The sequence below is a fragment of the Salipiger sp. PrR003 genome (genome assembly GCF_010500785.1).
Taxonomy (GTDB): Bacteria; Pseudomonadota; Alphaproteobacteria; order Rhodobacterales; family Rhodobacteraceae; genus Salipiger; species Salipiger pacificus_A.
Genome location: NZ_JAAGOV010000046.1, coordinates 1 through 55,603, shown reverse-complemented (window position 1 = coordinate 55,603; position 55,603 = coordinate 1). Strand labels below are relative to the sequence as shown.

54 protein-coding genes and 1 pseudogene (1 of these 55 cut by a window edge) are annotated in these 55,603 nt (G+C 67.4%); 22 read left to right on the top strand and 33 right to left on the bottom strand.

Annotation, left to right across the window (positions count from 1 at the left end; genetic code table 11):
• The 4 genes from G0D83_RS17150 to G0D83_RS17135 all read right to left on the bottom strand — a co-directional run.
• Positions 1 to 26, bottom strand: partial view of an alpha/beta hydrolase fold domain-containing protein gene (locus tag G0D83_RS17150; RefSeq protein ID WP_164195981.1) — the start only. 1,636 nt of this gene lie to the left of the window's left edge; 26 of the gene's 1,662 nt are visible here — the first part of the coding sequence; it begins with the start codon at positions 24 to 26; the stop codon falls past the left edge of the window.
• A gap of 429 nt (positions 27 to 455) precedes the next feature.
• A complete protein-coding gene (locus tag G0D83_RS17145; protein ID WP_164195979.1) occupies positions 456 to 1,973 on the bottom strand; it encodes a peptide MFS transporter in 1,518 nt (505 codons plus the stop codon).
• A gap of 610 nt (positions 1,974 to 2,583) precedes the next feature.
• Positions 2,584 to 3,699, bottom strand: a complete 1,116-nt coding sequence (locus G0D83_RS17140) for a ParB N-terminal domain-containing protein (RefSeq protein ID WP_164195977.1) — start codon at positions 3,697 to 3,699, stop codon at positions 2,584 to 2,586.
• Positions 3,696 to 5,000 (bottom strand): AAA family ATPase, encoded by a 1,305-nt coding sequence (locus tag G0D83_RS17135; RefSeq protein WP_108970973.1) that lies wholly within the window; start codon positions 4,998 to 5,000, stop codon positions 3,696 to 3,698. The genes G0D83_RS17140 and G0D83_RS17135 overlap by 4 nt, the downstream gene beginning before the upstream one ends.
• Before the next feature lie 727 nt (positions 5,001 to 5,727).
• Here G0D83_RS17135 and G0D83_RS17130 point away from each other — a divergent pair.
• Positions 5,728 to 6,408 (top strand): hypothetical protein, encoded by a 681-nt coding sequence (locus tag G0D83_RS17130; protein ID WP_164195975.1) that lies wholly within the window; start codon positions 5,728 to 5,730, stop codon positions 6,406 to 6,408.
• Between the two features lie 151 nt (positions 6,409 to 6,559).
• Entirely contained in the window at positions 6,560 to 8,683 is a 2,124-nt protein-coding gene (locus G0D83_RS17125) for an FG-GAP-like repeat-containing protein (protein WP_164195973.1), read from the top strand.
• A 170-nt stretch (positions 8,684 to 8,853) separates the two neighbouring features.
• Here G0D83_RS17125 and G0D83_RS17120 read toward each other — a convergent pair whose 3' ends face one another.
• From G0D83_RS17120 to G0D83_RS17105, 5 genes and pseudogenes are all read right to left on the bottom strand, one after another.
• On the bottom strand, positions 8,854 to 10,329 hold the full coding sequence (locus G0D83_RS17120) for an MDR family MFS transporter (RefSeq protein ID WP_164195971.1): 1,476 nt from the start codon (positions 10,327 to 10,329) through the stop codon (positions 8,854 to 8,856).
• Between the two features lie 210 nt (positions 10,330 to 10,539).
• Complete coding sequence (locus tag G0D83_RS32520; RefSeq protein ID WP_370457256.1) at positions 10,540 to 10,800, bottom strand: DDE-type integrase/transposase/recombinase; 261 nt, start codon at positions 10,798 to 10,800, stop codon at positions 10,540 to 10,542.
• Positions 10,790 to 11,251 (bottom strand): annotated as a pseudogene (locus tag G0D83_RS17115) (IS6 family transposase); the annotation flags it as partial. The pseudogene G0D83_RS17115 and the gene G0D83_RS32520, both read right to left, overlap by 11 nt.
• Before the next feature lie 28 nt (positions 11,252 to 11,279).
• A complete protein-coding gene (locus tag G0D83_RS17110) occupies positions 11,280 to 11,420 on the bottom strand; it encodes a glycosyltransferase (RefSeq protein WP_164195969.1) in 141 nt (46 codons plus the stop codon).
• Positions 11,421 to 11,604: 184 nt separating this feature from the next.
• Positions 11,605 to 11,949, bottom strand: a complete 345-nt coding sequence (locus tag G0D83_RS17105; protein WP_164195967.1) for a RidA family protein — start codon at positions 11,947 to 11,949, stop codon at positions 11,605 to 11,607.
• Positions 11,950 to 12,467: 518 nt separating this feature from the next.
• On the opposite strand from G0D83_RS17105, the gene G0D83_RS17100 reads away from it, so the two are divergent.
• From G0D83_RS17100 to G0D83_RS17080, 5 genes are all read left to right on the top strand, one after another.
• Complete coding sequence (locus tag G0D83_RS17100) at positions 12,468 to 14,084, top strand: ABC transporter substrate-binding protein (RefSeq protein WP_235939691.1); 1,617 nt, start codon at positions 12,468 to 12,470, stop codon at positions 14,082 to 14,084.
• Positions 14,085 to 14,151: 67 nt separating this feature from the next.
• A complete protein-coding gene (locus G0D83_RS17095) occupies positions 14,152 to 15,153 on the top strand; it encodes an ABC transporter permease (RefSeq protein ID WP_255455555.1) in 1,002 nt (333 codons plus the stop codon).
• Positions 15,150 to 16,082, top strand: coding sequence for an ABC transporter permease (locus G0D83_RS17090; RefSeq protein WP_164195965.1), 933 nt, complete (start codon positions 15,150 to 15,152; stop codon positions 16,080 to 16,082). Before G0D83_RS17095 ends, G0D83_RS17090 begins: the two co-directional genes overlap by 4 nt.
• Positions 16,079 to 16,936 (top strand): ABC transporter ATP-binding protein, encoded by an 858-nt coding sequence (locus tag G0D83_RS17085; RefSeq protein ID WP_164195963.1) that lies wholly within the window; start codon positions 16,079 to 16,081, stop codon positions 16,934 to 16,936. Before G0D83_RS17090 ends, G0D83_RS17085 begins: the two co-directional genes overlap by 4 nt.
• Entirely contained in the window at positions 16,933 to 17,733 is an 801-nt protein-coding gene (locus G0D83_RS17080) for an ABC transporter ATP-binding protein (protein ID WP_164195961.1), read from the top strand. Before G0D83_RS17085 ends, G0D83_RS17080 begins: the two co-directional genes overlap by 4 nt.
• A 72-nt stretch (positions 17,734 to 17,805) precedes the next feature.
• Here the strand turns inward: G0D83_RS17080 and G0D83_RS17075 are convergent, their stop codons facing one another.
• From G0D83_RS17075 to G0D83_RS17040, 8 genes are all read right to left on the bottom strand, one after another.
• Positions 17,806 to 18,747, bottom strand: coding sequence for a LysR family transcriptional regulator (locus G0D83_RS17075; protein WP_164195959.1), 942 nt, complete (start codon positions 18,745 to 18,747; stop codon positions 17,806 to 17,808).
• Positions 18,744 to 19,397, bottom strand: coding sequence for an aspartate/glutamate racemase family protein (locus G0D83_RS17070; RefSeq protein ID WP_164195957.1), 654 nt, complete (start codon positions 19,395 to 19,397; stop codon positions 18,744 to 18,746). Before G0D83_RS17070 ends, G0D83_RS17075 begins: the two co-directional genes overlap by 4 nt.
• Entirely contained in the window at positions 19,397 to 20,851 is a 1,455-nt protein-coding gene (gene hydA, locus G0D83_RS17065) for a dihydropyrimidinase (protein WP_164195955.1), read from the bottom strand. Before hydA ends, G0D83_RS17070 begins: the two co-directional genes overlap by 1 nt.
• Before the next feature lie 88 nt (positions 20,852 to 20,939).
• Positions 20,940 to 21,866 carry an N-carbamoyl-D-amino-acid hydrolase gene (locus G0D83_RS17060; protein WP_164195953.1) on the bottom strand — a complete coding sequence of 309 codons (927 nt, stop codon included), beginning with the start codon at positions 21,864 to 21,866 and terminating at the stop codon, positions 20,940 to 20,942.
• Between the two features lie 22 nt (positions 21,867 to 21,888).
• Positions 21,889 to 22,557 carry an amino acid ABC transporter permease gene (locus tag G0D83_RS17055; protein ID WP_164195951.1) on the bottom strand — a complete coding sequence of 223 codons (669 nt, stop codon included), beginning with the start codon at positions 22,555 to 22,557 and terminating at the stop codon, positions 21,889 to 21,891.
• 12 nt (positions 22,558 to 22,569) lie between these two features.
• A complete protein-coding gene (locus G0D83_RS17050) occupies positions 22,570 to 23,238 on the bottom strand; it encodes an amino acid ABC transporter permease (RefSeq protein WP_108970913.1) in 669 nt (222 codons plus the stop codon).
• A complete protein-coding gene (locus G0D83_RS17045; RefSeq protein ID WP_164196036.1) occupies positions 23,235 to 23,972 on the bottom strand; it encodes an amino acid ABC transporter ATP-binding protein in 738 nt (245 codons plus the stop codon). The genes G0D83_RS17050 and G0D83_RS17045 overlap by 4 nt, the downstream gene beginning before the upstream one ends.
• Before the next feature lie 119 nt (positions 23,973 to 24,091).
• Positions 24,092 to 24,928 carry a transporter substrate-binding domain-containing protein gene (locus G0D83_RS17040; protein WP_164195949.1) on the bottom strand — a complete coding sequence of 279 codons (837 nt, stop codon included), beginning with the start codon at positions 24,926 to 24,928 and terminating at the stop codon, positions 24,092 to 24,094.
• Between the two features lie 390 nt (positions 24,929 to 25,318).
• On the opposite strand from G0D83_RS17040, the gene G0D83_RS17035 reads away from it, so the two are divergent.
• Positions 25,319 to 25,732, top strand: a complete 414-nt coding sequence (locus G0D83_RS17035) for a VOC family protein (RefSeq protein ID WP_164195947.1) — start codon at positions 25,319 to 25,321, stop codon at positions 25,730 to 25,732.
• On the opposite strand, the gene G0D83_RS17030 is transcribed toward G0D83_RS17035, so the two are convergent.
• Complete coding sequence (locus tag G0D83_RS17030) at positions 25,733 to 27,814, bottom strand: ATP-dependent helicase (RefSeq protein WP_164195946.1); 2,082 nt, start codon at positions 27,812 to 27,814, stop codon at positions 25,733 to 25,735.
• A 255-nt stretch (positions 27,815 to 28,069) separates the two neighbouring features.
• Here G0D83_RS17030 and G0D83_RS17025 point away from each other — a divergent pair, with 255 nt between their 5' ends.
• Together G0D83_RS17025 and G0D83_RS17020 are read left to right on the top strand one after the other, a co-directional pair.
• Positions 28,070 to 29,224: an AMP-binding protein gene (locus G0D83_RS17025; protein ID WP_164195945.1), complete on the top strand. Its 1,155-nt coding sequence runs from the start codon at positions 28,070 to 28,072 to the stop codon at positions 29,222 to 29,224.
• Complete coding sequence (locus tag G0D83_RS17020) at positions 29,221 to 30,321, top strand: thiolase family protein (RefSeq protein WP_164195944.1); 1,101 nt, start codon at positions 29,221 to 29,223, stop codon at positions 30,319 to 30,321. Before G0D83_RS17025 ends, G0D83_RS17020 begins: the two co-directional genes overlap by 4 nt.
• Here the strand turns inward: G0D83_RS17020 and G0D83_RS17015 are convergent.
• The 7 genes from G0D83_RS17015 to G0D83_RS16985 all read right to left on the bottom strand — a co-directional run bounded on the left by G0D83_RS17015 (position 30,314) and on the right by G0D83_RS16985 (position 36,221).
• Entirely contained in the window at positions 30,314 to 30,994 is a 681-nt protein-coding gene (locus G0D83_RS17015) for a nitroreductase (protein WP_164195943.1), read from the bottom strand. The genes G0D83_RS17020 and G0D83_RS17015 overlap by 8 nt on opposite strands.
• A gap of 7 nt (positions 30,995 to 31,001) precedes the next feature.
• Entirely contained in the window at positions 31,002 to 31,544 is a 543-nt protein-coding gene (locus G0D83_RS17010) for a biotin transporter BioY (RefSeq protein ID WP_164195942.1), read from the bottom strand.
• A gap of 11 nt (positions 31,545 to 31,555) precedes the next feature.
• Positions 31,556 to 32,173, bottom strand: a complete 618-nt coding sequence (locus tag G0D83_RS17005) for a CbiQ family ECF transporter T component (protein ID WP_164195941.1) — start codon at positions 32,171 to 32,173, stop codon at positions 31,556 to 31,558.
• The gene (locus G0D83_RS17000) at positions 32,148 to 32,861 is read right to left on the bottom strand and encodes an ABC transporter ATP-binding protein (RefSeq protein ID WP_164195940.1); all 714 of its coding nucleotides are present in this window, start codon (positions 32,859 to 32,861) and stop codon (positions 32,148 to 32,150) included. Before G0D83_RS17000 ends, G0D83_RS17005 begins: the two co-directional genes overlap by 26 nt.
• A 152-nt stretch (positions 32,862 to 33,013) precedes the next feature.
• On the bottom strand, positions 33,014 to 34,363 hold the full coding sequence (locus G0D83_RS16995; protein ID WP_164195938.1) for a PepSY domain-containing protein: 1,350 nt from the start codon (positions 34,361 to 34,363) through the stop codon (positions 33,014 to 33,016).
• A gap of 102 nt (positions 34,364 to 34,465) precedes the next feature.
• Positions 34,466 to 34,813, bottom strand: coding sequence for a hypothetical protein (locus tag G0D83_RS16990; protein ID WP_164195936.1), 348 nt, complete (start codon positions 34,811 to 34,813; stop codon positions 34,466 to 34,468).
• A 64-nt stretch (positions 34,814 to 34,877) separates the two neighbouring features.
• Entirely contained in the window at positions 34,878 to 36,221 is a 1,344-nt protein-coding gene (locus G0D83_RS16985) for a cytochrome P450 (protein WP_164195934.1), read from the bottom strand.
• A gap of 545 nt (positions 36,222 to 36,766) precedes the next feature.
• Between G0D83_RS16985 and G0D83_RS16980 the strand changes: the two genes are divergently transcribed.
• Entirely contained in the window at positions 36,767 to 37,753 is a 987-nt protein-coding gene (locus G0D83_RS16980) for a GNAT family N-acetyltransferase (RefSeq protein WP_164195933.1), read from the top strand.
• Positions 37,754 to 37,799: 46 nt separating this feature from the next.
• Here the strand turns inward: G0D83_RS16980 and G0D83_RS16975 are convergent, their stop codons facing one another.
• Together G0D83_RS16975 and G0D83_RS16970 are read right to left on the bottom strand one after the other, a co-directional pair.
• Positions 37,800 to 39,089 carry an FAD-binding oxidoreductase gene (locus G0D83_RS16975; protein WP_164195932.1) on the bottom strand — a complete coding sequence of 430 codons (1,290 nt, stop codon included), beginning with the start codon at positions 39,087 to 39,089 and terminating at the stop codon, positions 37,800 to 37,802.
• Positions 39,090 to 39,114: 25 nt separating this feature from the next.
• Entirely contained in the window at positions 39,115 to 39,780 is a 666-nt protein-coding gene (locus tag G0D83_RS16970) for a haloacid dehalogenase type II (RefSeq protein ID WP_164195931.1), read from the bottom strand.
• A 207-nt stretch (positions 39,781 to 39,987) separates the two neighbouring features.
• Here G0D83_RS16970 and G0D83_RS16965 point away from each other — a divergent pair, with 207 nt between their 5' ends.
• The 11 genes from G0D83_RS16965 to G0D83_RS32250 all read left to right on the top strand — a co-directional run bounded on the left by G0D83_RS16965 (position 39,988) and on the right by G0D83_RS32250 (position 48,621).
• Complete coding sequence (locus G0D83_RS16965; protein ID WP_164195930.1) at positions 39,988 to 40,356, top strand: cupin domain-containing protein; 369 nt, start codon at positions 39,988 to 39,990, stop codon at positions 40,354 to 40,356.
• On the top strand, positions 40,356 to 41,453 hold the full coding sequence (gene argE, locus G0D83_RS16960) for an acetylornithine deacetylase (protein WP_164195929.1): 1,098 nt from the start codon (positions 40,356 to 40,358) through the stop codon (positions 41,451 to 41,453). Before G0D83_RS16965 ends, argE begins: the two co-directional genes overlap by 1 nt.
• Before the next feature lie 129 nt (positions 41,454 to 41,582).
• Positions 41,583 to 42,419 (top strand): GNAT family N-acetyltransferase, encoded by an 837-nt coding sequence (locus G0D83_RS16955; RefSeq protein WP_164195928.1) that lies wholly within the window; start codon positions 41,583 to 41,585, stop codon positions 42,417 to 42,419.
• 16 nt (positions 42,420 to 42,435) lie between these two features.
• Positions 42,436 to 43,806, top strand: a complete 1,371-nt coding sequence (locus G0D83_RS16950) for an aspartate aminotransferase family protein (RefSeq protein WP_164195927.1) — start codon at positions 42,436 to 42,438, stop codon at positions 43,804 to 43,806.
• Positions 43,806 to 44,717, top strand: coding sequence for a glyoxylate/hydroxypyruvate reductase A (locus G0D83_RS16945; RefSeq protein ID WP_164195926.1), 912 nt, complete (start codon positions 43,806 to 43,808; stop codon positions 44,715 to 44,717). Before G0D83_RS16950 ends, G0D83_RS16945 begins: the two co-directional genes overlap by 1 nt.
• Before the next feature lie 232 nt (positions 44,718 to 44,949).
• Positions 44,950 to 45,180, top strand: a complete 231-nt coding sequence (locus G0D83_RS32260) for a hypothetical protein (RefSeq protein WP_235939699.1) — start codon at positions 44,950 to 44,952, stop codon at positions 45,178 to 45,180.
• Between the two features lie 237 nt (positions 45,181 to 45,417).
• Positions 45,418 to 45,648, top strand: a complete 231-nt coding sequence (locus G0D83_RS32255; protein ID WP_235939702.1) for a hypothetical protein — start codon at positions 45,418 to 45,420, stop codon at positions 45,646 to 45,648.
• 76 nt (positions 45,649 to 45,724) lie between these two features.
• Positions 45,725 to 45,904: a hypothetical protein gene (locus tag G0D83_RS16935; RefSeq protein ID WP_164195918.1), complete on the top strand. Its 180-nt coding sequence runs from the start codon at positions 45,725 to 45,727 to the stop codon at positions 45,902 to 45,904.
• Complete coding sequence (locus G0D83_RS16930; protein ID WP_235958116.1) at positions 45,891 to 47,252, top strand: GMC family oxidoreductase; 1,362 nt, start codon at positions 45,891 to 45,893, stop codon at positions 47,250 to 47,252. The genes G0D83_RS16935 and G0D83_RS16930 overlap by 14 nt, the downstream gene beginning before the upstream one ends.
• Positions 47,253 to 47,263: 11 nt before the next feature.
• On the top strand, positions 47,264 to 48,418 hold the full coding sequence (locus tag G0D83_RS16925) for a cytochrome c (protein ID WP_235958114.1): 1,155 nt from the start codon (positions 47,264 to 47,266) through the stop codon (positions 48,416 to 48,418).
• Positions 48,419 to 48,468: 50 nt separating this feature from the next.
• Positions 48,469 to 48,621 (top strand): hypothetical protein, encoded by a 153-nt coding sequence (locus G0D83_RS32250; protein WP_235939712.1) that lies wholly within the window; start codon positions 48,469 to 48,471, stop codon positions 48,619 to 48,621.
• A gap of 692 nt (positions 48,622 to 49,313) precedes the next feature.
• Here G0D83_RS32250 and G0D83_RS16920 read toward each other — a convergent pair.
• The 6 genes from G0D83_RS16920 to G0D83_RS16895 all read right to left on the bottom strand — a co-directional run bounded on the left by G0D83_RS16920 (position 49,314) and on the right by G0D83_RS16895 (position 55,357).
• A complete protein-coding gene (locus G0D83_RS16920; RefSeq protein ID WP_164195924.1) occupies positions 49,314 to 50,369 on the bottom strand; it encodes an ABC transporter ATP-binding protein in 1,056 nt (351 codons plus the stop codon).
• A gap of 4 nt (positions 50,370 to 50,373) precedes the next feature.
• A complete protein-coding gene (locus G0D83_RS16915) occupies positions 50,374 to 51,207 on the bottom strand; it encodes a carbohydrate ABC transporter permease (protein WP_164195922.1) in 834 nt (277 codons plus the stop codon).
• A 1-nt stretch (position 51,208) separates the two neighbouring features.
• Positions 51,209 to 52,138 (bottom strand): carbohydrate ABC transporter permease, encoded by a 930-nt coding sequence (locus tag G0D83_RS16910; protein ID WP_164195921.1) that lies wholly within the window; start codon positions 52,136 to 52,138, stop codon positions 51,209 to 51,211.
• 55 nt (positions 52,139 to 52,193) lie between these two features.
• Positions 52,194 to 53,417: a sugar ABC transporter substrate-binding protein gene (locus G0D83_RS16905; RefSeq protein ID WP_370457253.1), complete on the bottom strand. Its 1,224-nt coding sequence runs from the start codon at positions 53,415 to 53,417 to the stop codon at positions 52,194 to 52,196.
• A 108-nt stretch (positions 53,418 to 53,525) separates the two neighbouring features.
• Positions 53,526 to 54,707 (bottom strand): PLP-dependent transferase, encoded by a 1,182-nt coding sequence (locus G0D83_RS16900; protein WP_164195920.1) that lies wholly within the window; start codon positions 54,705 to 54,707, stop codon positions 53,526 to 53,528.
• Positions 54,704 to 55,357: a FadR/GntR family transcriptional regulator gene (locus G0D83_RS16895; protein ID WP_235958112.1), complete on the bottom strand. Its 654-nt coding sequence runs from the start codon at positions 55,355 to 55,357 to the stop codon at positions 54,704 to 54,706. Before G0D83_RS16895 ends, G0D83_RS16900 begins: the two co-directional genes overlap by 4 nt.
• Positions 55,358 to 55,603: the final 246 nt, after the last annotated feature.

Sequence of the window (55,603 nt, the reverse complement as noted above, 5' to 3'; positions counted from 1 at the left end):
GAATTCGTCACGATGCTCTCCTCCATGTAATCACTCCGCTCGAAAACTTCGGGAGCCGCGCCCGCCTCTCGACCGCTCCGGCGCCGCGCCCCGAGACAATCCTCGAGACATGCAAATGCCGATGCGTGTGACGCCGCCCCGTACCCGCGCCGCAAGGCGCCAAAAAAAATTCTTAATTAAACAGATCGTTCAAAATCATCACGGCCTTCGGACGGGCGCCGACGACCGAAACCGGCACGACCCCTGCCCTATGTCCAATGACACGTCCCACGGTATAGTGATTTGCGAGCCACGTCACGACCCGAGGTGGCCCTGCCGTGTCAAAGGAACTCCGGCGAACATTGTTGCACCGCCGGACCGTCGGGATTTGTCCAACACCGCCCGAGACTTGGGCGCCACGCGTCGGGATAGGCCAAAATGCGGCGCCCTTGCGCTCCCGAACCGGCCCCCCTGCCCTATTGGACCGGGCGCCGTTCATCCTCGAGCGCCGCCTTGCCGGACAGCGCCCAGCGAGTCAGCGGCCACGAGAGCCCGATCAACACCAGCCCGGCGATCGCGCTGCCAAAGAAGAGCTGGTTGAACAGGCCGGGCAGCGCCGAGGGGCTCTCGGTGTCCATGCCCGCCGCGAGCAGCCCCGCGAGCAGGTTGCCGAGCGAGGCGGCGAGGAACCAAAAGCCCATCATCTGGCTGACGAACCGCTCGGGTGCGAGCCGCGAGAAGGTCGATAGCCCCACCGGACTCAGCAGCAACTCGGCGCAGGTGTGGATGAAGAAGGTGCCGACGAGGAACAGCGCCGAGACCTTGGCCCCGGTCATCGCGATCTGCGCCGCCGGCACGAGGATCCAAAAGCCCAGCCCCACCAGCACCAGCGCCAGCCCGAACTTGACGAAGACCGAGATCTTCCAGCCCCTGTCCTGCGCCCGGGTCCAGAACCAGGCAAACAGCGGCGTCAGCAGGATGATGAACGCCGGGTTGAGGTTCTGGAACCACGAGGCGGGCACCTCGAAGCCCAGAAGGTCGCGGCGGGTCAGCTCTGCGGCGAAGATCGACAACGACGAGCCGGCCTGCTCGAAGCGCGACCAGAAGACTGCTGCGGCGACGAAGAGCACGGCGAGCACGATCATCCGCTTCCTCTCGTCCTTCGACAGGTCCCCGGCGATGTAGATGTTGAGAAAGAAGCCCACCGCCACGGTCACGATCAGCACGCCGGTCGCCTGCGCCACCCCCGCCGCGCTGGTCACCTCGATCACCCCGGTGCCAATGAGCAGCGCCAGGATCACCACCACGGCGCCGGTGATCCCGAGGCTCACCCGGCGGTCGCGCCGGTGCGTCGCCGCATCCACCATCTTGGGCGGCGGCCGCTCGCCCTTGCCGCGCAGCGAGCGCCGACCGGCATAGAGGAAATTGAGCAGCCCGATCGCCATGGCCACCGCCGCGGCGCCGAAGCCCCAGTGCCAGCCCCAGACCTCGCCGAGATAGCCCGCGACGAAGCCGCCGAGGATCGCGCCGACGTTGATGCCCATGTAGAAGAACGAAAAGCCCGCATCGCGCCCGCCGACGTCCTCCTTGGGGTAGAGCTCGCCGACCATGGTCGAGATATTGGGCTTCAGCAGCCCCGTCCCCAGCGCGATACACGACAGCCCTGCAAGGAATACCCAAGCGGTTGCGCCCGAGATCGCGAGCAGGATGTGCCCGACAATGATCACCACGCCGCCCGCCGCCACCGCCTTGCGCGCGCCCCAGAACCGGTCTGCCACCCAGCCGCCCGGCAAGGCGAGGATGTAGACCGCTGCCGTGTAGATGCCGTAGATCGCCACCGCTTCTGCGGTGTCCAGACCCATCCCGCCGGTCTCCACCGCATCGACGAGATACAGCACGAGGATGGCCCGCATGCCGTAGAAGCTGAAACGTTCCCACATCTCGACGAGGAAGAGCGCGGGCAATCCGGCGGGGTATCTGGACAATCTGGACATCAAGGGCCCTCGATGCAGTCAATCTTTCATTGATAGCGCGATTTTCCCTTCGGCGGGTGAGATTTGGCGGCAACTCGCCTCCTGCGAGCGGCGGCTTGCCGACGCGGTGCCCGGGACTGAGACAGATATTTAACATAATACTAATATAGGTCCTTTGCAGAGACCCGCTGTCCCCGCGGGGACAGGGTCGCGAGCGCGGCAGCCATACGCCCTCAGCAAGGCTGTCCCCGCGGGGACAGATGCGCAGCTGGCCATGGCATTACCCCGGGGTGTCCCCGCGGGGACACGTTCGATGCGACACCCGCAGGCAGGTCCGCACGCATGCAAAAGCGCCTGTCCCCGCGGGGACAGCTTTGATGCAACATCCGCAGGCAGGTCTTCCGCCATTCAAAAGTCCCTGTCCCCGCGGGGACAGGGACACAAACGCGGCGCCCACCCGCCCTCGGCAAGGCTGTCCCCGCGGGGACAGATGCGCGGCTGGCCGTGGCGATATCCCGGCGTGTCCCCGCGGGGACAGCGTCGGTGCGGCGCCCGCATGCTGGACAGCGGGCACGAAAAAGCCCCTGTCCCGGCGGGGACAGGGGCGCGGCCCTGCTGGCGATGTGCCGCGTCAGTCGTCGAGCGCTGCCATGAAGGCAGCAACTGCGGCCTCGAGCCGGTGGCGGTCGATGCTGGAGAAATCGCGCTCCATGGCCAGCTCGACCTTGCCGTCGCGCGCCGCGCAGCGGACTGTTCCCGCGGGGACAGTACAGCGCAAGGTGGTCTTGGCCGCGGCATTGGCCGAGCTGCCCTTCGGTTTCGGGCCGGCCTTGGGCGCGCTCTTCAGGGCGTCGGCGAGCCGTGCGACCTCGTAATCGGACGAGACCTCGCCCTGCCCCGACAGCATCTCGCGCAGCCCGTCGGTGAAGCCCTCCTCGTCGCCCATGCGCTTGACCAGGTCGAGACCCAGCTTGCGCGGGATCGCCTCGGCGTGGTGCAGATCGTCGCCCAGCTCCTCGAGCAGCGTGGCGAAATGGCGGATGTAGCTGCGCTTCTGCCGTCCGGCAGAGGCGTAGAGCAGGGTGATCGACTCTTCGATGTCGGTGGTCTCGGTGTTGGGATCGCGGGCGAAGCTGAGCGCCAGCTGCGCCATCTCGGCAAAGGAGATGCCGCGGCGCACAAGGTTCTCGTCGACCATCTTGCGATAGAGGCCGACCAGCGCCTCGCCCGAGGCAACTAGCCCCGCGGGGATGCGGGCATAGGCCTCGTCGCCGGTCTCGGCATAGAGCTCGCGGTAGGCCGACAGACGCCGGAAGCCCTGGACCAGCTCGTAGTGGTCGTCCACCGGCTCGACCCGGATCGGGTTCGACAGGCCGACCTCGCGGATCGAGGCCTTCAGCTCCTCGATCTCTGGGTCGGGCCCGGCGGCGCGGTCGCGGGTCAGCTTGGTGGTCAGCACCGCGTCGATCGGTACGAGATCGGTGATCAGCCCGGCGCGCTTCAGCCGGACGTAATCATGCGCAAGCCGGTCGTTCTCTTCGCGGATGGCGCGCTCGGCCTCGGCGCGGTCACGCAGCGCCTCGGCGTTTTCCGAGATCGCCGCCGCCATCGGCCCCCGCCGGGACGCGCCCGGCTTGGCCCGGCCGCCGCCGGTGTAATAGCCCTCGGGGCCGCGCGGAAACTCTTCCTCCGCCGGCGCCTCCGTCCCCGCGGGGAAGTCGATGTCGAAACCGCGTCGCTTGCTCATGCCTCATCCTCCAGCTTGTCCCAGGCCGCCTGGACATGGGTGCGGAATTCCTCGTAGGCGCGATCGAAGGAGGCGCGCGCCCGGCGCCAGGTTTCCCGCGTCATCTCGCGGTAGTCGATCTCGTAGATCGAGCTCAGGAAGCGCCCGGACTGTTCGACCGCGCGGGTCATCTCGATCGGGTGCTCGGTCATTCTTTCATCCCAGACCTTCTGGAAGGCTTGACGCATCGCGCGGTGCAGCTCGTTGCCGGTCTCGTAGCGCGTGAGCAAGAAGCGCACGTCGAGAAACGCCTTGGGCAAAGTGAGCGTCCCCGCGGGGACAACCCCCTCGAAGCCCGACAGATCGCCGAGCGCCTCGGAGAGCTGGCCGATGAAGGAGGTGGTGGAGTCGTACTCCCAGTAGCCCGGCCCCGAGGGGATATAGAGCATGTCGGCGGCGAAGACCGCGTTCATGCTCTGGTAGCCGATGGCGGGCGGGCAGTCGAAGATCACCAGGTCGTAGGCGTCGGGCGGCAGGCTGTCGAGATAGCGGCTGACCGCGGCGAAGAAGGACCACTCGGGGTTGAGGTGCCGGTACTGCGCGCTGGCGAACTCGACGAAGGCGGCGTTGGCGCAGCTGGGGATGACATCGATCGTCGGCCAGGAGGTCGGCTTGATGAAGTCGGCAGCGCGCAGGTCGCGCAGGCCCATGGAGGTGATCGCCTCGGGCAGCTTGCGCTGGGGCAGGGCGGAGCCGCTCTCGGCCCCGCGGGTTGCGGCGTTCATCCGCTCGGTCTCGCGGATCAGGTCGCGGGCCATGATGCCCCAGACGGTGTATTCCTCGGTGACGTCCGAAAGGCCCATGGAGTGGCTGAGCGTCGCCTGCGGGTCGAAGTCGACGCAGAGCACCCGGTAGCCGTCAAGCGCGGCGGCATGGGCGAAATGAAGCGCCACCGTGGATTTGCCGGCACCACCCTTGAAGTTGGAAATGGCGACGCGGAAGGCCCGCTTCTTCGCCGGGCGGTAGGGCATCAGGCTCTTGCGGTTGACCTTCAGCTTGCGGCGGATCTCGTTGATCTCTTCGAGCGAGTACCAGCGCTGGCGGCCGTCCTCTTCCACCAGGCCCTGCGGCAGGTGCGGGTCGGCGGCCATGCGTCCCCGCAGAGTGGACTGGTTGACCTGCAGGATCAGCTCGGCGACCTCCCAGCTCGAGAAGCGGCGCAGGGTCTTTTCCATCTCGGGCGAGAAGGTCTGCTGCCGGATCCATCCCTGCATCTTCAGCGATTGCGCCTGCAGCCGCGCAAGGTCTTCATGTGTAAACATCCTGCCTCCTGTCCCCGCGGGGACACCTTATAGTGTCGCGCCACTGCGGGCGCTTTGCCTCTGTCCCCGCGGGGACACTCTGCCGTTTCTGTCCCCGCGGGGACGCCGGACCGTGGGGCTGTCCCCGCGGGGACACCCTCTCGGCTTCTGCCCGGGGCCGCGCTCCGAAACCACCCTGTCCCCGCGGGGACAGGCTTTCCGAAAACGCGGGACGCTAATTTCCGATGGGCTGGAATTTACGCCGAATTTGCAATCAAGGCAAAAGCTAATACTCTGGAAACGCGTGATCAGCGAAATTGCGTGGCTTTTGGGTCGGTCCCCGCCGCAGCGCCCGTCCCCACAGGGCGCCGCGCGAGTCGCAAGGGTCGGAACCGATTCGGGAAATTCGCCGCGCACCCTGGGGAGAGGGACCGAATAATGGGGGACACGATCTGGCCTCCCGCTACATATTGGGGGACATTTTTGCCTCAATAGGGGACATCCTGCATGTCCCCCCATACCAGAATACCCATTTTTTCATTCTGAAATGCGAAGAGGGGCAGACCCGTCCTCGCCCGCCGCTTGACAGAATCGAGAAACCGGACGCAAATAGCCCAAGGTTGGGAAAGAGCGTTGGGTTTGACCGAAAGTGGCCCCGCGCTTTCCCCGCCACCGACGCAACGGGCCAGCAGAGCCCGGAACCACAGAGGCACCGCGTACAGGCGGGGACAGAGCGAGGGGCAGCGACATGCTTGCCACGAAAGCGGTCGGGCGCAATGCCTCGGCCCTAAAATATGATTTGCTCACCGTGATGGGGGCCTTTGCGCTGGCGCAGGAGAAGGGCCGGCAGGTGCTGGTTCTGCGGCTGATGACGCTGATCACCGCCCGCTACAACTGGGCGCGCGACGAGCTCGCCGTCGGGCAGCGCGAGATTGCCCGGCTTTGGATGGTGGATGAGCGCACGGTCAAACGCGAGATGGCCAAGCTGCGCGCCATGGGCTGGCTGCGGGTCAAGCGGCAGGGCGCCCGGGGCAGGGTCAGCGAATATTCCCTCGCCATCGAGCGCATCCTCGAGGACAGCCGCGACCGCTGGGGCGACGTCGGGCCGGACTTCGAACAGAGGCTCTCGGGCAGCGAGCCGGACGAGAAGATCGTGCCCCTCCCGATCAAGGGAAAAATTCCCGCGCCGGATCTCACCGACGATTCCGACTGGGGCTTGGCCAAGGCTATCCTGCACGAGGAGGATCCGGCGCTCTATGCCGCCTGGTTCGCCGCGCTCGAGCGGCGCGAGAGGGCAGGGGGGCGGCTCGTGCTGGGCGCGCCGACACGCTTTCATGCCAGCTATGTCGCCGGCCATCTCGGGGCGCGGCTGCTGAGAGTCTGTCGCGGCGTAGATGCGGGCATCGACGAGGTGCAGGTCATCGCCTGACCCACCGGTCCAGCGGCCGTTCGGGACCCTGTCGTAGCTGCGCAAAGAACCGCCGATTCACAGGCCACAGTTGACGCTTTCTCTCGGGCAGAGCACTCTGGCTGGGCATTTGAATTTCGCATTTTGAAAATCCCTATTTCGGAGGCAGGTCATGCCCACGACGCAGTCAACGCCGTCGCTTGTCGGCTTTCCCGAGGTCAGCTTTTCGGCCAGCCTGTTCGCCGGCCTGACCGAAGCCGAAAATCTAAGCATTGACAGTGGGTTCGCGGTTGTTTCGAACCCACACGCCTCGGGCGGACGCTACCTGCAGGCGACCGCCGCGACGTCGCGCGCGGGGGGCGTTTTCGAAGGTCCGGTCGGGCTCTACGACATCAACCTGAGCTATTTCGACGAGACCGACGGGGTCTCTCACATGGAGGTGCTGGTGAATGGCGCGGTGGTCGTGGCCTTTGACTGGGACGCGACCGGCGGGGATGCCATCGTCACCAAGGCCTCGGCGGCGGTGACTTCGATCGCCGGGCTGGTGCTGGCGCCGGGCGATGTGATCGAGCTGCGCGGCATGGCGGACGGCGGTGAACCTCTGCGCACCGATGCGATCGAGATCCTCGCCAGTGCAACGCCGGCGGTGGGCGAGAGCTTTGTCATCGAGGCCGAGGATCTGCAGATCCTGTCGGGCTTCAGCATCGCCAGCAACGGCGCCGCCTCGGGCGACCAGACCCTGCAGCACGTGGGCGGTGGTACCGCGCGGGCAAGCTACACCGTGCAGCAGGCGGGGAGTTTCGATCTGGCCATCGGCTATTTCGACGAGACCGACGGCGCGTCATGGATGCAGGTGCTGGTCAATGGCACCGTCGTGGCGGACTGGGCCTGGGATGCGACCGGCGGCGCGGCGATCGCCAGCACCGCCAGCAAGGCCAGCGAGGTGATCGAGGGGCTCGCGCTGGGGCTCGGCGACGTGATCGAGCTGCGCGGCCAAGGCGACGGCGGCGAGCCGCTGCGGGTCGACTACCTGGAGTTCACCGCGGTGGCGAATGGGCCGAACGGGCCGACCCCGCCGCAGGGGACGCTGGATCTCTGGTACACGCGAGGCGCCGAAGTCTATGTCGCGCTCAATGACGGCAGCGGCGCCTTCACCGAGGTCGACACCGGTCTCGCGGCTGGCGGCTCGCTGCGCGCCGTGGATATGGACGGCGACGGCGATCTCGATTTCCTGCGCGTCGAGGTGGCCGACCCGTTCCCGCTGCCCGATCCCTCCAGCTACACCGACGACTTCGAGTTTGTCGTCGAAACCACGGTCTATGAGAACGACGGCAGCGGCGGCTTCAGCGTCGTGGCCACCGACACCACCAGCTACTGGACCGGAGTCTATGGCTGGCCCGCCGAGGATGTCAGGCGGGCGTGGCAGATCCTGGAGGTGGGCGAGGCCGGTGACATTGATGGCGACGGCGACGTGGATTTCGTCGGGGCGTCGTGGCTTGGCAACGAGCTGCTGCTCTTCGACAATAACGGCGACGACAGCTTCAGCCTGTCGGTGCTGCCGATCCCGTCGGAGCATTTCTTCGCTGGCGAACTCAGCGAGGGCGGCAACTACATCCGGCTGGCCGACATGAACGACGACGGGTTGCTCGACCTCCTGCTCAGCGTTGCCTGGGAGACCAGCTCGACGCAGGTGATTATCAACGACGGTGCCGGGAACTTCGACTGGGTCGGTAGGTATGGCGGCAGTGACGATGGCAACAGCACCGAGATTCCCGCCGATCTCGACGGGGACGGCGATCTTGACGTGCTCTACGTGGCGATCAGCGACGGCGGCGGCATCAACACCTATATCAACGACGGGACCGGGGCGAGCGACAGCTACGGACCATGGTTCCCCAAGGGCGAGCTGAACGGCATCGGTGGGCTGCAGATCGCCGATTTCGACGGGGATGGCGCGCTGGAGATGGTCAATGCCAGCATCCAGAGCAGCTCCGAGGATCTCGACCCCGGGCTGCGGGTGTTCGAGTTCCCGGTCGAGGACGGGATGATAGACATCGTGGTCGACAAGCTCGATCCGAGCATCGTCGGGCAGATCACGGCGCAGGGGGATTTCGACGGCGATGGCGACATCGACCTGATCCTCCGCGCCAGTGGCACCCCGATTGGCGCGGCGCCCTATCTGCTGCTCAACGATGGAAACGCCAATTTCACCGCCGTTCCGACCGGCCTGGCGGACTTCGACGAAACCTATGGCTGGCAACGGGCGGGCGAGTTCGCAGAGCTTCTCGTCGCCTGATGCCCTACCGACACCGGATGCGGGGGCCCGGTTGCGGAACCGGGACCACGCGGGGACGGGGGCACCGCACCCCCGGGAGCCGGTCGCGCCATGGCGCGGCCGGTATCTCTTCACGGTCTCTCTTCACGGGGCAGGGGAGGCGTCGCGGCCGCCGGGCCAGGGGCCCGCGGTCAGTGCCCGCCGGGCATCGTCGGCGGGATCGCTGGCGGGCGGCGAACGAAGAAGCTCGCGCCGATCATCAGCAGCGAGATCAGCCCGCCGGTGAGGAAGCCCGCGCGCACCCCGGCGGCGGTGGCGTCCACCAGTTCGGCCCCCGCGGCCATCTCGGTGCCGATGCGGATCGACATGATCGACACGAAGAGCGCGATGCCCGCCGCGCCGGCCACCTGCTGCACCGTGCCGATCACCGCCGAGCCGTAGGAGTAGAGATCCTTGGGCAGCGAGCCGAGCGAAGAGGTGAAAAGCGGCGTGAAGAGCAGCGCGAGGCCGATGCTGAGCAGCAGGTGGCAGGCCAGCACCTGCCAGATTGCGCTGCCGGTGCCGAGCAGGGACATCGAGCCGAGCCCGAGGCAGACCAGCACCGATCCCGGGATCACCAGCTTGCGCGCGCCGATCCGGTCGAAGGTGCGTCCGACCCAGGGCGCCATGAGCCCCATCGCCAGCCCGCCCGGCAGCAACAGGAGACCGGCCTCGAGCGGTTCCATCCCCAGCACGTTCTGCATGTAGATCGGCAGCAGGATGATCATCCCGAAGAGCGACATCATGCAAAAGGCCATCATCACCACGGCGACGCTGAACACCCGCACCCGGAAAGTGCGCAGATCGAGCAGGGCCCGTCCCTGCGGGGCGAGGCGGATCTGCCGCGCGATGAACAGCGCCAGCGCCACGAAGCCCACCGCCAGCGGCGCCCAGAACGGCACGGCGCCGCCGCTGCCGTGGCCTTCGCCCAGGGTCGAGAGCCCGTAGACAAGCCCGCCGAAGGCCAGCGCCGAGAGCGGCACCGAGATCAGGTCGAGCGGGGCCTTGCGCGGCTCGGTGACGTTCTGCAGCCGGGCATAGCCGAGCGCCAGCGCGCCGAGCCCGATGGGCAGCACCAGCCAGAACATCCAGCGCCAGTCCAGCACATTGAGGATGATGCCGGAGATCGTCGGCCCGATGGCCGGGGCCACCGAGATGACGATCGAGATATTGCCCATGGTCTTGCCGCGGCTCTCGGGCGGCACCAGCGTCATCACCGTGGTCATCAGCAGCGGCATCATGATCGCCGTGCCGCAGGCCTGCACCACGCGGCCGAAGATCAGCATGGCGAGCCCCGGCGAGAGCGCGCAGATCAGAGTGCCGGTGCTGAAAAGACCCATCGCCATGGTGAAGACCGTGCGCGTGTGCAGCCTCTGCAGCAGGAATCCGGTGATCGGGATCACCACCGCCATGGTCAGCAGGAAGGCCGTGGTCAGCCATTGCGCGGCATTGGCGGTGACGTCCAGATCCTTCATGAGCCGGGGCAGGGCGACGCCCATGATCGTCTCGTTGAGGATCACGGTAAAGGCCGAGACCAGCAGCAGCAGGATGACAAGGCGGTTGCGCGCGGCGAGGTCGGGATCGGAAACGGGGTCCGCTCCACCGGCGGAAACGGGGGAACTCTGCATGGTGATGATCTCTGGTGACAGGGGAGGGGCGGGCGGAAATGGCCGGGCACCCTTGGGGAACCCCTGCTTGGTAGGCGGCACCGGCGGGCCTTGCAAGGCGCAATCGACCCGCGCCCGCCGCACCGGCGCGGCGGCGCCGGACGGCAAGGGAAAACCGGGGCTTTGTCAGGTTGTTGACGCGCGACGATACCCATGGGTGACTTCCTGTAATCAGGCGGTCAGTTTTGCGGCATAGCCAGCCCAGAGGCCGAACGCATCTGACCTCGCATGGCGATAGGATCTGGCGGATAGGCGGTGGCGTTTGGGGCGGATCAAGTTAGCGATCTGATCGTGGACGGATAGAAACCGCTGTGCCTGACGCGGCGATTTGAAACGGCCCATGATCTTCTCGCGCCGCCGCGTGTGCCGATGGGACGCCTCGCTCCTCTTGTTTAACCCTTTGTGCTGACGATGTTCTACGTCGGGTGCGATCTGTTCCTTGGCGGCGCCGTAAGATCGCAGTTTTATCCGTCACCAGGACACGGGGCTGGCCCCACCGTTTCATGAGTTTCCGCAAAAAGCGGAGGGCTGCGGCCTTGTTGCGGCGCGACTGGATCAGGAATTCGAGCACATCGCCCTTGGCGTCAACGGCCCGCCAAAGCCAGTGGCTCCGGCCCTTGATCCGGATCACGACTTCATCGAGATGCCATTTATCCGCCGGCGCTGAACGGTCCCGGCGGATCTTTGCGGCAAACTGATGCCCCAACCGGTTCGCCCAGTCACGGATCGTCTCGTACGAAACTGAAACGCCGCGTTCCGCCAACAGATCTTCGACGTCGCGCAGGCTCAGAGCAAACCGATGGTAGGCCCAAACCGCGTAACCAATCACGCTCAGTGGAAACCGGAAGCCTTTGATCCGGGACAAATCTTCGATGTTCAGCATGACAGAGAACTACCCAGCTGATGCGGCGTCAACAACCTGACAAAGCCCCGTCGCGCGACCCGTCGTCGACGACGATGACCTCGATCTCGGGCAGGCAGGCCAGACAGGCGCCGATCAGCGCGGCGCGGTTGTAGAGCGGGATGACGACGGAGAGCGCGGGGTTGCTCATCGCGGCGGACCGAGGCTGGGGGTGTCACTGTCCGCGCCGGCGGCGGTGCCGCAGGTGGACAGGGGCCAGACTTCGCGAAAGTCCTTGCGATTTAGTTAAAATATCCGGGGTGGGCGCTGCCAGATGCCGAGGAGAGAGCTCCGCGCCCCGCAGGGCGCGGAGTATCGTTGTCCGCAGGGCCGGCTCAGCCGACGGTGGCGGTCACGATGAATTCGACGAAATAGTCGGGGGTCGCGAGCTTGGCTTCGCCGGTGGCGCGGGCCGGCGGGTTCGCGGGGTCGACCCAGGCGTCCCAGACGGCGTTCATCGCGGCGAAATCTGCCATGTCGGCCAGCCAGATCGTGGTGGTCAGCAGGCGCGACTTGTCCGAGCCGGCCTCGGCCAGCAGCCGGTCGATCGAGGCGAGCGCGTCCTTGCACTGCGCGGTGACATCCGCGCCTTCGCCGACCTGGCCAGCGAGGTAGACGATGCCGTTGTGCACGACGGCCTGGCTCATGCGGGCGCCGGGTTCGATGCGGGTGATGGTCATGAAACGTCCTTTCAAGGGGCGGCGGGCATCGTTCTGGAGACCCTGCCGCGGGCCAAGATGCGCGCGGGCGGGCAGGAGCTGCCCCGCGCCATCGGCCCCAGTTAGACCGCCGCGCCTGACCGCATCAAGGTCTGTCGGCCCGGTCAAACCAGGGCGGCCTGCACCGAGTAGCCCAGCCAGCCGATGGGATCGCGCGGCAGCCGCAGGCGATGATCCCAAGTTATGGACTGAGGCCCGCGCCGCCCCGGGAAGTGTCAAAAACCCAGGCCCCCCAAAAGCTTGCGCAACGGCGCTTCGGAAGGGCCTCCCGAGGCGCCCTTCGTGACGCGACGAAACCCCTGCGGGCTTTTCCTATTTGATCATAAAATGATCGACACAGAGCAAAAACTGACCGAACCTTGAGCAATCGCGCCTCGTGACGCTGCGAAGCCTGTTTGAACCGACCTCGGGGTGGGGAGATTGGCGGCAGCGGCGCCGGAGCGCGCAGCGAGAGACCAAGAAACTTCAGGGAGACGACCATGACCCGACATACCCCGTCGCGGACCATGCGCATCGGTGCAGCACTGCTGACCGCCGCGCTGCTGTCCAGCACCGCGCTGACCGCGCAGGCCGAGACGCCGCCGAACATGCTGGTGATCGCGCAGCGCATCGACGACGTAAAGACCATGGACCCGGCCGAGAGCTTCGAGTTCACCGGCTCCGACATCAGCCGCAACGTTTACGAGAACCTGGTCGACTTCGACCCGATGGATCTCGACGCCGGCTTCCAGCCCGCGCTGGCGGAAAGCTGGGAAGTGTCCGAGGATGGCACCCAGATCACCTTCACCATGGCCGATGGCCACGTCTTTGCCTCGGGCAACCCGGTGACGGCGAAGGACGCCGAGTTCTCGCTGCGCCGGGCGGTGCTGCTGAACAAGACCCCGTCCTTCATCCTGACCCAGTTCGGCTTCACGCCGGAAAACGTCGAAGAGACCATCGTTGCACCCGACGAGAAGACCCTCGTGCTGAAGCTCGACAAGGCCTATGCCGTGTCCTTCGTGCTGAACTGCCTTGCGGCGACCATCGGCGGCATCGTCGACATGGAAACCGTCATGGCCAACGAGCAGGACGGCGACATGGGCAACGCCTGGCTGCGGGACAACACCGCAGGGTCTGGCCCCTACAAGCTGGCGTCCTGGAAGCCCGACGAGAGCTACACGCTGGATCTGAACCCCGAGTACACCGGCGACGCGCCCGCGATGAAGCGCGTGATCGTGCAGCACATCCAGGAGAGCGCCACCCAGCGTCTGCAGCTCGAGCGCGGTGACGTCGACATCGCCCGCAACCTCTCGCCCGAGGATGTGGCCGGTCTCGAAGGCGTCGACAGCGTCAAGGTGGTCGACGAGCTGCGCGGCCGCCTGATGTATTGGTCCGCCAACCAGAAGAACGAGTACCTGTCGAACCCGAAGGTGCTCGAGGCGATGAAGTTCGCCACCGATTACACCGGGATGCAGGACAGCTTCCTGAAGGGCCAGTACATCAACCACCAGGCCTTCCTGCCGAAGACGTTCATGGGCGCGGTCGACGATCTGCCCTACAGCTTCGACGTGGAGAAGGCCAAGGCGCTGCTCGAAGAGGCGGGCTACCCGGATGGCTTCGACATCACCATCAACGTGCGTGATGCGCAGGACCGGATCGACATCGGCCAGTCGCTGCAGAACACCTGGGGCCAAATCGGCATCAACGTCGAGATGATCGTGGGCACCGGCGCGCAGACGCTGGACACCTACCGCGCCCGCGAGCATGACATCTATCTCGGTGCCTGGGGCCCGGACTATCCCGACCCCAACACCAACGCCGGCACCTTCGCCTACAACCCCGACAACTCGGATGAGGCAGGCGCGACCGGCCTGCTGGCCTGGCGCAACGCCTGGGATCTGCCGAAGATGAGTGAAGAGACGCTCGCGGCCGTGGTCGAGCAGGACAGCGAGAAGCGCGCGGAGATGTACCGCGAGCTACAGCGCGAGTTCATGAAGACCAGCCCCTTCGGCATCATGTTCCAGCAGATCGAGCAGAACGCGATGCAGGACGGCGTCGAGCACTTCGTGGCAGGTGGCGCAACCACCGCGGTCTCTTACTGGGTCGTGACGAAGTAAGCCCGTGAGCCAGTCTGCAACCAACACCGGAGGAGGGCGCGCTGCGTCCTCCTTTCCGCCAAGCTGGCTGAAGAAATTCGTCAGCCTTGCCTTCACCGTGGCGATCACCCTTCTGGGCCTGCTCTTCGTCACCTTCATGATCGGCCGCGTGATGCCGATCGACCCCGTGCTCGCGGTCATCGGCGAGCGCGCCTCTCAGGCGCAATACGACCAGGTCTTCCAGGAGCTCGGCCTCGACCAGCCGCTGATCGTGCAGTTCGGCATCTATGTCAGGGACGTGCTGCAGGGCGATTTCGGCACCTCGATCCGCACCGGCAAGCCGGTTGCCGAGGACATTGCGCGCGTCTTCCCCGCCACGCTGGAACTCGCCACGCTGGGCACGCTTCTGGGCGTCGTCCTCGGCGTTCCGCTGGGCGTTCTCGCCGCGGTCTACCGCGGCAGCTGGATCGACCAGATCTCGCGGCTGATCGGCCTTGTCGGCTATTCCATGCCGATCTTCTGGCTCGGCCTCATGGGCCTGCTGATCTTCTACGGCATCCTTGGCTGGGTGGCCGGGCCCGGGCGGCTCGGCGTCTTCTACGAGGGGCTGGTGCCGACGCGCACGGGCCTGCTGCTGGTCGACGCGATCATCGCCGGCGACTGGGACGTGTTCAAGGACGCGCTGTCGCACATCATCCTGCCTGCCTGCCTGCTGGGCTATTTCAGCCTGGCCTACATCAGCCGGATGACCCGCAGCTTCATGCTCGAGCAGCTGAACTCGGAATATGTCATCACCGCCCGGGTGAAGGGGCTGAGCGAATGGCACGTGGTCTGGCGCCATGCCTTCCGCAACATCGCCATCCAGCTCATCACGGTGATCGCGCTGGCCTATGCCAACCTGCTCGAAGGCTCGGTGCTGACCGAGATCATCTTCGCCTGGCCCGGCATCGGCAGCTACATCACCACCTCGCTTCTGGCCAACGACATGGCCTCGGTCCTTGGGGGCACCGTCGTGATCGGAACGATCTTCGTGTGCATCAACATCTTCTCGGACCTTCTCTACCGCTTCTTCGATCCGAGGGCCAAATGACCTCGCACACACCTACCGACGCCAAGCCGGGCCTGAAGGCCTGGCTGCTGAGCGACACGCCGCAGTCCCGCGGGCAGGCGCGCGCCGCCGCCTGGTACCAGGGCTGGCTGAAACTGACCTCCAACAAGCTGACCTCGCTCGGCCTCATCGTGCTGGTGCTGCTGGTGCTGGCGGCGCTCTTCGCGCCGATGCTGGCCACCGACAATCCCTTCGTTCAGGACCTTGGCGCGCGGCTCAAGCCGCCGGGCTGGGAGGGGCATATCTTCGGCACCGACAGCCTTGGCCGCGACATCTATTCGCGGCTGCTCTACGGCGCGCGGATCTCGCTCTACATCGTGCTTCTGGTGGCGCTGGTGGCGCCCTTGCTGGGCCTCATCATCGGCACCACCGCGGGCTATTTCGGCGGCTGGGTCGACACGGTGCTGATGCGCGTCACCGACATCTTCCTCGCCTTCCCGCGGCTCATTCTCGCGCTCGCCTTCGTGGCGGCGCTGGGGGCGGGGATCGAGAACGCGGTGCTGGCGATCTCGCTGACCGCCTGGCCGCCCTATGCGCGGATCGCCCGGGCCGAGACGCTGACCATCCGCAACTCGGACTACATCCACGCCGTCCGCCTGCAGGGCGCGGGGCCGGTCCGGATCATCACCAAGCACATCTGGCCGCTGTGCATCTCGTCGCTGGTGATCCGGGTGACGCTCGACATGGCGGGGATCATCCTCACCGCGGCGGGTCTCGGCTTCCTCGGTCTCGGGGCGCAGCCGCCGAGCCCGGAATGGGGCGCGATGATCTCGGAGGGGCGCAAGTACATCCTCGACTACTGGTGGGTCGCCACCATCCCCGGTCTCGCCATCTTCGCCATCTCGCTCGCCTTCAACCTGATTGGCGACGGTCTGCGCGACGTGCTCGACCCGAAGGAGAGCGGCAAATGAGCAATCTTCTGGATATCGAGAACCTCTCGGTGCGCTTTCCCACGCGCTCCGGCACCTTCGAGGCGGTGCGGGGGATCTCGCTCTCGCTCGGCAAGGAGCGTCTGGGGATCGTCGGCGAATCCGGCTCGGGCAAGTCGATGACCGGCCGGGCGATCCTTGGCCTCATCCGCAAGCCGGGGCAGGTGACTGCGGACCGGCTGGAGATGCAGGGCGAAGACCTTCTCACCGCCTCACCCAAGCGCATGCGGGCGATCCGGGGCAAGCATATCTCGATGATCATGCAGGATCCCAAGTACTCGCTGAACCCGGTGATGACGGTGGGCGACCAGATCATCGAGGCGCTGCGCACCCATGAGAAGGTGAACAAGGCCGAGGCCTACAAGCGCGCGCTCGAGATGCTCGAGGCCGTGGCGATCCGCGAGCCGGAGCGGGTGATGAAGCTCTACCCGCATGAGGTTTCGGGCGGCATGGGCCAGCGCATCATGATCGCCATGATGCTGATCCCCAACCCCGAGATCCTGATCGCCGACGAGCCCACTTCGGCGCTCGACGTGTCGGTGCAGCTGCAGGTGCTTGAGATCATGGACAAGCTGGTGCGCGAGCGCGGCATGGGACTGATCTTCATCAGCCACGATCTCAACCTCGTGGCCGGGTTCTGCGACCGGGTGGCGGTGATGTATGCCGGGCGGATCGTCGAGGTCTGCGAGGCGGGCAAGCTGCACGAGGCGAAACACCCCTACACGCTGGGACTGCTCAATTCGGTCCCCGATCTCGAACGCCCCCGGCCGCGGCTGGAGGCGCTTGCGCGCGATCCGAACTGGCGCGAGGCCCCTTCCGTGAGTGCGATGCTATGAGCCAGCCAGAGATTCAGATCGAGGGGCTCGAGGTCTTCTTCGGCGACGGTCACGAGCGCACCCGCGTGGTGCATGGGATCGACCTGAACGTTGCGCAGGGTGAGAGCTACGGGCTCGTCGGCGAGTCCGGCTCGGGCAAGTCGACGGTGCTGCGCGCGCTGGTTGGGCTGGTGCCGGACTGGCTGGGGACGATGAGCGTCGGCGGTGAGCCATTGCAGCGGCTTGGCCGCTCGAAGGCATTCTACCGCACGGTTCAGATGGTGTTTCAGGATCCCTATGCCTCGCTGCATCCGCGCCAGACCGTGGACCGCGTGCTGAGCGAGACGCTGGCGCTGCACGGCATCAAGGACCGGGTGGATGCGCGCATCGACAAGCTGCTGGAACAGGTGGGGCTGGGCGGCGGCTTTCGCTTCCGCTATCCGCACCAGCTTTCGGGCGGGCAGCGGCAGCGGGTGGCGATTGCCCGGGCGCTGGCACCCGAGCCCAAGGTGCTGCTGCTCGACGAGCCGACCTCGGCGCTCGACGTGTCGGTGCAGGCCGAGATCCTCAACCTGCTGTCGGACCTGCGCGCCGAGTTCGGCCTGACCTATCTGATGGTCAGCCACGACCTGGGCGTCATCGGCCACATGTGCGACCGCGTGGCGGTGATGCAGACCGGCGAGATCGTCGAGACGCTGGAGGTGGAGGCGATGCGCAGGCTGCAAGCCGAGCACCCCTATACCCGCCACCTGCTGGACAGCGCGCTGCGCTCCTCGGGCCACGCGGGCATGGCCGAGGCAGAGCGCTCGGCGATCTGAAGCCGGCGCCCTTCGCGCGCCATCAGCACCCGGGCAGGCACCTGTCCGGGTGCTCTCATTCTGGGGAAAGGATCAGCTCCGGGGCGGCTCCGCGATCAGCAGGTCGCTGTCGGCGAAGGCGGCGCGCAGGTCCGACATGAAGCTGTGCAGCAGCCCCGAATAGGGCACGCCCCGGCGGGTGTACATCACCGCCTTGACCTCGCAGGCGGGCAGGAAGGGCTTGCAGACCAACGCCTCGGTGGCATGGGTGGTGGCGGAATAGGGATCGACCACGGTCACCCCGAGGTGCTGCGCCGCCAGCGCCGTGGCGGTGGCGCAATAGCGCACCTCGATGCGCGGGGCGTAGGTGGCGCCGACCTGCTCGTAGGCCTTGCGGACCAGCTGCCCGAGGTTCGAGCCCATCTCCAGCCCGACCAGCGGCTCGGCCTGCAGATCGAGCGCGGTGAGATGGGGCTTGGCGGCGAGCGGGCTGCCCTTCGGCACCAGGGCCACCATATGGGCGCGCTGCAGCACGTCGACGTTCACCGTGGTCTGCCGGTCGTGGTCGATGGCAAGGCCGATGTCGGCCTGACCGCTCTGCACCGCGTCCTTGACCTGTTCCAGCCGCCGCACGTCGAAGGCGACCGAGACGTCAGGCCGCGCCTCGAGAAATCGGCGCAGGGCGACAGGGGCCACCGAGTAGCCGAGCGGCGGCGTGGCAATCACCTTGAGCCGCCCGGCCATGCCGAGCTTCATGTCGCGCGCCCGCTGCGAGAAACCGCGCATCAGCGCGAAGACCGGGCGGATTTCCTCGTAGAGCGCCTTTGCCTCGGCGGTGGGCTGCAACCTTCGCCCGGTGCGCTCGAAGAGGGTGAGCCCGAGCTGGGTTTCCAGCTGTCGCAGCCCCGCCGAGACCGCCGGCTGCGAGATGCGCAGCTGCTCGGCGGCCTCGACAGTGGTGGCGCAGCGCATCATCGCCGCGAAGATCTCCAAGAGCCGCAGCGAGACGTCCGGAAGGCCCGGCTCGGTGGTCATTCGGGGGCTCCGACCAGTCCCAGCGCCATGGCGGCGGCGGCTTGCACCGGATCGATCACCGCGATGCCGATGTCGCGCTCGAGCCGTGCCCGGATCGGCGCCATGCCGGCGCAGCCCAGAACCACCGCGCCCGCGCCCTTGTCGGCCAACTCGCGCCCAAGGGTCACGCACATGCCATAGATCTCCGGGTCGCGCCCCGAAGCCTCGGCCGAGACGCCGGGCAGGGCGAGTTCGGCGGCAAGGCGGCTCTCAACCCCCATGGCACGGATCTTCACTCGGTGGCGGGCGACCGAGCCGGGGGCCAGCGCGATGATCCCGAAGAGATCGGCGCGGGCCATGGCGGTAAGAATGCCCGCCTCCTGCACGCCGATCACCGGCTGCTTGACCAGCGTGCGGGTCAGCTCCACGCCCGGATCGGAGAAGCAGGCCGAGACATAGGCGGCGGCATCGGGCCGCGCCTGCGCCGCCTCGGCGACGCCGAGCCCGACGCGGGCGACGTCCTCGGCGGTCATGATCGTCGCGGGCGAGGCGGGCAGATCGGTGACCTCGAACGCCGGGCCGTGGGCCGGGGCGAGATGGGCGATGGCGTCGCGGATGCCCTGCGTGACGCTGGCGGCGGAGTTGGGGTTGATGATCAGGATCGGGCCCATCAGCGCAGCTCCGCGCCGAAGTTCTGCGCCGGATCGAACTCCTTGGCGGTGACGCCGGGCCTGCCGCGCAGGTCGACCGGCTGGCGCGCGACGAAGCGGCCCTGGCCCTCTTTTGCCTTCAGCTCGCCGTGCTCGACGATCACCGCGCCCCGGTTCATCACGAGCTCGGGCTTGCCGATGATCTCCATGCCTTCAAACGGCGTGTAGTCCATGTTGTCGTGCTGGTCTGCCGCGGTGACGGTCACCCGTGCCTCGGGGTTCCAGATGGCGATGTCTGCGTCCATGCCGGGCGCGATACGGCCCTTGCGGTCGCAGCCGAAGGTCTTGGCGGCGTTGGTGGACGAAAGCGCCACGAACTGCTCGAGGGTGATCCGCCCCTTCACCACCCCTTCGGAGAAGAGATAGGGAAGACGCGCGGCGATGCCGGGCATGCCGTTGGCGATCTTGGGATAGGGAATGTCCTTCCCGTTCAGGAACTTGCCGGTCTCGTCGAAACGGTAGGGCGCGTGGTCCGAGCTGACGCTCTCGAAGGTGCCCTGCGCGATATGGTGCCAGAGCGCGTCCTGCGTGCGGTGGTCACGCAGCGGCGGAGAACAGATGTATTTCGCGCCTTCCATGCCCGGCCGGTCGAGGTCTTCGCGGGTGAGGGCGAGGTACTGCGGGCAGGTCTCGGCAAAGAGCTTGGCGCCGTTGAATTTCTCCCGGCGGACGATCTCGGCCCCGCCTTGCGTCGAGACGTGCACGATGAAGAGCGGCGCGTCGACCAGCTTGGCCAGCTGGATGGCGCGGTTGATCGCCTCTTCCTCGGCCAGCTCGGGGCGCGAGATGGCGTGGTATTTCGGTGCCGTGAGCCCCTTGGCCGCGAGCAGCTTGTTCATCCATTTGACCATGTCGTTGTTCTCGGCATGGACCATGGTGATCGCGCCATGTGCGCGCGCGACGGTGAGGATGTCGAGCATCCCGCCATCGCCGAGATTCATCAGGTCATAGGTCATGAAGACCTTGAAGCTGGTGATGCCGCGGGCAAAGGCGCGGGGCAGCTGGTCCTCGAGCACCTCGGGCTTCGGGTCGGAGATGATCAGGTGGTAGGAATAGTCGATGACCGAGCGCGCGGCGCGGGCGTCATAAGTGGCGATGACGTCGTCGACCGACTGGCCGCGCTGCTGCGCCGCGAAGGGGATGAACGAGGAGTTGCCGCCATGGGCCGCCGAGATCGAGCCCGAGAGGTAGTCGTCGGCGGTCATCACACCCGAGGAGCTTTCCTGCGCGATATGGGCGTGGGCCTCGATGCCGCCGGGCACGACGATGCGCCCGCCCGCGTCGATGCGGCGGTCGCCGCCCTCGAGCTTTTCGGCCACCGCGGCGATGCGCCCGTCGCGGATGCCGATGTCCCCCTTCGCCGTGTAATCGGCGGTCGCGATCAGGCCGCCGTGGATCACCGTGTCGAATTGCATCTCGTCTCTCCTTGCCGGCCGCCATGGGCCGCTGTCCGTCTGTCCCCGCGGGGACGGGCGCCGGGGAGGGCTCCCCGGCGCGCCTGTCTTATTCGGGCACCTTGACGCCGGTCTGGCTGGCGATCAGCCCGTAGTGCTCGATCCGGCGGTGCGCCGCGAAGTTGAAGACGGTCGACTTGCCGAAGTCGCATTTGGCGAAATCCGCCTCATGCACGATCAGCTCGTCGCCCTCGCCTTCGGCTTTTGCCACAACGAAGCCGTCGGGGTCGACGATGATCGAACCGGCGAACATGTGGTTGCCGTCTTCCATGCCGCATTTGGCGACGGCCACGGCATAGGTCGAGTTCTGGTAGGCGCCGGCGCAAACCGAGAGCTCGTGGTGGTACATGCGGCGCTCGATGCCTTCTTCCTTCGACAGGTTGTTCTGCGAGGGGGTGTTGTAGCCAATGGTCACCAGCTGCACGCCCTGCAGGCCGAGCACGCGCCATGTCTCGGGCCAGCGGCGATCGTTGCAGATCGCCATGCCCATGATCACGTCCTGGTTCCTGACGACGCCGAAGCCGGTGTCACCGGGCAGGAAGTAGCGTTTTTCGAGATGCTGGTGGGTGCGCTCGGGCTCGAACTCGGCATGGCCGGGCAGGTGGGTCTTGCGATAGGTCAGCACGATCTCGCCCTCGGGGGAAACGATGATCGAGGTGTTGAAGTGCTCGCCCTCAGGGGTCAGCTCGCAATAGCCAAAGGTGAAGCCCATGCCGCAGGCCTTCGCCTTGTCGAAGAGCGGCTGCACCGCCGGGTTCGGCATCTGGGTCTCGAACCAGTGGTCGAACTCGGCGCGGTCCTCGACGTAGAAGCGCGGGAAGAAGGTGGTCAGCGTCATCTCGGGGTAGACGAGGAACTTCACACCCTTGCCGTGGGCCTCGTCCATCAGCGCGACCATCCGGGCGACGACTTCGTCGCGGGTCTCGTCCTTCTGGATGCCGCCGATCTGGGCGCCGCCGATAATCATCTTCGTCATGGGTCTTTCCTTTCAGGGACGTTCAGTGCACCGCGAGCCCGCGCTGGTACCGCGAGATCAGGCGCACCAGCGGCCAGAGGATCGCGAGGTAGATCAGCGCCGCGAGGATCAGCGGCGAGGAGTTGTAGGTGACCGAGCGGGCCATGTTGGCCGAGTAGAGCAGCTCGGAAAGCGAGACGACCGAGGCGAGCGAGGTCAGCTTGACCACCTCCACGGTGTTCGAAAGCAGGTCGGGCAGCACGTTGCGCACCGCCTGCGGCAGGACCACATGGGTCAGGGTCTGCGCCTTGCCGAGCCCGGTGGCGCGGGCGGCCTCTGTCTGGCCCTTCGGCACCGACTGGATGCCTGCGCGGAAGACTTCGGCGAAATAGGCCGAGTTGTTGAGGAAGAAGGCGATGACCACGGCCATGAAGGGGCTCAGATCTAGCCCGGCAAAGGGCAGGCCCGAGAAGACGAAGACCAGCAGAACCAGCGGCGGCAGCGCGCGGAAGAGGTCGATGAAGCCGACCGACGGCCATTTCAACCACTTGCTCGGCGACAGCGCACCAAGCGCCAGCAGCAGACCGCCGACGAGGCCGAGCCCGATGACCACTGCGCAAAGCTCGAGCGTGATGACGAGCCCTTTGAGCAGCAGCGGCCAGGCCTGCGCCATGATGCCGAAGTTGAAGAAGAGGTCGATGAAGTTGCTCATGTCATGCGCCCCTTACACGGCCCAGGCGTAGCGCCGTTCGAGCAGGCGCGAGAGGATGACCACCGGCAGGAAGATCGCGAGGTAGGCGAGCGCGGCCATGGTCAGCGGCGTTGCCGAGCCCGAGAAGCTCTGCGCCGACGACGAGACCGCGAGGATTTCCTTCACCCCGATCACCGAGCCGAGCGCGGTCATCTTGGTGATCGCCAGCGCGCGGTTGACCAGCGGCGGGATGCCCATGCGGATGGCCTGCGGCAGCGCGATCTCGAAGAGCGTCTGCGCGAAGCTGAGGCCGGTGGCGCGGCCGGCTTCCCATTGGCCCTTGGTCACGGCGGTGAGACCGGCCCAGAAAATTTCCTCGGCGAAGGCGGCCAGCACGCCGCCGAGCACGAGGATCAGCACCATCGGCCCCGAAAGGTTGATGCCGAGTCCGGGCAGGCCGAAGTAGAAGATCAGGATGACGACCAGCGGCGGCAGCGCGCGGCCGATGTCGGCGAAGGCGACGATGGGCAGGGTCAGGTACCAGCGGCCGAGCGTGCGCAGGCAGGCCAGCGCGAGGCCGAGCGCGAGCCCGCCGACCACGATGATCGCGCTGAGCCAGAGCGTCGTGACGATGGCCGAGAGCAGATCCGGCAGGTATTTCGCCATCACCGTGCCGTCAAAGAAGGTGTCGAGGAATCTCATGCGGCGCTCGGGTGCAGGCGGGAGAGGAAGGCGCGCAGGCGCTCTGATTTCGGGTTGCCGAAGATCTCCTCGGGGGGACCGGCCTCGACCACCACGCCGCCATCCATGAAGACGACGCGGTCGGCGGCCTCGCGGGCGAAGTCCATCTCGTGGCTGACCACGACCATGGTCATGCCCTCGTCGCGCAGCTGTTTCATCACCTTGAGCACCGAGCCCACCAGTTCGGGGTCGAGCGCCGAGGTGGGCTCGTCGAAGAGCATGACCTTGGGATCGAGCGCCAGCGCCCGGGCGATGGCGACGCGCTGCTGCTGGCCGCCCGACAGCTCGGACGGCATGGCCTCGGCCTTATGCGCCAGCCCGACGTGCTCGAGCATCTCCATGGCGCGGGCCTTGGCCTCGGGCTTCGACCGTTTCAGCGCCTTGACCTGCGCCAGCATGACGTTGGCCAGCACCGACTTGTGCGGGTAGAGGTGGAAGCCCTGAAACACCATGCCGATCTTCAGCCGCATCTTGTCGAGCGCGGCGCCGTGGCAGGCTGTGACATGCGCGCCGTCGAGAAGGATGCTGCCCGAGGTGGGCTCTTCGAGCCGGTTGCAGCAGCGCAGCATGGTGGATTTGCCAGAGCCCGAGGGGCCGATCACGAAGACCAGCTCGCCCGGCTTCACGCTGAGGTCGATCGAGGTCAGCACCTGGGTGTCGCCGAAACGCTTTTCGAGCTGGTTGATCTCGAGCATCGGTCTTTGGTGGACCTTGGCAGAGGCGGGAGAGGGGGCTGCGTGCATGCGTAAACTTTCGATGAACGGGCGGGGCGGCGGGCGCCCCGCCCGGAGATGTCAGGGAGCAGTGTCAGCGATCAGAAGTCGCAGGAGACCTCATGCGCGGTCTCGTCGTAGCCGTCGAAACCGGGGGTGCCGTAGCCGGGGGTCGGGGTGACGATGGTGGTGCCCTCGGTCGGGGTCACGCCGAACCATTTCTCGGACAGGGCGACCATGGTGCCGTCGGTCTTCAGGCATTCCAGCACGGCGTCGATCTTGTCGCGGGTCTCGACGTCGTCCTTGCGGAACGGGAAGGCCCAGACGAGGCCCGTGGGATACTCGTAGCTGAGATCAATGCGCGGGTTCTGCTTGGCCGCCCATGCCGAGACGGTGGCACCGGCGAGGTTGGCGTCGGCGCGGCCGGTCGAGACCGCCTCGACCGCGTCGGTGTTGGTGCCGTAGGCGACGACTTCCCAGCCGTATTCACCGGCCTTGTCGTTCAGGAAGCTCTCGTAGACCGAGCCCTTGTTGACCGCGATGGTCTTGCCCTTGAAGGCGTCGAGACCCTCCATCGCCTCTGTCCCCGCGGGGACAGTGAAGGCAAAGTTGGTGTCCATGAAGCCCTCGGAGAAGAGCAGGTTCGACGCGCGCTCCTCGGTGACGGTGGTGGGGGCGACGAGGAAGTCGTAGGTGCCCGCCTGCAGCGCCGGGATGAGGCCGGAGAACTGCGCTGCGACCACCTCCATCGGGACGCCGAGCTTCTCGCCGATGGCGGCGGAGAGATCGATATTGAAGCCCTCGACCCCGCCCGAGAGGCTGGGCATGGCGTGGGGGGCAAAGGTGCCGTCGAGCGCGACCTTGTACCCTTCGGCATGGGCCGGGATGGCGGCAAGGGCGGTGAGCGCGGCAGAAAGCAGAAGGCTCTTGGGTGTCATGGGGTGGCTCCGTGTTGGATGATCTGTTTTCTTGGCATCGAGAGGATGCGAGACGTGATCTCAAAAAGCCGCCGGGCCCGGGGAGGAGCAATACAAATCAGGATTATAATGGAACTATAATAATAAGGTCAGTTTATACTTGGCCGCTCGCTACCGCTCGGATCGGCGCGGCCGGTTGCGGAAACCACAATTACAAGACAATGATTTTATTGAGTTATTTTTATCTTCGCCCGACCACCTGACGTGACCTTCTGACGCCCGCGCAGACGGCGCATTGCGCCAAGGCGCCTCTGCAGCCCCCCTTTACGATGCCTGCGGAATGGGCAATCCCTGAGCCACCACGCGCCGGGCGATGCGTCCTGCGCTTCTCAAACGCTCAAGGGGCCAGCCATGAAATCCCTCTTCCACCTCGCGATTCACGTCACCGACCTCGATGCGGCGCGCGCCTTCTACGGCGACGTGCTGGGCTGCGAGGAAGGCCGCTCGACCGACAGCTGGGTCGATTTCGACTTCTTCGGCCACCAGCTCTCGCTGCACCTCGGCGAGCCTTTCCCGGTGACCCGCACCGGCAAGGTCGGCGAACACATGGTGATGATGCCGCACATGGGCGCGGTGCTGCGGCTCGATGACTGGCTGGCGCTGGCGGATCGGCTGGCCGAAAAGGGTGTCGCATTCGACATCCCGCCGGTGATCCGCTTCGAAGGCGAGCCGGGCGAGCAGCGCACCATGTTCTTCTTCGATCCCTCGGGCAACCCGATCGAGATCAAGGGCTTCAAGGATTTCGACGGTCTCTTCGCCGCCTGATCAGCCCCACATGTCGCGCATCTGCGCGGCGATGTCGATCCGCCCCGGCGCCGGGGCGGGTCTGCTGCCCTGAGGGGCCGGCGACCAGTGCTCGCTCTCGAAATGTCCGAGCATCTCGCGCGGGATGAAGCGGGTGCGCGTGGCGTAGACGTGCCGGTCGCCACCCCGGCTCTGCTGCGTCACGTAGAACCGCAGCGGCAGGCCCAACGTCAGCCGGTCCTTGGCGCGGGTCATCGCCACATAGAGCAGCCGCCGCTCCTCCTCCAGTTCCGGAGTCGATCCCGTGCCGAGGTCCGAGGGAATGCAGCCATCGACCGCGTTGAGCAGGTAGACTGATTTCCACTCCTGCCCCTTGGCCGAATGGATGGTCGACAGGATCAGGTAATCCTCATCCTTCAGCGGCACCCCCGAGCGGTCCGAGGTGGCGTCGGGCGGATCGAGCGTCAGCTCGGTCAGGAAGGCCTCGGCCGAAGGGTAGCCAAGCGCGATCTGCTCGAGCTGCAGCAGATCGTCGCGGCGGGTGTCGGCATCCTCGTGGATGCGGGTGAGATGCGGCTCGTACCACGCCCGCGCCAGCCCGATGGCGGCGGGCCAAGGCGCGCGCGTGGTCATCGCGGCGACGAACCCGGGCCAGTCGGCCTCGGCCTTGGCCGGGGGCGCAACATCGGCCAGCGCCGCCGCGGGATCGGGCGAGAGATCCAGCGCATCGAGGATGTTCGCCGCCGACTTTGGCCCGATGCCGGGAATGAGCTGCAGCACCCTGAAACCCGCCACCCGGTCGCGCGGGTTGCGCGCCAGCCGCAGTACCGACAGCAGGTCTTTTACATGGGCGCTGTCGAGGAACTTCAGCCCGCCGAATTTCACGTAAGGCACGTTGCGCCGGGTCAGCTCGGCCTCGAGCTGCACCGAGTGGCTGGAGGTGCGGAAGAGCACGGCCTGCTGTTTGAGCGCAGTCCCGGTCTCGCGGTCTTCCAGAATGCGGTCCACCATGTAGCGCGCCTGATCGGCCTCGGTGCTGACGGTCACCAGCCGCGGCTTCTCGGCCGAGGCGCGGGTGGTCCAGAGGTTCTTGGTGAAGCGCTCGCGCGCCTGTCCGATCACCGCGTTGGCGGCCTCGAGGATGGGCGCCGTCGAGCGGTAGTTGCGGTCGAGCGTGATGACATCGGCAGGCGGGGCAAAGGCGGCGGGAAAGTCGAGGATGTTGCGCACCGTCGCGGCGCGGAAGGCGTAGATCGACTGCGCGTCGTCGCCCACCACGGTCAGCCCGCGCCCGTCCGGCTTCAGCGCCAGGAGGATCCGCGCCTGAAGCCGGTTGGTATCCTGATACTCGTCGATCAGTACATGGTCCCAGGCGCCGCCGATATGGGCGGCGAACTCCGGGTCGGACATGACCTGTGCCCAGGCCAGCAGCAGGTCGTCGTAATCGAGCACGTTCTGCGCCTGCTTGGCGCGGACATAGGCGCCGAAGAGGGCCTTCAACTCGGCCTCCCACATGGCGCACCACGGAAAGTGGTCGCGCAGCACCTCGGCCAGCGGCTCGCCGGCGTTGACAGCCCGCGAATAGATCGACAGGCAGGTGCCCTTGGCCGGAAAGCGCTTCTCGGTCTGCGACAGGCCAAGCCCGTTGCGGCAGAGGTTCATCAGGTCGGCGCTGTCCTCGCGGTCGTGGATCGAGAACTCGGGGCTGAGCCCGATGGCGGGCGCGTGCTCGCGCAGCAGCCGCGCGCCGATGGCGTGGAAGGTGCCGGCCCATGTGAGCGCCTCGGCAACGATCCCGGTGCCCATCGCCCGGGTGGTGATCGCCTCGACCCGGCGGGTCAGCTCAGTCGCCGCGCGGCGCGAGAAGGTCATCAGCAGGATGCGCTGCGGATCCGCCCCGTTCATCAGCAGATGCGCGACACGGTGCGCCAGCGTGCTGGTCTTGCCCGAACCCGCCCCGGCGATCACCAGCAGCGGCCCTGCCGGCGCCGCATCTCCGGGCCGCACTCCGAAGGTGGCGGCGGCGCGCTGGTTCTCGTTCAGCGCCGCGAGCGGGTCGGCCTGCTCCGCGGCCTTCGCTGCCGTGATCTCTACCTGTGTCATCTGCTGCCCGATCCTGCGCTGCCCTGCGGCTTGGTCTGATCGCGGCGAGCATAGCGGATCGGGAACATAATGGGAACTTGGTATTCGAAGCGACGCTGCGCGCCCGCCCCAAGAGGATCGATCTTGGGTGAAAGACGCCCCTTCGGCTTCGTCTCTTCGCAAAGACACCCGCTAGCGGCGCAAACTTGCGCTTTGCGTCCCGGCGCCGCTTGGGGGAAAAGGACCGGGACCATTGCTGGCCCGAGGACGTCTTTCGTGAGTGACACGCTCTTTCACTGGCATCCAGACTGCCGCCTGCGCGCCCCGGAGGCGCCGGGCGCGCTCTTGCACGAGCTGCGCGCCGCGCTGACGGAGGGGGCAGGCTTCACCATCGGGCCAGAGGGAATCGCGCGGTTGCCGCTGGCCGATCGCGGCATTCTGCAGAGCCGATCCTCGGGCACCACCGGCACCGCCAAGGCGATCCGCCGCACGCATGGCTCGTGGATCGCCAGCTTTAGGGTAAATGCCGCGGCGCTTGGCATCTCTCCGGGCGATGCCTACGGCGTGCTCGGCGCGCCGCAGCATTCTCTGGCGCTCTACGCCATCGCCGAGGCGGCCTGGCTGGGGGCGGACCTGCTCTGCCTCGACGCAGTGCGCCCCGCCCGGCAGGCGGCAGCGCTGCACGCGGCGGGGGCGACGGTGCTCTATGCCACGCCGACGCAACTGCGACTGCTTTGCGCGGCGGGGCAGGGGCTTCCGGCGCTGCGCCACATTCTTTGCGGCGGCGGGCGGATGCCCGCGGGGCTCCGGACGCGCATCGCCGAGCTTTGCCCGGGCGCGGAACTTCGGGAATTCTACGGCGCGGCAGAGACCAGCTTCATCGCCTGGGGCGACGCGGAGGGGCCGGGCGGGGCGGTGGGCCACGCCTATCCGGGCGTTGAGATCCGCATCGATGCCCCCGAGGGAGAGTTCGGCGAGATCTGGGTCCGCAGCCCCTATCTCTTCGAGGGCTATGCCGAAGGCACCAGCGCCGACACCCGCTGGCGGGACGGCTTTCTGAGCGTGGGCGAGATGGGCAAGCTCGACGCGCACGGGACGCTCGCCGTCGCGGGGCGGCGCAGCCGCATGGTCACCATCGCCGACCGCAACGTCTTTCCCGAGGACATCGAGGCGCTGCTGCTCGGCGATGCCGGCGTGCGCCACTGCGCGGTGGTGCCGCGCCCCGACCCGAGGCGCGGCGTGCACCTGGTGGCGGTGATCGCGGGCGGCTGTGACGCGGCCACGGCCGGGCGGCTCCTGGCGCTCTGCCGCGCGGCCGTCGGCCCTCTGGCGGCGCCGCGGCGGGTGATTGGCCTCGAGGATTTCCCGCTCACCGTCTCGGGCAAGCCCGACCTGCGCGAGATCGCCCGGCGGCTGGGGGACGGTCCATGAGCGGCGTCCGCATCCTCGCGGCGCTGCGCGCACCGGTGGCGCCCCGCGGCGGGGCGCTGTCGCGGCTGGAGCTTCACGAACTGGCCGCGCCCGTCTTGCGTTCGGCCGTTGCAGAGGCGGGGCTCACCCTTGATGAGGTCGACGAGCTGGTGCTCGGCAATGCGCTCGGCGCGGGCGGCAATCCGGCACGGCTGGTGGCGCTGGCGGCGGGTCTGCCCGAGCGCGTGGCCGGGCTCACCCTCGACCGGCAGTGCTGCGGCGGGCTCGACGCGTTGGTGATGGGCGCCGCACTGATCGCCGCGGGGCAGGCCGAGGTGGTGCTGGCGGGCGGGGTCGAATCCTACTCGCGGCGTCCACTGCGGCTGCGCACCGACCCGGACGGCGGCCCCGCGCGCGGCTACGATCGCCCGCCCTTCACCCCATGGCCCGCGCTGGACCCGGAGATGGACGCGGCGGCGGATGCATTGGGGCAAGAGGGCGGGATTTCGCGCGCGGCGCAGGATTTCTGGGCCATCGAGAGCCACCGCAAGGCGCTCTGCGCCGATTTCTCCGCCGAGATCATCCCGCTCGCGGGGCTCCCGGGCGACGCCTTCACGCGCGCGCTCTCGCCGCGGCTGGCGGCGCGGGCGCCGGTGCTCTCGGGCTCGATCACCGCCGCCAATGCCGCCGTGGCAGCGGATGGGGCGGCGCTCTGCGTGCTGGTCTCGGAGCGCGTGGCGGCGCGGCTCGGGCGGCAGGGCCTTTGCTATCTCGGCGGGCTGACGCTGGGCGGCCGGCCGTACCGGCCCGGACTCGCGCCGGTGGCGGCAATCCGGACCCTGCTCGACCGGCACGGGCTGCGCGCGGAAGACCTGAGCGTCGCCGAGGTGATGGAGGCCTACGCCGTGCAGGCCATCGCCTGCGTCGAGGGCGCAGGGCTCGATCCCGAGATCGTCAATCCCGGCGGCGGCGGTCTGGCGCGCGGGCATCCAGTGGGGGCCTCTGGTGCGATCAACGCGGTGAGGCTGTTTCACGAGCTGCGAAAGCGCGGCGGCACGGGGATTGCCGCCATCGCGGCGGCGGGCGGGCTCGGGACGGCGGTGCTGCTGTCTAGCTGAAACCGCGCAAGCTGGCGTAGGTTTCGAGCGTGTCGCGGGCGGTTTCGACCTTGTTCACCGGAGCCTCGGGGTCGGCTCGCCCCAGCGCCATGCCGCAGACCACCAGCTCGTCGTCGCCGAGGCCGAGATGGGCGTGGGCGACATCCGCATAATTTGCCAGCGCGCCAATGCCGCAGGTGGCGTAGCCCATGCCTTGGGCCGCCACCATCAGCGCCATCAGAGCCATGCCCAGGTCCATGAAGCAGCCCTTGCCCATCTCGGGCTCGATGGTCACGACGATCCCGACCGGGGCGTCGAAGAAGGCGTAGTTGCGGGTGAACTGGTCGCGGCGGCCGACGAGGTCGCGGCGCGCGATCCCCAGCGCTGCGTAAAGCGCATATCCCGCGGCGCGCTGCTTGGCCTTCAGCGCGGGTGGCAGGGGGGTGGGGAAATAGGAATATTGCGCGACCTGCGGTCGACCCTCCTCGATGGCCCCGAGCAGCGCCGCGCTGAGATCGGCCAGCGGCGCGCCGGTCAGTGCGTGGAACCGGCCGGGCTGCAGGTTTGCGCCGCTCGGCGCCGAGCGCGCCGCGCGCAGGATCCGCTCGAGATCGGCGCGCGGCACAGGGTCTTTCAGGAAGGCGCGGGCGGAGCGGCGCGCGAAGAGCAGCTCCTCCGCCGGCGACAGGCTCATGCCGGGATCACCCGCGCGAGAGCAGGCTCGCCGGGCGCGAGCGGGCCAACGCCGAGGTGATGAGCCCCGCCAGGACCGCCTTGATCACGTCGCCGGGGATGAAGGCGGTGACCAGCAGGGTGGCCTCGGGGATGGACTTGCCGAGGGTGACCGACATGCCCAGGACGCCGAAGACGTAAAGCACCAGGATGCCGCCGACCACCGAGGCGATGGCGGAGACCAGCGCCAGGTTGCCGCGCCAGCGCTCGACGATGAAGCCGGTGACGAAGGCGGCGACCGGCCAGCCGACGAGGAAGCCCACGGTGGGCGAGGCGAAGACGCCGAGACCGCCGCGTCCGCCGGCCAGCAGCGGCAGGCCGAGCGCGATCAGCGCGATGAACAGCAGGCAGGCCAAGGCACCGCGTTTCGCGCCGAGCACCGTGCCGGCAAGCATCACGCCCAGGGTCTGCGCGGTGATTGGCACGCCGAAGGCGAGGGTGAACTTGGGGATCAGCCCGAGCCCGGCGATGAGCGCGGCAAAGAGCGCGACATGGGTGAGATTGCGTTCCAAGGCGGATCCTCCTATCCGGTCGTGTCTGGCGGCTCGAGACCGCCCCGGGCGCGCAGCGCCTCGGCGACATGTTCTGCATCATCAATGGCCAGCGCCGCAAGGGGCATCACGACCTGCCATCCGGCGCGGCGGGCCGAACGGGCGCGCCAGGCCTCGGTGAGTTGCCCGCCCTTGCGGGCGATCGAGGGGGTGAAGCGGACCACCAGCGCGACCGAAAGCTCCAGTGCACGGGTCGACAGACCAAAGCGGCGGAAGGGGGCCAGCAGCCAGGTCGCGACCGCGACCATGTCGGTGAGCCGCGTGGTCATGGTGACAAAATTCGCCAGCGTCAGCGCCGCCAGCAGGCGAAGCGCGACGGCGAGGCCCTCGGACAATTGCCCGGTGACCAGGTGCCAGGCCGCGATCAGCCCGAGAAAGGGCAGCAGGATGCGCAGGCTGCGCGCGGCCTCGGCCGCGAACGTCAGCCCGCCGGACAGCACCAGAGCCACCACCCCCGCGAGCGCGAGCGCGAGCGGCCGCGGATCCTGCACTGCGAAAAGCCCGACCGTCGCCAAAGACAGTGCCGCGAGCTTGACGCCCGCCGGCACCCGATGGGCCCAGGTTTCAACCGGCGAGGTCAGAGAGATCATCGCGCCCTCCCCAAAGGCGCATCTGCGCCTCGAACTGGCCCAGCACCTCGGCCGGCGGGCCGTCGGCGCGCAGCGCGCCCTCGTCGATCCAGATCACCCGGTCGTAATGGCGCACGCTCTCGGGGTCGTGGGTGATGTGCAGGATCCGCGCCGCGACCTCGTCGACGTAGCGCATGAGCTGCATGCGGGTGGGGATGTCGAGCCCGGAATAGGGCTCGTCGAGCACGATCAGCGCCGGGCGCATCGCCAGCACAGCCATCAGGCACACCAGTTGCTTCTGCCCCTGCGACAGCCCGTGGGTCGGCGCCGAGGCCCAGTGGCTCTTGCCGAAATGGGCAAGGATCATCTGCACCTCGCCCGCCGCCTCGGCGCGGCTTCGGCCGAGCTGCACAAGGCCGAAGGCGATCTCCTCCTCGACGGTGGGGAAGATGATCTGGTGGTCGGGGTTCTGGAACAGGATGCCGACCGAGCGCAGCGCCGCCTTGCGGTCGCGCGCCATGTCGCTACCGTCGATCTCGGCGCTGCCCGTGTCGGGCACCTGCAGCCCGGCGATCACCCGCGCAAGCGTTGTCTTGCCCGAGCCGTTGCGGCCGACGATGCCGATGCGCCGCTCCGCCGCGCTCAGCGAGACCTGCCGCAGGGCCTCCACCCCGCCAAGCGTCACCGAGACATTCCTGAGCTGCAGCACCCGCGCGTTCCTTTGCGATCCGATGTCGGCCCGGGGTACGACGCGCGGCGGTCCGGTTGCAATCCCTTCCGTGCCATCCGGGCGGCTGGCCGCGCCCCTGCAAGGGAGGGTCGCGGTCTGCAGGCGCCCGCCGCAGCGGGCGCCTGCCTGACTCACGCCAGCGCCTTCCGCCGCCGCGCAAGGTGCAGCGCGACTTCCACCGCCGCCAGCCCCAGCATCGACAGGCCGACCAGCGGGAAGAACACGCCCGCCGCCACGGCCATCAGCAGCAGCGTGCGGGGAAAGCGCCAGTCGGTTGGCACCTGCGGCACGCCGAGCGCGCCCGAGGGGCGGCGTTTCCACCACATGGCGGCGCCCGACACGCAGAGCCCGACCATGGCGAGGCAGGCCAGAAGCAGGACGATCTGGTTCACCAGCCCCCATTCCTGCCCCATGTGGACGGAAATGCCCCATTCGGCCCAGCGGCCGAGCGTGCCGAGGTCGGCAAGATCCGCGTCGTAGAGCACCGCGCCGCTGTATTGGTCGAGGTGGATCACCCGCTCATAGGTGATGTCATCGGGATAGACCGAAGCGGTGAACACGCCCGCCGGCCCCCTCGCCATCGACACGGAATAGCCCGGCACGATGCCAAGGCCCTCCACCGTCGCGACCACCTGGTCGAGCGTCTGGGGGACACCCTCTGCCGCCGACGACATCGGCACCGGCTGCTTCTCGATGATCCAGGGCGCGCGATCGGTGGCCTCGGAAAGCGGCACGGTCGAGCTCGGCAGGCCGGACCAGTAGCCCTCGGGCATCCCGAGCTCGAGGGCATTGGCGTATTCGTAGAACTTGCCGCCCCAGATCGCCGACCAGGGCAGACCGGTCAGCGCGAGGAACACGATGAAGACCCCTGTGTAGAGGCCGGTGACCGCGTGCAGGTCGCGCCACCAGGGACGCCCCCGCCTGGCCTTGATGGATGTTGTCCCGAGCCCCCGCCCGCGCGGCCACCACAGGTAGATGCCGCTGGCGACCAGCAGCACCATCCAGCCCGCGGCCATCTCGATGAGCCGGTTGCCGAGCCAGCCGACGTACTCCAGCGAGTGCAGCTTGCGCACCACGTACATCGCCGGGCTGCCCGCGGCGCCGCCGTCCCAGAGCGTGCCCAGCACCTCACCGGTGTAGGGATTCACGTAGACCGTATCCTTCAGCCCATCCGCGCCGAGAATGTCGATCTCGGCGCTGCGGGTCGCGGAGGCGGGCGGGGTGTAGGCCTTGAGCTCGCCCGGATGCGCCTCGAGCGCGGCGGCGGCGAGGGCCGAGGGCGCGCGCTGCGCGGTGGCAGGCTCGACGAAGCGCAGGCGGGAATAGGCCGCGTCGTTGATCTCGTCCTTGAAGAGGTAGATGCCGCCGGTGATGGCCAGGATCAGCACGAAAGGCAGGATCACAAGACCGGCGATGAAATGCCAGCGCCATACGGCGCGGTAGAGCGCGGCCGAGGCGGCGCGCGAGGTCGTTTCCGTCATGAGAAGAGTCCGATTGTCCCGGCCTCGTGCCGGGCAGGAGAGAGAGGCCCCGGGCGGCGCAGCCGCCGGGGTCTGGGTGTCGCGAAAGCCGGCACGGGGCCGTCAGACGCAGACCGGGGGCGCCCTTGGGGAATGACGGAGGTTGCGGGCCTGCGCGGCCCGATGGAGATCGTTGCATCGGCGCCAGGCGTCATGCGGCTCGAGCAGGACGTGCCGGCCATCAGGGGCGCTCGACGGCGCTTCGGGTAAGCCGTGGCAGAGCGGGCAGTGGTGATCGTGGCCGGCCTCGTCGCCACAGAGCTCGTCGATCGAGCCGCCAAAAAGCAGGGCGTAAGCCTCGATCTTAACGGTCTCGCGATCCGGCGCCATGCGTGCCGCAGACACCACGCTCGACAGCGCCAGCAGCACGCCGAGGGACAGGATCACCGCAAGAGAAGCCCGATTTCGCATGGCAGCCTTGTGGCACGTGGCTGCCGCCGGGGGAAGATCGGAATTGGACCTTGCGGCCCGCGCCCTAGAGCGGGGTGATCTCCAGCGTGACGCCGGGATCGGGGCGCACGGTCATGTGCATGATCGGCTCGGGGCGCGGCCCTTTCGGCGCGAAGCGGTAGCGTGACAGCAGCGTGGCGAGGATGATCCCCGCCTGCATCATTGCGAAATTCGCCCCGACGCAGACCCGCGGCCCGGCGCCGAAGGGCAGGTGCAGGTAGCGGTCCCGCTTCTGGCCTTGGGCAAAGCGCGTGGGGTCGAACTGATCCGGCCGCTCCCAGTAGGCGTGATGGCGATGCAGCGCCCAGGTGTTGACGAAGATCGTCTCGCGCGGGCGGATCTCGCGCTCATAGAGCGTGTCGGCGGCGCGCACGGTGCGCGCCAACATACCCACCGGGGGATAAAGCCGCATGGTCTCGTCGAGCACCGCGGTGATGCCCGGCATGCGCTCGAGCTCCGCGTGGCCGCAGCGGCCGCCCTGCAACACGTCCCGCGCCTCGTCCCGCGCGCGCGCCTGCGCCGCCTCGTCATGGGCCAGCAGGTAGAGCGCCCAGGCCAGCGACAGCGCCGTGGTTTCATGGCCAGCGACGATGAAGAACTGCATGTTGTGCAGAAGGTCCTTGGGCGACATGGTGCGGCCGCTCTCGGGATCCCGCGCCGCGAGCATGTGGTCGAGCAGATCGTCCGCCTCGCCCGTGGCCTGACGCCGCCGCGCCTCGATCGCGCGGGACACCATGGCGTGCATCGTCTTCACCGCGCCCCGCCCGAACAGCTCGGCCGGGCGGGGCACCCAGGGCGGCACCTCGAGGAAATCCAGCAGCGAGGCGCGGCCGACGGTGAGGAAATAGCGGGTGATCGCCTCGCCGTAGGCCTCGGCATCGAAGTGTTCGCGCCCCGACAGCGCCACGTCGCAGATCACGTCGAAAGTGGCCGACAGCATCTCGGACACCATCTCGGCGCTGCTCTGGCCGGCAAGGCGGTCGCAGGCACGTTCGGCGGTGGCGGTCATCACCGGCGCCAGAGCCTCGACGTTGCGGGCGGCGAAGACCGGAGCGATGGCGCGGCGCTGCCAGCGCCACTGCGCGCCCTCGGAGGTGAAAAGGCTGTCGCCCACCGCCGGGCGCAGCATCCGCAGCATGACCTCGGATTTGGGATAATTCTCGACGTTATCGAGAAACAGCCGCTTCATGCCCTCGGGGCCCTGCACCATGTGCCAGCGCGCGTGGCCGGTGGTGCCGGTGACGATGGGCTGGGTGTAGGCAATAGCGGGGATGATCCGCAGCACGTTGCTGCGCGCGGCCCGGAGGCTTGCGAGCATTCCCAGCGGCTCGGTCGCCGGTTCGATGCGCGGCGGCAGCGTCTGCGTCATGTGTCCTCCCGGGGCGGATAGGGAAAACCTATGCCCTGCGCCGCCGCGATCAAGTCATCGACAGGCAGGGCAGCCCCCTGCGTTCAGAGCCGGACCTTGCAGCTTTGCCCCGCCGTGCAGAAGGCGCCACCGCGTGAGGGCTTCTTGGGATTTAATGCACAATGATTCCGCGAGCTAAGCTCAAGCTTTATTTCAATTAGAAAACATACATTTATCCAATGTATGGAGCGCGCCATGGGACCAATTCACGCGCACCTGAACATCAAGCAACCTGTCCGGGAGATCGCGCGCGTGCTGCAGCGCTCGAAGGTCACGATTTATCGCGGGTCCAGTACCGGCGCGCGTATCGGCGCCGGGGCGATGGTTCCACGGACAGCGAGTTCGCCGGCCAAGGGGTTGCCGCCGCGCAGCGAGAACGGCAGAAACTTCGGACAGAGGGCGCGATACGGCAGATCTTTTCATGCAATCCATTAGATAAAGACAATGAGCGATCCGTCCGGGAGTCCCCCGGTCGGGCTGCCGGCCAGCAACGGAAAGAAGTGAGCATGAGCGTTCAAGACCAGTCCGACCTCGCGCTGCCACCGGGCAGCGCCGAACTGATGCCGCCGGAGGCTCTTGCCCGCCACCGCGCCTTCATGCGCCGAGAGGCGCCGAAGGTGGAAAGCGACTGGATGCAGGTCGACACCTACAAGGCCAGGATCGAGCCGGTGGATGCCTCGATGATCGACCGGCTGCACGAGCTGACGGTCAGCGTCTTCTGGCCGCATCGCGCCTCGGACATCGAGCTGGTCCTGGCACTCGGCACTGGCTACCTGGCGCTGGACGAGATCGGGCGGCCACTGAGCTCCGTCATGGGCTTTCCGAGCGACGATGATTTCACGATGCTGGGGATGATGGTCACCACGCCGCGGCTGCAGTCGCAGGGCACTGGCGGGCGGCTGCTGCGCCGGGCGATGACCGAACAGGCCGGCCGCGACCTGCGGCTTTCGGCGACGCGTCAGGGCTACCGCCTCTACGAGAGCGCGGGATTCACGCCGGTGCGGCTGGTCTACCAGCACCAGGGTATGGCGCGGGCGATCCGCCCCCCCGAGCCGGTGCAAGGTGTGTCGGTGCGGCCGATGCAACCCGGCGACATGGCGGCGATCCGGGCGCTCGACGCCCATGCCTTCGGCGCGCGGCGGACCGTGACCCTCGATGCGGTGCTGGGTGTCTCCGAGGTGATCGTGGCCGAGCGCGGCGGCGAGGTCGAGGGCTACGCGATGATGCGCAACTTCGGCAAGGGGCGGGTCATTGGCCCACTGGTGGCCGAGCAGGACGGCATCGCCATGCAACTCGCCGCCGAGTTCATAACGGCGCATGAGGGCGAGTTCCTGCGCCTCGACACGATCATCGAAAGCGAGCGCTTCGAGGCCTTCGTCTCGGCCGCCGGTCTCGGGGTCTACGACACGGTCACCGACATGCGCTACGGCCGCCTGCGCCGCGCGCAGAGCGGGCCGATGACCTACGGTCTGGCGATGCAGTCGCTGGGCTGAGCATCTAGACCAGCGACAGAGGGGGGCTGGGGCCCCCTTCGCGTATTCAGGAAATCCGGTCCTTCAGGCCGAAGTACATGCCTACCAGCGGCAGGAACCACGGCTTGCCGGAATGCAGCGGCACCTTCGGCCAGTCGAGCCCCTGCAGCGGGTTGGTGTCGGTCCGGCCCATCGCCATGTCGGCAAGGACCTGCCCCATCAGCGTCGAGATCTGCGCGCCGTGCCCCGAGTAGCCCATGCCGTAGATCATGCCGTCGGCCTCGCCCGCGCGCGGGAAACGGTCCTTGGTCATGCCGACCATGCCGCCCCAGCAATAGTCCAGCTCGACCTTGCCCATCTGCGGGAACATCTGCGTCAGCGCGGCGCGCAGCACCTTGCCCGACTTGGCGTCCGAACTCTGGTCCGAGGTCGCCGAGAAGCGCGCCCGCCCGCCGAAGATCATCCGCTTGTCCGGCGACAGCCGGAAGTAGTTGCCGATGTTCATCGAGGTGACATAGGTGCGGTTGCCCGGCAGCGTTGCGGCGATCTCGGCATCGCTGAGCGGGCGGGTCGCCACGATGAAGGAGCCGACGGAGATGATCCGCTTCTTGAAGAACCCCAGCGGGGCCGTGCCGACGCTGTTCGAATAGGCGTTGGTCGCGGCGATCACCCGCTCGGCGCGGATCGTGCCCTTGGGTGTCTCGATCAGCCAGCCGCTGCCCTCGCGTCTGCGCCCGGTGACCGGGGCCTGTTCCCAGATCTTCGCGCCGTGGCGGTGGGCGGCCTCGGCCAGTCCGGTGACGTAGCGGCCCATGTGCATCATCGCCGACTTGCCGTAGAGCATTCCGCCGTGGAACTGGTCCGACCCGATCTCGCCCTCCAGCTCGTGCTTTTCGAGGAACCGCGTGTCGGCGTCCACCTCGCGGTGGATCGTCTCGAAATTGGCACGCAGCGCCGCGACATGGCTGGCCTTCGAGGCGAGCTTGAGCTTGCCCGAGCGGCGGAAGTCGCAGGCAATGCTTTCCTCGGCGATGACCTCCTCGATCATGTCGATCGAGCGGTCGTAGGCCTGCCAGAGCGCCTTGTCCCGCTCCGCGCCGAGCTGCGCCTTGGCCTCGCCGTAGCCATGGGCCAAGCCGTTGTTGAGATGCCCGCCGTTGCGGCCCGAGCCGCCGAAGCCGACGTGGCGGGCTTCGAGCACCGCGACGCTCACCCCCTCGCGGGCCAGCTTGCGCGCGGCGTTGAGGCCGGTGAACCCGGCCCCGATGGCGACCACGTCGACCTTGCCCTCGACCGGGCCCGGCTGGGCCGAGGCAAAGGGGGTCGAGGTGGCGTGCCAGTAGGACTGATATTGCATCGCAGTGCTTTCGTTTCAGCGGTGATTACAGGCCGACGACGCCGGGCAGCCCCGAGATATCCTTGATCTCGGTGTAGCCGTAGAAGAGGTTTGCCGGCTCGTGGCCGCGGTTGACCCAGACCTTATTCTTGATCCCCAGGTCATGCGCGGTCATCAGGTCGTAGCGGAACGAGGAGGAGACGTGCAGCACGTCTTCCGGCCCGCAGCCCAGCTCGTCGAACATGTACTCGAAGGCGCGCATCTGCGGCTTGTAGGCCTGCGCGCTCTCGGCAGTAAACACATGTGCGATCGGCGCGCCGAGCTTCGCGATATTGTGCGGGATCTGGTTGTTCATCGAGTTGGTGAGCGCCACCAGCGGGATGTGCGGGGCGATCTTGGCAAGGCCGGCGGGGACGTCGGGGTTGGGACCCCAGGTTGGCACGCGGTCATAGATCTTCGCCGCGATCTCGGGATCGAAGGCGACGCCGTTGCGCTTGCAGGTGCGCTCCAGGGCGTTGTGCACGACCTCGGCATAGGGCTTCCACGCCCCCAGCACCTCGTCCAGCCGATAGGCCGAGAAGTCGCGGATGAAGACCTCGATCTTTTCGGCTCCAAGCTGCTCGCCGTAGAAGTCGCGCGCGGCGCCGGCCATGTCGAAGTAGATCATCGTGCCGTGACAGCCGAAGGTGATGAATTTGGGGCGGAAGGTCATGTCAGTCTCCGGGGTGCGTGATACCAACATCTTGACCCGCCCGCCGCGACAGCGCCTGCCGCGTTTCGCGCTCTCAGCGCAGAAAATTGCGTTTGTCGCGCGGATCGCGGCACGGTCTGCCGCGCCGCGCGCGCTTTCGGTGACCGGCGCGTGGCGTGGCGGGGCATTTTGTGGTGAATGCCCTTGAGACCAACACCGGAGACTCCCATGGCCCTGCTCGTACCCGTTGAAACCGCTCCAACTTTTGCCGCCAAGGAAGGCACCGCCGCGCCCGACCGCCTGATCGAGGGTGCGTCCGCCTTCAAGACATGGGAAATCGACACCGCGCTGGCCGAAGCCGCCAACTGGGGCAAGATCCGCACCGGCGTCTGGGAGGCCACCGAGGGCAAGACGATCTCGATCAAGGGTGAGACCTTCGAGTTCTGCCACATCCTGTCGGGGCGCTGCGAGATTGCCGAGGACGGCGGCGAGAGCCAGGTTTTCGGCCCCGGCGACAGCTTCGTGCTGAAACCCGGCTTCACCGGCACCTGGAACACGCTCGAGACGGTGCGCAAGATTTTCGTGATCGCCTCCTAATGCGGGCGGTGGAGATCCTCGAAAGGCTCGTCGCCTTTCCCAGCGTTGTCGGCACCTCGAACAGGGCGCTGATGGAGTACGTCGCCCACTACCTTTCGGAGCACGGCGCGCGGGTCACCCGCCTGGTCGGACCCGAGGGCGACCGCGAGAACCTCTTTGCCACGATCGGCGATCCCTCGCTGCCGGGCTACGTCCTGTCGGGGCACGTCGACGTCGTCCCGGCGCAGGAGCCGGGCTGGGTCGGGGACCCCTTCGTGCTGCGGCGCGACGGTGCGCGGCTGATCGGCCGCGGAGCCTGCGACATGAAAGGCTTCGATGCCGCCGTGCTCGCCGCGGTTCCGGAGCTTATGGCGATGCCGCTCAAGGCGCCGGTGCACATCGCGCTCTCCTACGACGAAGAGGCGGGCTGCCGCGGCGTGCGGCACCTGCTGGCGAAACTGCCGGAGCTTTGCGCCGCGCCGCTTGGCTGCATCGTCGGCGAACCCTCGGGGCTGGTGCCCTTGCTCGCGCACAAGGGCAAGGCGGCGCTGCGGCTGGTGGCGACGGGCGTGTCGGGCCATTCATCGCGTCCCGACCTGGGACAAAACGCGATCCACGCGCTTACGCCGGCACTTTCTGCCGCCGTCGCGCTGGCCGAGAGCCTGACATCGGGGCCGCGGGACGCGCGCTTCACGCCGGCCCATTCGACGGTGCAGATCGGCACCGTTGCGGGCGGGCAGGCGCTCAACATCATCCCGGACCGCGCCGAGGCCTGCATCGAGGCGCGTGCCATCCCCGGCGTCGACCCGCGGCAGATCCTCGCGCCGCTTGCCGGGATGCGAGGGGTCGATGCCGAATGGCTGTCGGATTACCCGGCGCTGGCGCTCGATGCGGACCATCCGCTTGCGGTTCTCGCCTCCGAGATCTCGGGCCATGCGCCGCTTCAGGCCGTGTCCTACGGCACCGAGGCGGGGCTCTTCCAGCAGGCAGGCGTGCCCGCGATCGTCTGCGGCCCGGGTGATATCGCGCGGGCGCACAAGCCCGAGGAATATCTCACGGAGCCCGAACTGGCCGGTGCGACCGAGATGGTTCTCGCGCTCGGCCGGCGTCTCTGCTGAGCGCGGCATATCCTGCGGCGGCCTTTGGTCGCCGCAGGGAAAACTGCCGTGCGCGCGGCGGATCAGGGCGAACCTGCCGCCCGCCGTGCGCTAGCCTGACCCCGACACGACATGACACAGAGACCCCCGATGACCGCTGCCTCCCCCCTCGCGGCCGATGCGCCCGAGATCCTCCTCGCCCCGTTTTCGCCCGACCACCTGACCGGTGCCCTTCGCCTCTCGCGCGAGACAGGCTGGCCGCACCGTGCCGTCGACTGGGAGCTCACGCTCTCGGTCTCGCAGGGTGTGGTGGCATTGCAGGGGAACGAGGTGGTGGGCACCGCGCTCTGCTCGCTCTTCGGCGAGGTGGCGGCGATCAACATGATCATCGTCGATGCGCGGATGCGGGGCAGGGGTCTCGGCCGCAAGCTGATGCAGGCGGTGCTCGAGATCGGTGGCACCCGTGAATTGCGCCTTACCGCCACCGCCGACGGGCTTCCGCTCTACGAGAAGCTGGGCTTCGAGGCGACGGGCGAGATCTTCCAGCATCAGGGCATCGCCAAGGCCGCCGCGCCGGAGTTGCCGGTTCAGGTGGGGGCCAAGGCGGATGCAGCCGAACTCGCTGCCATGGACCGCGCCGCCAGCGGCATGGACCGGGCGACCCTCATCGCGGGGATCGCGGACCGCGGCGAGCTTCTGCGCGCCGAGGGCGGCTTCGCCCTCCTGCGAGAGTTTGGACGCGGCAGGGTGCTGGGGCCCGTCGTGGCGCAGGACGCCGCGACCGCCCGCGCGCTGATCGCCGCCGGGGCCACGCGCTGCGCCGGGCAGTTCCTGCGCGTCGATCTCGCGGATGCCGCGCTTGCGGCCCATGCCGAAGCGCTCGGCCTGGCCTACGTGGGCGGCGGCACCGCGATGAAGAAGGCGGCCCGCGCCGCCGCCGAGACCGATTTCACAACCTACGCCCTCGCCTCGCAGGCCCTGGGCTGACCTTCCGGAGAGCGTCATGCTGACCAATTCCCTCGTCGAGCTGGACCGCCAGCACCTTGTCCACCCGGTCTCGTCCTTCCGTGGCCACGAGGCGCGCGGCGTGCGCGTGCTGCGCTCGGCCAAGGGCGCGACCGTAACAGATGCCGAGGGTCGCGAGCTGATCGACGGCTTCGCCGGCCTCTGGTGCGTCAACGCCGGCTACGGCCACGAAAGCGTTGTCGAGGCCGCCGCCGAGCAGATGCGCAAGCTGCCCTATGCGACCGGATATTTCGACCTCGGCGCCGAGGCTCCGATCCGGCTTGCCGCCGAGCTGGCCGAGCGCAGCCCGGGCGATCTCAACCACATCTACTTCAGCCTCGGCGGCTCGGACGCGGTGGACAGCACGATCCGCTTCATCCGCTACTACTGGCACGCCAAGGGCCAGCCGCAGCGCGACCAGTTCATCTCGGTCGAGCAGGGGTATCACGGCTCCACCACCATGGGTGCGGGGCTGACCGCGCTGCCCGGCTTCCACGAGGGCTTCGGCGTGCCCTACCAGTGGCAGCACAAGATCTCGTCGCATTACATCTACCGCAATCCGCTCAGCACCGAGCAGGGGATCGTCGATGCCTCGGTCGCCGAGCTGAGGGCCAAGGTCGCCGCCATCGGTGAGGACAAGGTTGCCGCCTTCTACATCGAGCCCATTCAGGGCTCGGGCGGGGTGCTGGTGCCGCCGAAGGGCTGGGTGAAGGCAATGCGCGACGCCTGCGCCGAATTGGACATCCTCTTCGTGGCCGACGAGGTCATCACCGGCTTTGGCCGCACCGGGCCGCTCTTTGCCTGCGCGGAAGAGGGCATCGTGCCCGACCTCATGACCACGGCCAAGGGGCTCACCTCGGGCTACGTGCCGATGGGGGCAGTCTTCATGCGTGACCACGTCTACGAGACCATCGCCGAGGGCGCGGGGGCCAAGGCCGTGGGCCATGGCTTCACCTACTCGGCGCATCCCGTGTCGGCGGCGGTTGCGCTGGAAGTGCTGCGCCTCTACGAGGGCGGGCTGCTCGAGAACGGCCGGGAGGCCGGGGCGCGGCTGATGGCGGGACTCGAGACGCTGCGCGATCACCCGCTGGTCGGCGACGTGCGCGGGCGCGGCATGCTCGCCGCCGTCGAGCTGGTCACCGACAAGGAGAAGAAGACGCCGCTGCCCGCTGCCGTGCAGCCCGCCACCCGGCTTTTCGACCGGGCCTGGGAGCAGGGGCTCATTGTGCGCAGCTTCGCGCAGGGCATCTTCGGCTACGCGCCGCCGCTCTGCTGCACCGACGCGGAAATCGACGCCATCGTAGAGCGCACCCGAACCGTGCTCGACCTGACGCTGGAAGACCCGGAAATCCTCGCGGTGCTCGCCTGATGGCGCTGCTCTACCTTTCCACGGCGGAGCGCGCCGAGGTCTGGAAGCCGCTCTTCGACGCGGCGGGCGAGGAGATGATCGTGGGCGAGGCGGCGGTGACCGACCCCGCCGCGATCACCCATCTCGTCTGCTGGCTGCCGCCGCGAGATCTGCGGCGCTACCCGAACCTCAAGGTGGTGATCTCGACCGGGGCGGGCGTCGACCAGATGCCCGCCATGCCCGAGGGCGTCAGCCTCGTGCGCACGCTGGCGCCGGGCATCGAGGAGATGGTCCGCGATTGGGTGGTGATGGCCACGCTGATGCTGCACCGCGAGATGCCCATCTACCTCGGCCAGCAGCGCGCGGCGGAGTGGAGGACCCGCCCGGTGCCGCTCACCCGCGGCACGCGGGTCGGCATCATGGGGCTGGGGCGGATCGGCCTTCTGGCCGCGGGCACCCTGCGCGGCATGGGCTTCGACGTGGCCGGCTGGTCGCGTTCGGGCCGTACTGCGGAGGGAATCGAGGTCCACGGCGCCGGGGCGATGGATGCCTTCCTCGCGCGGAGCGACATCCTGATCTGCCTGCTGCCGCTCAACGCCGAAACGCGCGGCCTGATGGATGCCGCCTTCTTCGCGAAGCTGCCGCGGGGCGCCAGGCTGGTTCACGCGGGCCGCGGCGCGGAGCTCGACATGGCGGCGCTGAAGGACACGCTCGATGCCGCGCAGCTGGCCTCGGCCATGATCGACGTTACCGACCCCGAGCCGCTGCCCGCGGATCACTGGGCCTGGGCCGATCCGCGGCTGGTGATCACCCCGCATGTGGCGGCCAACACCGACGCCCGCGAGGGCGCGCGCCACGTGCTGGACGTGCTTCGCGCCAGCCGGGCCGGCGAGCCGCTTCCGGGGCTCGTCGACCAGGAAAGGGGGTACTGAAACACCTCTCCGGGGCGCGGTGCGAACATTCCGCGTGCCGGGGTGATACAGAAAAATACGCCGCCCCTCTGGCTGCTTTCGGAGTTTCCGCGGTGCCATCTCTGGGGAAGCTCAATGCAACGGGGATCGGCGAGACCCGCAAGGCCAGAAGCAAATTCTGCGAAAGGCCCGCGTCCCGGCACGGATCAAGGCGCACCTCCCGTGCCGGTGCATGGCAGAAAGGACTGCCGAGATGGCAACGACGACCGCCGTGTCACCGCTGACTGCGTTCAGCTATGTCAGCTTCGACGTGATCGGCACGCTCATCGACTTCGAAGGCGCGCTCAAGGAAGACCTGGCCGCCATCGCCGCCAGGGAATGCGTGGACATCGACGGGGAGGGAGCGCTCTCGGTCTCCCGCGATGCCCGCTACGAGCCGGGTGCGGGCCTCTTCCCTGACGACCTCAGCCTGCCCGACACCTAGGACGACCGCCAGCTGATGATCGACACCGTGGGCGAGGCGCAGCCCTTCCCCGACAGTGCCGAGGCGATGGCGAGGCTCAAGGCGCGCTAAAAGCTGATCGCAATGACCAACGCCCGCCGCTGGGCCTTCGAGAAATATGCCGAGAAGCTGGGCCAACCGTTCTGAGCGGGCTTTACGACCGACGGCACCGGCTGCGAGAAGCCGAACCCCGACTACTTCCACAAGGTCTTCGCCTACGTGCAGAAGGACGGCGTCTCGAAGGACGACATCCTGCACACGGCGGAGAGCCAGTACCAGGACATCGGCATCTCGCGCGAGCTCGGCATGACCAACGCTTGGATCCAGCGCCGCCACGCGCAGAAGGGCTACGGCGGCACGATCGATCCGAAGGAATTCACCGAGCCCGACTACCACTTCCACGCGCTGATCGAATTGGCCCTCGCGGCTGACGAGGCCTTCGGCGTGTAGGTCCGCAAACCAACCGGTTCGAGGCGGCGGCAAGACCGCCAGGGCCAATCAAACCATCACAACAGGGAAGCACGACATGACCAAGACCCCCACCAACTGGACCGGCCGCGATGACGCGATGGTCGAGCACATGATCCGCCGCGGCGCCTCGCACCGGGATCTTCTGAAGATGCTGATGTCCTCTGGCGTCGCTGCGCTCCTAGGTCGAGGAAACCTTCGGCGCCTAGATCATCCCCGAGGGGATGAACCTGCGTGACTACCCTGTCAGCTACGACGAGCTGGAGCCGTTCTTCACGCAGTTCGAGAAGGTCGCGGGCATCTCCGGCTACGCGGGCAACCTCAACGGCGAGATCCGCGAAGGCGGCAACCCCTTCGAGGGCTGGCGCTCGGAAGATTTCCCAATGCCGCCGCTGCCGACGACCTACGACAGCTCAAAGTTCCGCGACGCCGCGTCCGCCATGGGCTACCACCCGTTCCCGGCCGGGGCAGGGATCGCGTCCACGTCCTACGTGAACCCCTATGGCATGCAGATGGGACCGTGCAACTTCTGCGGCTTCTGCGAACGCTACGGCTGCTACCAGTACTCCAAGTCCTCGCCGCAGACGGCGATCCTCGGCGCGCTGAAGCGCATGCCGAACTTCGAGTACCGGACCAATTCGGAGGTGCTGCGCGTGGAACTGGCCGAAGACGGCAAGACCGCGACCGGCGTCACCTACTGGGACGAGGCGGCGCAGGAAGAGGTCTTCCAGCCTGCCGACATCGTCATCCTGTCGAGCTACCAGCTCAACAACGTGCACCTGATGCTGCTCTCGGGTCTGGGCGAGGCCTACAACCCGCTGACCGGAGAGGGCACGCTCGGGAAGAACTACGCCTACCAGATGAACGGCGGCATCTCGATGTTCGTCAAGGACGAGGAATTCAACCCCTTCGTCGGCCACGGCGCCAACGGCATGGTCATCGACGATTTCTCGATCAGCCAGAACGACTTCGGCGCCGAGGGCTTCATCGGTGGTTCCTACTGGCGCTCGGGGACCTTCAACGGCCAGCCGATCCGCAACATGCCGCTGCCCAAGGGCACGCCGAGCTGGGGCGCGGGCTGGAAGCAGGGCATCGGCGAATGGTACGGCCACGCCATGTCGATCGGCTCGCACGGCTCGCATATGGCCTATGCCAACAACCACCTCGACCTCGATCCGACCTACACCGACCGCCACGGCCGGCCGCTGATGCGCATGGCGTTCAACTGGCACTACAACGACCTGAAGATGAACCAATTCATGAAACGCAAGATGGAGCCGCTGGCCGTCTCGATGAAGCCCGACGTCATGCAGGCCGGTTTCAAGGACATCGGCGCGCAATACGACGTGCGCCCCTATCAGACCACGCATAACACCGGCGGTCACATCATGGCGGAAAACGCCCGCGAGGGGGCGGTCAACCGCTACAGCCAGACCTTCAAGGCGCACAACGTCTTCGCCATGGGCGCCGGCAACTTCGTGCAGAACACCCAGTACAACCCGACCGGCCTCGTGGGCGGTCTGGCCTATCACACGGTGCACGCGATCCGCACGCAGTACCTGTCGAACCCCCGTCCGCTGGTCTGAGGAGAATGCAGATGAAGACTTTCCTCCGCATCATCATCGGCGGCCTGGCCGTGCTGGGCATCATCGCCCTGCTGGCCTTCATCTTCGTGCCGGTGCAGACCAGCACGCCCGCGCAGGAGCTGGCCGCCGACTGGCAGCCCGAGCCGGGGCAGGGCGAATACGTCATGCACGCCTCGGACTGCGTCGCCTGCCACACCGCCGAGGATGGCGCGCCGCTCGCCGGCGGTCGCGCCATCGCCTCGCCCATGGGCACCATCTGGTCGACCAACATCACCCCCGACGCCGAGACCGGCATCGGCGAGTGGTCCTATGACGAGTTCCGCGCCGCCATGTTCGACGGCATCGCCAAGGGCGGCACGCATCTCTACCCGGCCATGCCCTACGAGAACTACCGCCTGATGCACGAAGAAGACATCCGCGCCCTCTACGACTACATCATGGCCGAGGTGGCGCCGGTTCAGAACGAGGTGCAGGAGACCCAGTTGAAGTTCCCCTTCAACCTGCGCTTCGGCATCCGGGCCTGGAACTGGCTCGCGCTGCCCCATGACGCCGGTTTCAACCCCGTCGGCACCTCGGACCTGCAGGACCGGGGCCAGTACCTCGTCGAGGGCCCCGGCCACTGCGCCGCCTGCCACAGCCCGCGCACGGCCTTCATGGCGCAGGACGGCGTGACGGCGGACGAGCCGAGCTTCCTCGCCGCCGGGATCATCGACGGCTGGAACGCCCCCGCCCTGCGCGGCGAGGGATCGGCTCCGCAACAGTGGTCGGTCGAGCAACTAGCGGCCTATCTTGCCACCGGCCGCAACGCCCACTCCACCGCCAACGGCGAAATGGGCCTCGTGGTCGAGCACTCGCTGCAGCATCTGGCCGACGCGGACAACATTGCCATGGCCGCCTTCCTCAAGGGGATGGACGGGGGAGAGGTCGAGGCTCCCGAGACCTTCGCCGCAAAGGGTCTGGGTTCGATCGAGGTCGCCGGCGCAGATGACGCCGGCGAGGCGACCGCGACCATGCTGACCGAGGCCGACCCGGATATGCCGCTCGGCGCGCGCCTCTACAGCGACAATTGCATCGGCTGCCACTTTGCCAGCGGCAAGGGCGCGGCCGAGATCTTCCTCGAGCTGCAGGACAACCACCTCGCCACCGGGTCGGAAACAAGCCGCTGATCTCGGTAATCCTGAACGGCGCCGAGGTTCCTGGCACCGCGAAACGTCCGATGACCCTGCGCATGCAGGGCTACGCGGATCGCATGTCGGACGAGGAAGTCGCCGAGTTGGCCAGCTGGCTGCGCAAGGCCTGGGGCAACGACGCCGGACCGGTGAGCGCCGCCGAGGTTGCCGCGGCGCGGAACGCCGACGCCAGCCATTGAGCTTGCAGACAGAAGAACCCGGAGGGGCCGAAATTCCGGCCCCTTTTCTCATCCTTTCGGCGGTTCAAAACTTCTCGCCATCCCGTTTCTCGGTTCCGGGGGCCAGCACCCTGTCGAGGCCGGTCGCGCAGATAGGTTTCCTCCGCGAACGGCTGAACCACTGGGACCGCATTCTTCATTTGCTCCGCCATTCGGCGCTGTACAGGCGAGTGGTGAGTGGGAAGATATCTTCCGTCTCCCCGAGAGCAGCCTGACACCCTGTTTGCCCCGTCTGGAGCGCGACTGGTCCAACGGCTGCCGGAATGGCGACGAGCGCAAGCCGATGACTACCAAGAAAGCCTCTACGTCGTAAGCGAATGGGCGGCGCGCCAGCGCCGAGCCGGGCAAGGCAGACGCTCTCGTGGCCGCTCGAATTGAGGCCCCGCTTCCGCCGCTGTCCGCATCGCGGGTGCTGGTCGACAAATTCAGTGCGGTGGCTCGCAACGGGACACCGACTGAGCGTAGCGCCTGGCTCGTCGACGCCGAGACCAGCATGGTCGCCAGCTTCGCAAGGATTACGCTGCAGTCGCGGCAGCGCTCCGCGCGCCCTGGCTGAACGGACAGCCAGAGGCCAGACCAATCGACTGAACACCCTCAACCGTCAGATGTATGGCGGTGCGTCCAGATCTCGGGGCGCACCGCTGCGATCGTCATCAGACCCGAACACCCTCGGCGTTGAAGAGATGCAACGCCTGCTCCGGGAAAGAGACGCAGACCTTTGGTCCCGGGTCGAGCCAGAGACGGTCATGGGTCAGGACCTTGAACACTTCTCCCGCCAGCGTCAGGTGCAGGATGATACCGTGGCCCGTCGGCTCGACCAGATCCACCGCGGCTAAGAGGCCGTCGGAGCCCGCCGGTGACAGCACCACGTGCTCGGGCCGGATCCCAAGCGTCGCCTCCCCCATGGCCGCGGGCATCGTCTCGGGCAGGGCGACCCTGCGGCCGTCGTGCAGGTGCAGGTGGCGGTCGGCGATGTTGCCCTTGAGGAAGTTCATTCCGGGCGAGCCGATGAACCCCGCGACGAAGAGATTGGCGGGCCGGTCATAGAGATCAAGCGGCGTGCCGACCTGCTGGATGTGACCACCGTGCATGGCGACGATGCGGTCGGCGAGCGTCATCGCCTCGACCTGGTCGTGGGTGACGTAGATCGAGGTCGCGCCCAACTCGCGGTGCAGCTTGCGGATCTCGGCGCGCATCTGCTCGCGCAGGCGGGCGTCGAGGTTCGACAGCGGCTCATCGAAAAGGAAGGCCTTGGGCTGGCGCACGATGGCGCGGCCCATGGCGACGCGCTGGCGCTGGCCGCCCGAAAGCGCCTTGGGCTTGCGTTCGAGCAGCGCGTCGAGCCCGAGCTTGGAGGAGGCCGCGCGCACCTTCTCAGCGATCGTCGGCTTGTCGGTCTTCCGCAGCCGCAGCGAGTAGCTCATGTTGTCGGCCACGCTCATGTGCGGGTAGAGCGCGTAGCTCTGGAACACCATGGCGATGTCGCGGGCCTTGGGGGGCAGGGTGTTCATCACCTTGTCGTCGATGCGGATCTCGCCGCCGGTGATCTCCTCGAGCCCGGCGATCATCCGCAGCAGCGTGGACTTGCCGCAGCCCGAGGGTCCGACCAGCACGATGAACTCGCCGTCGCCGATCTCGAGGTTGATGTCGTCGAGCACGCGGATCGTGCCGTAGTTCTTGCTCGCGGAGCGGATTTCCATCGTGGCCATGCGGTTATCCTTTCACGGCGCCGGCGGTCATGCCTTGCACCAGGTAGCGTTGGATGAGCAGGAAGAAGAGGCAGGCGGGGATCAGCGCCAGCACGCCAGCGGCCATCATCTGCCCGTAATCCACCGAGAACTTCGACACGAAGGTCAGCAGCCCGACCGGGAAGGTCGCCTTCTCGCTGCCCGAGATCAGCATCAGCGCAAAGATCATCTCGGACCAGGCGGCGGTGAAGACGAAACCCAGCGTCGCGGCCACTCCCGGTAGCGCCAGCGGCAGGATGATGTGGCGGAAGGCGGTGAACCGGTCCGCGCCGTCGATCATCGCGGCCTGCTCGAGGTCCGAGGGGATGCCGTCGAAGAAGCCCTGCATCAGGAAGGAGGCGAAGGGCACGTTGAAGGCGGTGTAGACGATGATAAGCCCGGTCAGGCTGTTGGTCAGCCCGAGCGGCGAGAGGATCTTGAAGATCGGCGCCACCAGCATGACCAGCGGAAACATCTGGGTGATCAGCAGCAAAGCCGCGATCCACAGCTTGCCGCGGAACTGGAAGCGCGACAGCGCGTAGCCCATGAGCGCGGCCAGCACGGTCGAGATCACCGCGGTCGAGCCCGAGACGATCAGGCTGTTGGCGAAGAACCGGGGAAATTCGCTGTTGGCCAGCACGAAGCGGAAGTGTTCCAGCGTCGTGCTCGAGGGCCACAGGCGCACGCCCTCGGAATAGAGCAGGTCGTTCGGCGTGACCGAGACCTTGAGCAGCCAGAACAGAGGAAAGAGCGCAAAAGCGATGAAGCACAGGATGGCCGCGCGATGCGCCAGCGTGGCGAGGAGTCGGGTCGCGGTCATGTCACTTGTCCCTGTTCGAAAGCTTCTGGCGCAGCACGAGGATGACCATGGAATAGGCCAGCAGCAGCGCCAGCAGCACCAGCGCGACCGCCGAGGCATAGCCGAAGTCGAGCCGCTTGAAGGCCTGGGTGAAGATGTAGCTGGCCACGGTCTGGGTACGGTCGGCTGGGCCGCCGTTGGTCATCACGATGATCAGGTCGGCAAAGTTGGCGACCCAGACGGTGCGCAAGAGCACGGTGATGGCGATCACCGGCGCGAGGTAGGGCAGGGTGATCGAGAAGAACCGCTGGATCGGCGAGGCACCATCGATCGAGGCGGCCTCGTAGAGATCCTTGGGGATCGACTGCAGCGCCGCGAGCAGCGTGATGGCGAAGAACGGGATGCCCCACCAGGTGGCGGCGAGGATAGGCCCCCACATGGCGATGCTCGGATCGGCGAGGATGTTCGAGGGCTCGTCCATCAGCCCCAGCGCGGTCAGCCAGTGCGGGATCGGGCCGATCACCGGGTTGAACAGCCAGGCCCAGTTGAGGCCCGCAAGGAAGGTCGGCACGGCCCAGGGCAGGAACACCAGCGATTGCGCCAGCCCGCGTCCGGCGAAAGGCACGTTGAGCAGCAGCGCGAGGATCAGACCAAAGGCGAGCTGGAAGAAGACGCTGGCGCCGGTCCACCACAGGGTGTTGCGCAGCGCCCGCAGGAAGGCGTCGTCCTGGCCGAGCGCCTTGAAGTGCTCGAGGCCGACGAAGCCGCCGGAGAAGGGGTTGAGAAGCTGGATGTCCCGGAAGGCGTAGGAGATGCCGAGGATCAGCGGCACCAGCATCACGGCGGTGATCAGGATCAGCACCGGGGCGCAATAGAGCCAAGGCTCGAGCGTTCCGGCAAGGCGCTGACGCAGCGGACGCCGATAGGTGGTGGGGATGGGTGTTGCGGTCATCTGTCCTCCGAGCGCAGAGGGGGGCCGGACGCGCACGCCCGGCCCCGGCGTCAGGTTACTTGGCGAGGTGCTTTTGTTGCGCCTTGGTCAGGTAGGCGGCCCATTCGCTTGCAAGCTCCTGCGGGGTGATTTCCCCCAGCAGCGCCTTCTGCCCCGAAGCGATGGCCAGCGAGTCCTTGAAGTAGGCAAATTCCTCGAGGTAGGTCGGCATCACCGTCGGCACGACGTTCTCGTCGTCAAGCTGGTCGAACCATCCCTTGAAGGCGGGTGCAGAGTAGAACTCGTCTTTCTCGGCGGACTTCAGCACCGGCAGCGCGCCGATCGTCTTGTTCCAGGCGATATTGCCCTCGGGTCCTTCGAGTGTTGCAATGAGATCCCAGGCGAGGTCCTTGTTCTCGGAAGCGGACATCATCGACCAGCCGGCGTAGCCGATGGTGGTGAAGGCCTTGCCGTCCGGGCCCTTCGGCATCGAGATGACGCCGTACTGGTCTTCGGACATGCGCTCGGCGATGGCGATCAGCGCGTCGGGATCCTGGTCGAGGAAGGCGCAGGTGCCCGAGTAGAAGCCCGCGACGATCTCGTTGAAGCCCCAGTTCACGCTGTCCTTCGGTGCTAGACCGTCCTTGTAGAGGTTGATGTACCACTCGAGGCCCTTGACCCAGCCTTCGCTGTCCATCGTCGAGGTGCCATCTTCGTTGAAGAAGGTGTTGTCACCCGCCATCGTGGCGCCCGCCATCATCCAGCCGTTGAGGCCGCCCGGGCCGCCGCGCATGCAGTAGCCGGACTTGCCGGGCAGGGCCGAGATCGCCTCGGAGGCGGCGCGGAACTCCTCGAGCGTGGCGGGCGGGGCATCCACACCTGCCTCGGCGAGCAACTCCTTGTTGTAGAACAGCGCCCGCAGGTAGAGCCCGTAGGGCAGCATGTAGGCCGTGTCGTCGATGTCGCGGCCCAGCTCCAGTGCGCGATCCGTCATGTCAGAGGCGTTTTCCCAGTCGGCGAGATAGGGCTCGAGGCTCTCGAGGAGGCCGTTGTTGGCATAGAGCGACAGCCAGGTGTCGGGCATCTCGACCACGTCGGGCAGATCGCCCGCCGAGACCATGGTGGCGAACTTCTGGAAGGCTTCGCCCCAGGGCAGCGAGATGATCTCGACCTTGGTGTCGGGGTGCGCCTCTTCGAAGCCGGCGACGATCTGCTTGAGCGTCTCGGTGCGGGCCGGGCTGGTGATCACCTCGACGAGACGCAGCGTGGTCTCGGCGCTCGCCGCGCCACTTGCGGCCACAAGCGCGAGGGCGCTGGCACTGAGCAGGTTCTTCAGGGTCTTCTCCCTGTTGATTGTCTGTTGGTGGTCTGTTGGATTGGCGCGGCCCCGTCAGGCCGCCACCGCAGGTTATTGCGCGGCCTTGACCGCCGCCGGCTCTTGCGCGGCGGCAATCGCCGCGGTCAGGTCGGCCCACAGCGCCTCGGTGCCCTCGAGCCCGATATGCAGCCGGACCGAGCGCGAGGAGATGCCGAATTCATGGGCCGAGTTGGGTCTGGCCTTCTGCTCGAGCACGACATCTCCGGGCACCACGAGGCTCTCGTGCCCGCCCCAGCTGACGCCGAGCTTGAACAGCTGCAGCGCATCGCAGAAGCGGCGCAGGTCGATCCCCTCGCGGAAGACGAATGAAAAGAGCCCCGTGGTGCCGCGCAGCCCCGGCGGCAGCGGCGCGAGGCCGGGGTGCATGACGGTCTCGACCACGTCGAGCGCCGCAAGGCGACGGGCAATCTCTAGCGCGCTGTCCTGGTGGGCGGCGACGCGCAGCGGCAGGGTGCGCAGCCCGCGCAGCAGCAGCCAGGCGTCCATCGGCGCGATGCGGCCGCCGAGGTAGGGGTAGATCTCGCCCCGCACCCGGTCGACGTTCTCCTTCGAACCGGCGATGACGCCGGCGACGACGTCGCTGTGCCCCCCGATGTACTTCGAGGCCGAATGCACCACCAGATCGACACCCAGCTCGATCGGGTTCTGGAAGACCGGCGTCGCCCAGCTGTTGTCGATCACCGAGAAGACACCGTGACGTTTCGCGGCAGCGGCGAGCGCGCCGACGTCGAGCGGTTCCATCACCCAGCTTGTCGGGCTTTCGAGGTAGAGAAGTTTCGCGCCGCGCAGCGCCGCCTCGACGGCCTCGGGGTCGGTGCCGTCGACGTAATCGACGGTGATCCCCATGCGCGGCAGGTAGGTCCCAAACAGGCGGAACGCATCGGGGTAGACGTTGCGCACCGCCACCACCCGGTCGCCGGGCGCGACATTGCTCAGCACCGAGGCCGAGATCGCCGCCATCCCCGAGGCGAAGGCCAGCGCGTCCTCGGCCTTTTCCAGCTCTGCCAGTTTCTCTTCGAAGGCACGGACGGTGGGGTTGAGGCCGCGGCTGTAGATCGGACGGGTGATCTCGCCGCGATAGGCGGCGATCATCTCGTCGTAGCTGTCGAAGGTGAAGAGCGAGGTCTGCACGATCGGCGGGACCACGGCATTGAGGATGCTGTCTCGGTCGTGGGCGGCGATCAGCCGGGAGGCCTCGTAGAGGTCGTTCATGGGCGCATGTTCCTGATGTCCTCCTCGACCACGTCGAGGATCTTGCGTGTTTCTTCCGCCGCCGCCGCCGTGTCCCCGGCGCAGATCGCGTTGAAGAGGGTGCGATGGTAGGGGAAGGAGCGGGCGGCAAAGTCTTTCCGGTCGAAGGGGCGGTCCCAGAACCGTTCGAGGATGTCGTGCATCTGTTCCAGCAGCTGCCGGAACAGCGGATTGTGTGCGGCGTCGTAGATCGTCATGTGATAGGCGAAATCGGCCTTGCCGCTGCCGCCCTCGCGGTGATGGGTGCGCTCCATCTCGTCGAGCGCCACCTCCATGCGCCGCATGTCCTCCTCGGTGCGCCGGCGCGCGGCGGCGACAGAGGCCTCGATCTCGATGCCGCGCCGCACCTCCAGCGTCATCAGCAGCGCCTCGGCCAGCCCGTCTGCCGAAAGGCTGAGCGGCATGTAGACCGTCTCCGCCGAGATCTGCCGCAGCAGATAGGTGCCCGAGCCAATCCGCGCCTCGACGATGCCGAGCGCCGAGAGCTGGCTGACCGCCTCGCGGAGGCTCGATCGTCCGACCTTCAGCGCGGCGGTCAGCTCGCGCTCGGGCGGCAGCCGGTCGCCGGGCTGGAGGTTCTTCTGTGCAATGTAGCGCGCCAGGACATCCATTATCTGGCGGCTCCGCCCGATGGGAGGCAACGCGGTAAGCGCGTCATCGGGGGCGTCTGCGGAGGGAGGAGTGTCGTTCATATTGGTAATAGGTCAGACCAATTGGAGTCGCGCAACAGTTTTTGTGTGCCCGCTGCTCTCCTTGCGGCGGGCCGGCTGCATGTTGATCTCCACCCAGAACTGATGGGGTGGATACCCCCTCCCGACGGCATCGCAATGTGCCAAGGTGATGTGGGTCACATCACA

Bases quoted from the DNA above. Each gene is read 5' to 3' on its own strand.
- G0D83_RS16900 (WP_164195920.1), bottom strand. From the start codon at position 54,707: ATGAACGACCTCTACGAGGCCTCCCGGCTGATCGCCGCCCACGACCGA.
- G0D83_RS17135 (WP_108970973.1), bottom strand. From the start codon at position 5,000: ATGTTTACACATGAAGACCTTGCGCGGCTGCAGGCGCAATCGCTGAAG.
- G0D83_RS16925 (WP_235958114.1), top strand. From the start codon at position 47,264: ATGAAGACTTTCCTCCGCATCATCATCGGCGGCCTGGCCGTGCTGGGC.
- G0D83_RS17085 (WP_164195963.1), top strand. From the start codon at position 16,079: ATGAGCAATCTTCTGGATATCGAGAACCTCTCGGTGCGCTTTCCCACG.
- G0D83_RS16895 (WP_235958112.1), bottom strand. From the start codon at position 55,357: ATGGATGTCCTGGCGCGCTACATTGCACAGAAGAACCTCCAGCCCGGC.
- G0D83_RS16930 (WP_235958116.1), top strand. From the start codon at position 45,891: ATGAACCTGCGTGACTACCCTGTCAGCTACGACGAGCTGGAGCCGTTC.
- G0D83_RS16920 (WP_164195924.1), bottom strand. From the start codon at position 50,369: ATGGCCACGATGGAAATCCGCTCCGCGAGCAAGAACTACGGCACGATC.
- G0D83_RS16950 (WP_164195927.1), top strand. From the start codon at position 42,436: ATGCTGACCAATTCCCTCGTCGAGCTGGACCGCCAGCACCTTGTCCAC.
- G0D83_RS17060 (WP_164195953.1), bottom strand. From the start codon at position 21,866: ATGACGAAGATGATTATCGGCGGCGCCCAGATCGGCGGCATCCAGAAG.
- G0D83_RS16985 (WP_164195934.1), bottom strand. From the start codon at position 36,221: ATGACGCAGACGCTGCCGCCGCGCATCGAACCGGCGACCGAGCCGCTG.
- G0D83_RS17100 (WP_235939691.1), top strand. From the start codon at position 12,468: ATGACCCGACATACCCCGTCGCGGACCATGCGCATCGGTGCAGCACTG.
- G0D83_RS17130 (WP_164195975.1), top strand. From the start codon at position 5,728: ATGCTTGCCACGAAAGCGGTCGGGCGCAATGCCTCGGCCCTAAAATAT.
- G0D83_RS17145 (WP_164195979.1), bottom strand. From the start codon at position 1,973: ATGTCCAGATTGTCCAGATACCCCGCCGGATTGCCCGCGCTCTTCCTC.
- G0D83_RS16970 (WP_164195931.1), bottom strand. From the start codon at position 39,780: ATGACCTTCCGCCCCAAATTCATCACCTTCGGCTGTCACGGCACGATG.
- G0D83_RS16915 (WP_164195922.1), bottom strand. From the start codon at position 51,207: ATGACCGCGACCCGACTCCTCGCCACGCTGGCGCATCGCGCGGCCATC.
- G0D83_RS17080 (WP_164195961.1), top strand. From the start codon at position 16,933: ATGAGCCAGCCAGAGATTCAGATCGAGGGGCTCGAGGTCTTCTTCGGC.
- G0D83_RS17090 (WP_164195965.1), top strand. From the start codon at position 15,150: ATGACCTCGCACACACCTACCGACGCCAAGCCGGGCCTGAAGGCCTGG.
- G0D83_RS17110 (WP_164195969.1), bottom strand. From the start codon at position 11,420: ATGAGCAACCCCGCGCTCTCCGTCGTCATCCCGCTCTACAACCGCGCC.
- G0D83_RS17070 (WP_164195957.1), bottom strand. From the start codon at position 19,397: ATGGGCCCGATCCTGATCATCAACCCCAACTCCGCCGCCAGCGTCACG.
- G0D83_RS32260 (WP_235939699.1), top strand. From the start codon at position 44,950: ATGGCAACGACGACCGCCGTGTCACCGCTGACTGCGTTCAGCTATGTC.
- G0D83_RS17050 (WP_108970913.1), bottom strand. From the start codon at position 23,238: ATGAGATTCCTCGACACCTTCTTTGACGGCACGGTGATGGCGAAATAC.
- G0D83_RS16935 (WP_164195918.1), top strand. From the start codon at position 45,725: ATGACCAAGACCCCCACCAACTGGACCGGCCGCGATGACGCGATGGTC.
- G0D83_RS17020 (WP_164195944.1), top strand. From the start codon at position 29,221: ATGAGCGGCGTCCGCATCCTCGCGGCGCTGCGCGCACCGGTGGCGCCC.
- G0D83_RS17125 (WP_164195973.1), top strand. From the start codon at position 6,560: ATGCCCACGACGCAGTCAACGCCGTCGCTTGTCGGCTTTCCCGAGGTC.
- G0D83_RS17040 (WP_164195949.1), bottom strand. From the start codon at position 24,928: ATGACACCCAAGAGCCTTCTGCTTTCTGCCGCGCTCACCGCCCTTGCC.
- G0D83_RS17120 (WP_164195971.1), bottom strand. From the start codon at position 10,329: ATGCAGAGTTCCCCCGTTTCCGCCGGTGGAGCGGACCCCGTTTCCGAT.
- G0D83_RS17055 (WP_164195951.1), bottom strand. From the start codon at position 22,557: ATGAGCAACTTCATCGACCTCTTCTTCAACTTCGGCATCATGGCGCAG.
- G0D83_RS16955 (WP_164195928.1), top strand. From the start codon at position 41,583: ATGACCGCTGCCTCCCCCCTCGCGGCCGATGCGCCCGAGATCCTCCTC.
- G0D83_RS17045 (WP_164196036.1), bottom strand. From the start codon at position 23,972: ATGCTCGAGATCAACCAGCTCGAAAAGCGTTTCGGCGACACCCAGGTG.
- G0D83_RS16980 (WP_164195933.1), top strand. From the start codon at position 36,767: ATGAGCGTTCAAGACCAGTCCGACCTCGCGCTGCCACCGGGCAGCGCC.
- argE (WP_164195929.1), top strand. From the start codon at position 40,356: ATGCGGGCGGTGGAGATCCTCGAAAGGCTCGTCGCCTTTCCCAGCGTT.
- G0D83_RS17140 (WP_164195977.1), bottom strand. From the start codon at position 3,699: ATGAGCAAGCGACGCGGTTTCGACATCGACTTCCCCGCGGGGACGGAG.
- G0D83_RS16910 (WP_164195921.1), bottom strand. From the start codon at position 52,138: ATGACCGCAACACCCATCCCCACCACCTATCGGCGTCCGCTGCGTCAG.
- G0D83_RS17005 (WP_164195941.1), bottom strand. From the start codon at position 32,173: ATGATCTCTCTGACCTCGCCGGTTGAAACCTGGGCCCATCGGGTGCCG.
- G0D83_RS17075 (WP_164195959.1), bottom strand. From the start codon at position 18,747: ATGACCACCGAGCCGGGCCTTCCGGACGTCTCGCTGCGGCTCTTGGAG.
- G0D83_RS16965 (WP_164195930.1), top strand. From the start codon at position 39,988: ATGGCCCTGCTCGTACCCGTTGAAACCGCTCCAACTTTTGCCGCCAAG.
- G0D83_RS16975 (WP_164195932.1), bottom strand. From the start codon at position 39,089: ATGCAATATCAGTCCTACTGGCACGCCACCTCGACCCCCTTTGCCTCG.
- G0D83_RS16995 (WP_164195938.1), bottom strand. From the start codon at position 34,363: ATGACGGAAACGACCTCGCGCGCCGCCTCGGCCGCGCTCTACCGCGCC.
- G0D83_RS17105 (WP_164195967.1), bottom strand. From the start codon at position 11,949: ATGACCATCACCCGCATCGAACCCGGCGCCCGCATGAGCCAGGCCGTC.
- G0D83_RS17015 (WP_164195943.1), bottom strand. From the start codon at position 30,994: ATGAGCCTGTCGCCGGCGGAGGAGCTGCTCTTCGCGCGCCGCTCCGCC.
- G0D83_RS17030 (WP_164195946.1), bottom strand. From the start codon at position 27,814: ATGACACAGGTAGAGATCACGGCAGCGAAGGCCGCGGAGCAGGCCGAC.
- hydA (WP_164195955.1), bottom strand. From the start codon at position 20,851: ATGCAATTCGACACGGTGATCCACGGCGGCCTGATCGCGACCGCCGAT.
- G0D83_RS16990 (WP_164195936.1), bottom strand. From the start codon at position 34,813: ATGCGAAATCGGGCTTCTCTTGCGGTGATCCTGTCCCTCGGCGTGCTG.
- G0D83_RS32250 (WP_235939712.1), top strand. From the start codon at position 48,469: ATGACCCTGCGCATGCAGGGCTACGCGGATCGCATGTCGGACGAGGAA.
- G0D83_RS16945 (WP_164195926.1), top strand. From the start codon at position 43,806: ATGGCGCTGCTCTACCTTTCCACGGCGGAGCGCGCCGAGGTCTGGAAG.
- G0D83_RS17035 (WP_164195947.1), top strand. From the start codon at position 25,319: ATGAAATCCCTCTTCCACCTCGCGATTCACGTCACCGACCTCGATGCG.